A 57671-nucleotide genomic window follows, 5' to 3' on the forward strand; every position below is an offset into this window, starting at 1 on the left:
GTAAGGGCCGCCTTCAATCATGACAACACTGTCAGTATGTGCTTTTGCTGCACGGTAAGAGCCTAAACCTGCTGTACCACCACCGATAACAGCTACATCAACATTGACTTGTTTCATAATTCATCTCTCACGTAGATTTATTTTAGAAGAAGAGTCTTGAAATGATAGCCCACAGCGTAGTGGGCTATTTTTTATTAACTATCGAGTTCGATATTAAGCTAGGAAAGCTTCTAGTTCTTCGCTGCCACCAATGTGTTTACCACCGATGAATACTTGAGGAACTGTAGTACGACCAGAGATTGCACGTAAACTTACAGTTGTTGCATCTTTACCCAGTACCACTTCTTCGTAGTTTAGACCTTTATCGATTAGGTTTTGTTTCGCTTTCATACAGAAAGGACAACCAGGTTTTGTAAATACTGTAATCGACTCTTGTTCTTTGTGTTCAGGAGCAATGTAGTTAAGCATTGTATCAGCATCAGAAACTTTGAACGGGTCACCCGGTACGTTTTCTTCGATGAACATTTTTTCAACTACACCGTTTTTAACTAGCATACTGTAACGCCATGAACGCTTACCAAAACCAATGTCATTTTTCTCTACTAGCATGCCCATGCCGTCAGTGAAGTCACCGTTACCATCTGGAATGAAAGTAATGTTTTCTGCTTCTTGATCTGCTTTCCATGCGTTCATTACAAACGTATCGTTTACAGAGACACAAACAATTTCATCAACGCCGTTGTCTTTAAATACAGAATAAAGCTCGTTGTAACGAGGTAGGTGGCTTGAAGAACAGGTTGGAGTAAATGCACCTGGAAGACTGAATACGATAACTGTTTTGTCTTTAAATAGTTCTTCTGTTGTTACGTTAACCCAAGCATCACCTTTACGTGTTGGAAAAGTAACTTGAGGAACTGATTGACCTTCTTTAGATGTAAACATAATGATGTCCTTTAATTTTGAGTAATTTTAAATTTCTTTTCGGGGTCTTCCCGGTTGATGTAGCTATTATGCAAAAGCTAACTTGATAGTTCTAATCGTTTGGTGTTATCGTTTCAATCGTTAGAATCTATCAAAATATTTATCATAGTGAGATTTAAGCTTTCAGGAGTGTAATACATGAATATCCGAGATTTTGAGTACTTGGTCGCACTTGCTGAGCATAAGCACTTTCGTAAGGCAGCAGAGTCCTGTTTTGTTAGCCAACCGACCTTAAGTGGGCAAATCAAGAAGTTAGAAGAAGAGGTTGGATTAACCTTATTGGAACGTACTAGTCGCAAGGTCTTATTTACTGAAGCAGGCTTGCAGTTAGTTGAGCAAGCAAAACGAATTTTGATTGAAGTTAAGTTATTTTCTGAATTGGCTAATCAACAAGGAAAGGAAATGACAGGGCCATTACATCTTGGTTTTATACCAACAGTAGGTCCTTATATGCTGCCATGGATAGTGCCTACATTGAAGGTTCAATTTCCTGATTTAAATTTATACCTTCATGAAGCGCAGACTCATCAATTGGTTAAAATGTTAGAAGAAGGCAAAATTGATTGTATGATTCTGGCATCAGTTGATGAGACGAGTTCTTTTATTGAAGTTCCTGTTTATGATGAACCCATGGTACTTGCGGTTCCAAAAGATCATAAATGGGCAGAAGAAGAGTCAATAGACATGTCTCGCCTTAATGGTGAATCAGTATTAATGTTAGGCGATGGTCATTGTTTGCGAGATCAAGCGCTTGGTTTTTGCTTTGCAGCAGGAGCAAAAGATGATGACCATTTTAAAGCAACTAGTTTAGAAACATTGAGAAACATGGTTGCTGCGGGAGGAGGTATAACCTTAATGCCTTACTTGTCAGTACCTAAAGAAAAAGAACGAGATGGGGTTTGTTATTTACCTGCACAAGCGCCTGTGCCACATCGTCAAATCGTATTAGCTTATCGTCCCGGCTCTCCATTAAAAGTGCGCTATGAGGCTTTAGCAAAAGAGATAGAAACTAAAATGACAGATGTTATTAGCTAGATTTTTAGTCACAACATGAAATAAAAAGGGACGCAAATTAAGCGTCCCTTTTTATTTACAAGATTACTGATTTAGAAAAGGCTTTCGTCCTCTTCACCATCGCCATCTGCATCACCTGATGAATAGATAGTATCTTGGAAGTCTTTTTTGACGTATTCAGTCGGTTCAGTACCACCAGCAAAATATTCCCACATGCTAGTTTCATCATTTTTATTACTTAACAAACCGGTTTCACGGTCTATTTTTACTTTGATGATATTAGCAGGAAGGCGAGTTTCTGTTTGTGGGACACCATCAAGAGCAACCTTCATAAAGTTAACCCAAGAGTAGATAGCGGTCTTACCTCCCGCTTCACCACCAAAGGCCATTTCTTCTTTAGTCATGTTGTCGTTCTTAGTTGTATAACCTAAGTGATGTGATGGATTATCGAAACCAACCCAAGCGGTTGCAACAACATTAGGGCCATAACCGTTATACCATGCATCAACAGAGTCATTAGTTGTTCCTGTTTTACCACCGATATCGCGACGTTTTAACACTTGAGCACGCCAACCTGTGCCATTCCAGCCAGTTCCTTTACTCCATATGCCACCACCCCAGATGTTGCTATACATCATCTGTTTAACTAAAAAGGCATTTTGTGCTGAAATAACTTTTTTAGCGTAAGGAGAGTCTTCATCATTTTGGTTAGAGCAATCACTGTGACAAATAGTCTTTGGTGTTGCTTTGTAAACTTCATCACCAAATGGGCTATTAATGTGGTCGATATAGTAAGGCTCAACGTAATAACCGTTATTGGCAAATACAGAGAACCCTTGTGCCATCTGCACAGGAGTTAAGCTACCAGCACCAAGCGCAATGGTTTCAGAGTGAGGTAGCTCGTCTTTTTTAAAACCGAAGCGAGTAAGATAATCGATGGTTTCATCTAATCCTACTTCACGTAAAACTCGGACTGCCATTACGTTTTTAGATTGGGCTAAACCAATACGTAAACGAGCTGGGCCAACATAAGTCGGTGGCGAGTTTTTTGGTCTCCATGCCGTACCTTGACTTGCATCCCATGTATTAATTGGTGCGTCATTAATTAAGCTTGCTAGTGTTTTACCGTGGTATAACGCAGCAGAATAAATGAATGGTTTAATACTTGAACCTACCTGACGTACAGATTGGGTTGCACGGTTAAATTTGTTGTGAACAAAGTTGAAACCACCAACTAATGATGTAATTGCACCATCATTTGGGTCCATTGCAACAAATGCCGTATTGGCAGCTGGAACTTGGCTTAATTTCCAAATCGTCGTAGTGATGTCATCTTTTGTTTCTTCGCTTAATGGACGAACGTAAATTTGTTCACCAACTGAAAGAATGTCAGATGCTCGGCGAGGTGCAGGGCCTTGGCGTTTATCTGTTTTAAAGCGACGAGCCCATTTTAAACCATCCCATGGAATCGTAGCTATACCGTTGTTTTTAATATCAACAGTGACTGTTTTTCCTGAAACTTTAGTGACAACGGCGGGTATTAGCTCCCCGTAAGAAGGTTCATTTCTTAGGTGTTTAGTAATCGCATCTTCGTCAAGCGGAGTTGCTTTTGGTTCCCATACTGTTTTAACAGCACCACGGAATCCATGACGTTCGTCATAAGCAAGTAGGTTATCAATCGATGCTTTATTTGCTGCCGCTTGCATTTTAGAGTCAACGGTTGTGTAAATACTCATACCTGAAGTATATGCAGCTTCTTCGCCGTATTTATTTACCATCCATGCACGAGCAATTTCAGCAATATAAGGTGCTTGGAGCTCTATTTCTGCACCGTGATATTGAGATATAACCTTTTCAGCTCTTGCGTCATCAAATTCTTGTTTTGTGATGTAACCTTCATCAAGCATACGTGATAACACAACGTTTCGACGAGTCGTTGCGCGGTCAACTGAATAGATAGGGTTCATAGTTGAAGGTGCTTTTGGTAAACCAGCAATAATAGCGACTTCACCAAGGGTTAATTGACTCACTTCTTTACCAAAGTAAACATGAGCTGCTGCGCCCACACCATAAGAGCGGTAACCTAAATATATCTTATTTAAGTAAAGTTCGAGAATCTCTTGTTTGGTCAGTAACTGCTCTATATGAACGGCAATAAAGATTTCTTTAATCTTACGCATAATTTTCTTCTCATTAGATAAGAAGAAGTTACGTGCAAGTTGTTGAGTAATGGTACTCGCACCTTGCTTTGCAGAACCTGATGCTAAGACAGCAAAAGCAGCACGTGTGATGCCGATAGGATCAAACCCGTGGTGGCTATAAAAACGACTGTCTTCGGTCGCAATGATCGCCTCAAGCAAATGAGGTGGCATCTCTTCCAATTTTAAAGGAATACGACGTTTCTCACCGAATTGAGCGATTAGTTTTCCATCGCGGCTATATACCTGCATTGGCGTTTGTAGTTGAACATCTTTCAATGTAGCGACATCTGGTAATTCTGGCTTCACATATTGGTAAAAACCAAAAATTGTTGTGACCCCAAGAATAATGCAAACCAATGTAACTATAAGCAGTGCCTTTATGAACTTCACCTGATATTTCCCGTTTACTTTAATCTATATTGTCGTTTCCAACCCATAACTTAGTAGTATAAATATAACACAACAAAAAATAACGCAAATAAACGCTTAATTTTGAGATATTTATTTATTACTTGGAGTTAAATCAAGATGATTTATCCCACCGTCACGGGGTTAGATATAGGGCATCATAGCATTAAAGCAGTATCTGTAAGGTTAAAAAAAGGTCAATTAGAGTTAGTTGGCTGTATTGAAATCTTATTATCAGATGCTGTCTTTTTAGATGCCAACACATTACATCTTGAAAAAATAAAGCCGTACTTATCTCGTTTAAAGAAAAAGCTAAAATTTAGTCAAAAACGTGTGGCATTTTCCATTCCCGATAGCAGTATCATTACTAAGGTTATTCAAGTTGATAGTGGATTGGATGCCAAAGAAACTGAGTTTTCTATTTCTCATACTTTTGAACAGCAATCTTCGTTTTTGGTTGATGATCTGAATATTGATTTTGTTGCAGTAAAGCAGCGAGGGGTGGGTAGTTTAAAAACGACAACCTATCAAGTTTTTGCTGCACGTAAAGAGCTTGTTCAATCACGACAAGAGTGTTTTAAATTAGCAGGGTTATCACCTGTATTGGCTGATGTTCACTCACATGCGTTATCTGTTTTATGGCAGAGAAGTACAACAACATTTCCTGATAAAAAAAATTGGATGCTAGTCGATATAGGTCACCAACAAACTATTTTTTGCGTGACATCTCCAAATCAAAACTCATACACAAAGCATATTGTCTTTGGGGCGTTACAGCAGGATCAAGAAAGAAAAAGTGAGCCGTCATTAGTCATTGATTTTGGTTCTGATTCTCAATTTATCGCACAATTATCAGGTCATATCCGTCGTCAAATAACGTTATATTCTTCAATTCATAATCACAAAATAGAAGGCGTTTGGATTACTGGAGGCGGCTCACTTCTGCCTGGGCTATCTGATTCATTAAGTTATGAATTGTCATTACCTGTTTTGGATTTGAATCTTGCTTCTTTATTTAAAATATCGAGCCAAGAAGTGATGCCTGTTAGTGCGCAAGCGAATCAATATGCATCTGCTTTAGGTCTTGCTTTAAGAGGTGCTGAATGGCTTACCAAATAAATTTATTGCCTTGGAGAGAAGAAAAAAGAGCGAAGTACCAACGTCGATTTATATTAATGCTGTGTTTTGGTGTTATAGCCTCCGTGGTTGTTCAATGGGGGATTGCACAGTATTTAGAGAAGCAAAGCGCATTACAAGTAGAGCGGAACCATTCTTTAGAGAGCCATATAGGATGGTTAAACAATGAGTTAAAAGAGTTGAACGAAATAGGAAAACAGCATGATTCTATTTTAACTCGTTTGGACGTTGTTGAAGACCTGCAACAGAATAGAAATACCACTACACAATTATTAAATGTATTACCAGATATGATCATGGAAGGTATTTACTTAAATAAAGTGCGTATGCATAAGAAACAAGTTGAGATTAAAGGTTTTAGTGACAGTAATGCTCGCCTTGCCACCATGCTCGATAAGTTAGAGAACTCACCACTTATTTCATCTGTAGAGATGCACTCTATCGTTTCAGGACAAAAGATATTTGGTCATGATGTTAGTAGCTTTGATGTGTCATTTAGACTTCTGCCTTCGACGAAGGAGAAAAAATCATGACAGATTGGCGAGAGTTAGATCTCGATGAAATAACAGAATGGCCATTGATACCACAACTGTTAATGATTTTATTACTTTGTGTTTTTGTACAAGCAGCAGGATATTGGTTTTGGTTGCAACCAATAATGGAAGACACAGAGCAATTAAAGAGAGATGAAATTAGCTTAAAAACGACGGTGAAGTATAAATACAACCAAGTTGCAGCGATGCCAGAAATGGAAAATCAGTTGAATGAACTCAATTTACGTTATGAGTTTTTAGCCCAGCAATTACCTGCGCAAAAAGAATTAGCAAGTATGCTTTCTGGCATTAATCAGGTTGGTATTCAAAATAAATTAACCTTCACCCGAATCGATTGGGGGGAAAAACAGAATCAGGAATTTCTTTATAAGTTACCGCTAAATATTGAATTAACGGGCCAATACCATGATATCGGTTTGTTTTCAGAAGCGATTGCTGATCTGCCTCGTATTGTTAGCTTGGAAAATATAGATATTCAACGAGTGAGTAGAGAGAGCAGTACCTTACACTTTCGTGTCATGGCTTATACCTACCAGTTTAGGGGGAAACATGAGTAGTCGATTTTTAATATTGGTTATTGGTGCTTTAGTGATGGTTGGGTGTAAGGCAAACAAAGATCCTCTGGATACTTTCTATGTTGAAGCAAAGCAACAAGGAGAAAGTGATGTAGATAAACTCTCTCGAGTTCTTCCTTTTGAAGTTGAAGCGTATTCCCAAGTGGATGGCCGTTCTCCTTTTGTGTTACCTAAGCAACCGGAAATTGCGACTCAGCCAGTAAAGAAAAAAACTTGTTGGCAGCCAAAATATCGGAAGAAGACAGGAGCGTTAGAGCGCTATTCACTTAATCGGTTACGGTTAAAAGGTGTCATGGGGGCTGATTCAGACATTACTGCATTAGTGCAAACGCCAAAAGGAAGCGTTGTAAAGGTGCGTAAAGGGCAATATATGGGAAGTAACAATGGGCAGGTTGTCGATATTAATTCAAGGCAAATCACATTAAAAGAGACCTTGCCTGATGGTATGGGTTGCTGGCAAAAAAGATACGTAAAATTGGCGTTGAAACATTAATTTTGAAAAGGATTGGGAAAATCTCATGTTGCTAGGACGCAAGAAAATCACCAAGCAATTCGGTCTTCGACTATGTGCGCTTATTGTGCTTTCTTCTACTCATTTAACCGTTTCTGCTGAAGAAGTGACTTTAAATGAACTGATGAGTGTGAATTTTCAATTGAGCCAGAAAAAAGAAGGAGTGATCACGGTTGATCTCGCTTCCGCTGCTGCTACGGTTGATTTAAAAAAAGAGGCAGATAAATTAATCATTGAATTGCATGATACAAAAGTCAGCGATGATAAATTAGTTATTTTAGATGTTGAAGATTTTGCAACGTTAGTCTCTAGAATTGAAACGTTTAGAGAGCCGAATAGTACTATTCTCTCGGTGGATATTAAGGGAGATTATCAATACGATTATTTTTTGAAAGATCGTTCACTACAAGTGGTTATTTCATCTCAACCAGAAAGAGATAAAAACGCTAAAATTAGCAATGAGAATGACGATAGCAAGCCTATTTCGATTAATTTCCAAGACATTCCTGTCCGACATGTATTGCAGCTTATTGCTGATTATAATGATTTTAACTTAGTTGTTGCTGATACCGTTCAAGGCAATTTAACATTGCGGTTAGATGGCGTTCCCTGGCAGCAAGTCTTAGACATTATCTTGCAGGTCAAAGGGTTAGATAAGCGAGTGGAAGGTAATGTTGTGTTAATTGCACCTAAATCAGAGCTGGATGCACAAGAGCAACAAGTTTTAGAGCAAGCTCAAATGGCATCAGAGCTGGGTGCTCTCTCTTCTGAGATCCTTTCAATTAAATACGCTAAAGCATCAGATATTGCCGAGTTATTAGTTGGTGAAGGAGAGATTACCATGCTCTCAAGCCGAGGTAGCATTACGGTAGATGAACGAACAAACTCATTGCTGCTGCGTGATCTCCCTGAAAATTTAATCGTCATTAAAGATATTATTGATACGCTTGATGTTCCGATTAAACAAGTACAAATTGAAGCTCGAATTGTTACTGTTAATGAAGGTAATCTTGATGAACTCGGGGTTCGTTGGGGGATTACGAATACCAATGGAAGTACTACTGTGGGAGGCTCCATTGAAAGTAATTTAGCTGCCGTTGGTTTGTATGATGGTGGTTCAGGTACAAGTGGTGGTGGACTTCCTGTGGATGATTTTTTAAATGTAAACTTAGGGTTGGCAAACCCTGCAGCTTCTAGTATTGCTTTTCAGGTTGCAAAGTTGGGGTCCAATTTATTATTAGATTTAGAGCTTTCTGCATTGCAAGCAGAATCTAAAGCAGAAATCATTTCAAGTCCTCGCTTAATTACAACCAATAAGAAGCCTGCGTATATAGAGCAAGGAACCGAAATTCCGTATCTAGAGGCCTCTTCTAGCGGTGCAACGTCTGTTTCATTTAAGAAGGCGGTATTAAGTTTAATGGTGACACCACAAATTACACCTGATAATCGTTTGGTTCTTGATTTGACGGTTACTCAAGATAGACCGGGACAAGTGGTTAAAACAGGTACTGGAGAAGCGGTGGCTATTGATACTCAACGTATTGGTACACAAGTATTAGTTGATAATGGTGAAACTGTCGTTCTTGGTGGTATTTATCAACATTCACTATCAAATAGTGTAGAAAAAGTGCCACTATTAGGTGACTTACCTCTGCTTGGTGTGTTATTTCGTCGTAGCTCAGAAAATATAGGTAAAAAAGAATTATTAATCTTCGTTACCCCAAAAGTTGTTATACAGTAATAAGATAGCGTTACCTAAGCGGTCAAAATACGTTAAAAATAGTACTTGAAAAAAATAATTATGCTGAACTTTTCATCTAGCTATTGCAATCACTAGCTATAAACTGAGATAATTTTTGGTCTGATCACGAAATATCTGTGAGGAATATGGTGCCACAGGAGAATGTCTATTGAAGAGACAACTGTTGGCAATGTCGTTAATGAACTTTGCATAATTTCTAAAAAATGGCTGAAAAACGAAATATTTTCCTTGTTGGCCCAATGGGCGCCGGCAAAAGTACAATTGGTAGACACTTAGCACAGCAACTTCACATGGAGTTTCTTGATTCTGATACGGTAATTGAAGAACGTACAGGCGCTGATATCGCTTGGGTATTCGACGTTGAAGGTGAGGAAGGTTTCCGCATACGTGAAGAAGGTGTAATTAACGATTTAACTCAAGAGCAAGGCATTGTACTTGCGACGGGTGGCGGCTCTGTAATTAGTAAAGAGAGTCGTAATCGTTTATCTGCTCGTGGTGTCGTTGTATATCTTGAAACTACAATTGAGAAGCAATTAGCTCGCACACAACGCGATAAAAAACGTCCGTTGCTTCAAACTGATGAACCTCGAGAAGTGCTAGAAGCACTAGCGAAAGAGCGTAATGCACTTTATGAAGAAGTGTCTGATTACGTTGTTCGTACTGATGATCAAAGTGCAAAAGTAGTTGCAAATCAAATCATCCAAATGCTTGAAGAGCGTTAATTCAAGTTATTTACTAAGACAGATACTGGGAACGAATCATGGAAACGATTCATGTAGATTTAGCAGAACGTAGCTATCCCATCTCTATCGGCGTCGAGTTGTTTTGCAACCCGGCGCATTTTTCATCTGTAATACCTGCCAAAAAACGTGTTGTCGTTATCAGTAATGTAACGGTTGCTCCGCTATATGCTCAGCAAATCATCGACACTTTACATACGTTTGAATGCCAAGTATCACTACTGGAATTAGATGATGGTGAGCAATATAAAAATTTAGACACCTTCAATAATATTCTTACTTTCTTACTTGAAGAAAATCACAGTCGCGATGTAACTATTGTTGCTCTAGGTGGTGGAGTGGTTGGCGATGTCGTTGGCTTTGCTTCTGCGTGTTATCAACGTGGTGTTGATTTTATTCAAATACCGACAACACTTCTTTCTCAAGTCGATTCATCTGTTGGTGGTAAAACCGCAATAAATCATCCGCTTGGTAAGAATATGGTAGGGGCTTTTTATCAACCTAAAGCCGTTATTATAGATATTAATTGCCTAAAAACATTGCCTGAGCGAGAGTTCGCAGCAGGGATGGCAGAGGTGATTAAGTACGGAATTATTATTGACCGTGACTTTTTTGATTGGCTTGATGAAAACATGGATAAGCTATATGCACTCGATCATGATGCATTGGTGTATGCCATTTCACGTTGCTGCCAAATTAAGGCTGACGTTGTAGCAAAAGATGAAAAAGAGTCAGGAATGCGTGCACTCTTGAACCTAGGTCATACTTTTGGTCACGCGATTGAAGCTGAAATGGGTTATGGTAACTGGCTTCACGGTGAGGCAGTTTCTGCAGGAACAGTAATGGCTGCGGTTACGGCTCAGAAAGAAGGGTTAATTTCGCAAGAAGATGTAGAGCGTATTTGTGCTCTACTAGAAAAAGCGAAATTGCCTCTTAAAGCCCCAAAAGAAATGACAGTAGATGCATTTATGAAGCACATGATGCGTGACAAGAAAGTGTTGTCAGGTAAGTTACGCTTAGTTCTACCAACATCGATTGGCAGTTCCGAAGTTGTCACTGGTGTTTCTGAAGATGTACTTGCTGAAGTAATTGAGCAATGTAAGGCATAAAATATGAGTATTGGTCATGATTTAACTGTATTGGAATTAGAAAGCCAAATTGATGTGTTATCACGCATTCAATTTGTGTCTCGTTTTGGTTCTAATTTAGTACATATTGAAGGGGTTAAAGGCTCTGGAAAGTCATGGCTTGCTCAGCGCTATCTCGAAAAGTGGAGCGATGATGCTAATCAAGCTCTGCTTATGTGCCATCCAAATCAATCAATACAGCAACAACGCGGTATTATCCTAAAACAAGTTGTACGAGATCCTCTATTCAATGAATTTGATACTGTAGTAGACAGTATTGGGCGCATGTTAGCTGGAGAAAAGTGTAATTTAGTTTTAGTGATTGATGACGCTCATTTATTGCCTCCTGAATTACTTAGTGAATTATGGCTTTTAGTTCAAAAAGCGCAATTGACACCTAATTGGCAGATTAATGTTTTGCTCTTTTCGGAAGCGGGTAAGTTAACACCTGCGTTATCTCGCGTTTCTTATGGGCAAGAGAATAAGCCTGTTGATATCGATATCGTCCCATTAACTCAAGAAGAAGCGGCGACTTTTTCTGAAATGCTAGTGGTTCGTTTTGCAGCAAGTAGAGAAGAGAAAGCTAGGATTCGTAACTTGGTGGAGAAAACGAAGCGTTTACCTGCTGAGTTGATTGCTTTAGGCGAAAAGAAAACCGAGCGTCGAGTAATTATTCGTTCTGTAACAAATTCACCTGTTGGTGTTTTAGCGTTAGCCTCTCTTTTATTATTGGGTGCAGCGGGAGGGTATTGGTGGTTAAATCAATCATCAACCACGTCAGTTTCTCCTTCTGTGGATACCACGTTAGAGCATGATTCAAAGTTAGCGCTTGATATGGATGAAAGAATAGACAGTGCAATGAGTAACCTTGAACCAGAAGATGATACTCATACTATTCCGCCGGACGTTATTGATACACCTGTAATCGCAGAAACAAGTGTAGAAAAAAGTAAGCGAGTTATTGTACCTTCAGAGTTAGTAGATTCATTGGTTAGTGATTCTGCATCTATTGAGAATGAACAAAAAGAACCAACTAAAATAGAGAATGAAGAGCAAATAGTATCGGTAAAAGTGACGCCTACTGCTAAAGAAGGTAACGCGAAAGATAGCTCTACCCTTGAAAGTGAATTGGCATCTACAATAACGTTTACTTTAGCAACTAAAGAGTTGAAGACTATTTCTGATAAGCATTATATCTTACAGTTAGCAGCATTAACGAATGAAGAAGCGGTTCAAGAGTTCTTAGATGAATATAAAATTGAAAAATCAGTACGTATTTATCAAGCGCTTCGAAATGGGTCTATTTGGTATATTGTTACCTTTGGTGACTATGCATCAATTTCATTGGCACGTGGTGCAGTACAGACGTTACCAAGTTCAGTACAGACATTAGGGCCTTGGGCTAAATCTTTAGTACAAGTACACCGTGAAATTGATTCAGTAAAATAAGAGATAAGATAAACAGACCCTAGTAAAAAAATAGGGTACAATCCCCCGCTTTCTGAACTAAGGTAAAAAGGCGTAAAAGACGTATGAAAAAGCATCGCGCATTTCTCAAGTGGGCTGGCGGTAAATATAGCCTAGTAGAGGAAATTCAACGCCATCTTCCCGATGCTAGAAAACTGATCGAACCGTTTGTCGGTGCGGGCTCAGTATTTTTAAATACAAATTACGATCATTATCTTCTTGCCGATATTAATCCTGATTTAATCAATCTTTACAATCACCTTAAAGATGATCCTGAGCGTTTTGTTGAAGACGCTCGAGTGCTATTTCAACCAGAATATAATCAAAAAGAAGTGTATCTTGATTTGCGTATTGAATTTAACCAATGCACAGATACTTATCGTCGTTCTTTATTGTTTTTATACATGAATCGCCATGGCTTTAATGGTTTATGCCGTTATAACAAAAAAGGCGGTTTTAATGTGCCTTTTGGTTCGTATAAAAAACCGTACTTTCCAGAGAAAGAGATGTACTTTTTTGCCGAAAAAGCAAAGAAAGCAACGTTTGTCTGTGAAGGCTATGTCGATACCTTTAAACGAGCACGCAAAGGTGCCGTTGTTTATTGTGATCCTCCTTACGCTCCGCTTTCAACCACTGCGAATTTTACCTCTTATGCAGGTAATGGCTTCTCTCTTGATGACCAAGCAGCATTGGCGGATATTGCGGAAAAAGCCGCGTTTGAGCGTGATATCCCAGTATTGATCTCTAATCACGACACCACATTGACTCGTCGTCTTTACCACGGTGCAACACTTAATACTATTAAGGTGAAGCGTACGATCAGTCGAAATGGTGCCGGTCGTAATAAGGTTGATGAGCTAATGGCGTTATTCCACGCGCCTGAGTGCCGCGAGTAAATTAATCGTTACCCTTCAAAAATCCCATCGAAAGACTCATTGAGCTTAAGACAGGTTTATAATTATCAGGTAGAATTGCGCCGTCGATTTAATCGATTGCGCCATATCGTTGTGGCGATACTTAAATAATTATTAACCTGAGGCTCAACATGAAAGACTTTTTGATCGCACCATCTATTCTCTCTGCTGATTTTGCTCGTCTTGGTGAAGACGTTGAAAAAGTATTAGCGTCAGGTGCTGATGTTGTTCATTTCGATGTAATGGATAATCATTATGTTCCAAATTTAACGTTTGGTGCACCAATCTGTAAAGCACTGCGTGATTACGGTATTACGGCTCCAATCGATGTCCACCTTATGGTAAAGCCAGTAGATAGCATTGTTCCTGAGTTTGCTAAAGCAGGCGCAACGATGATCACCTTCCATGTAGAAGCGTCAGAGCATATTGATCGCACGCTTCAATTAATTAAAGAGCACGGTTGTCAGGCGGGGGTAGTATTAAACCCAGCAACGCCATTATCTTGCCTTGATTACATTCTAGATAAAGTAGACATGATCCTACTTATGTCAGTTAACCCAGGATTTGGTGGTCAATCATTCATTCCAAGTACCCTAGATAAATTACGTGCAGTACGTAAGTTGATCGATGAGTCAGGCCGTGATATTCGTCTTGAAATCGATGGGGGTGTGAAGGTTGATAACATTCGTGAAATCGCTGAAGCGGGTGCGGATATGTTCGTTGCGGGCTCTGCAATTTTTAATCAACCAAACTACAAAGAAGTGATTGATGAAATGCGTGCAGAGCTAGCAAAAGTAAAAGGTAATTAAGAATCATGTTTGAAAACATCAAACTGATCGCCTTTGATTTGGATGGGACGCTGCTTGATAGCGTTCCAGACTTAGCTCGTGCGGTTGACCTTGCTATGCAAGATGTAGGTTACCCAAGAGTCACGCTAGAACAAGCGTCTCATTGGATTGGTAATGGTGCAGATGTGCTTGTCTCTCGTGCACTAAGCCAAAGTGTCACAGTTCGAGAAGGGTTAGACTCTGAATTGGTTAAGCAAGCTCGCGCTCGTTTAGATCATCACTACCATGATGGTGGTCATGAGTTAAGTCATTTATACCCAAATGTGAAAGAGACGCTAGAAGCGCTTTATCAACAAGGTTACGCATTAGCACTTGTTACTAACAAGCCCGCACAATTTGTTCCTGAATTACTTGAACAACATCAGCTTGCTCATCTTTTTGTCGATGTGATCGGTGGCGACACCTTTGTTGAGAAAAAGCCGAATCCATTTGCACTTAATTGGTTGCTTGATAAGCACCAATTAACGCCTTCTGAGATGCTGATGGTAGGCGACTCAAGAAATGATATTCAAGCAGCTCAAGCAGCCGGTTGCTATAGCTTTGGTTTAACTTATGGCTATAACCATGGGGAGCCTATCGCAGATAGTCAGCCTGATGTGGTGAGTGATGAATTTAATCATTTATTAGCCGTGATGAGTGTGGCAAGATAGTATTCATTGATAAGTACAAATAAAGACTATCAATACAATAGAATAACCATTAAATGATCCCATCGTGGATCATTTAATTTTTACAGTTAAACAAGGAATCATAACCATGAGCAAGCCCATCGTATTAAGTGGTGTTCAACCATCAGGTGAACTAAGTATCGGTAACTACTTGGGTGCTCTACGTCAATGGCAACAGATGCAAGACGATTATGATTGTCAGTATTGTGTAGTAGACCTTCACGCAATTACGGTTCGTCAAGATCCTAAAGCGCTGCATGAAGCGACACTCGATGCACTGGCAATTTGTCTAGCGGTTGGTGTTGATCCTAAGAAGAGCACGCTATTTGTTCAGTCGCACGTACCAGAGCATGCTCAACTTGGTTGGCTTCTTAACTGTTACACTCAAATGGGTGAATTGAATCGTATGACTCAATTCAAAGATAAATCAAAGCGTTATGCAAATGACATTAACGTAGGTTTATTTGATTACCCAGTATTAATGGCGGCAGATATTCTGCTTTATGGCGCACATCAAGTCCCTGTTGGTAGCGATCAAAAGCAACATTTAGAACTAGCGCGTGATATTGCTAATCGTTTTAACAATATCTACAGCCCTGAAGCGCCATTATTTACCGTACCAGAACCGTACATTCCACAAGTGAATGCGCGTGTAATGAGCCTACAAGATGCGACGAAGAAAATGTCTAAATCAGACGATAACCGTAAGAACGTTATTACGCTGCTAGAAGATCCTAAGTCGATTCTTAAGAAGATTAATAAAGCACAAACAGATGCAGAAATGCCACCGCGTATTGCCCATGATTGGGAAAATAAAGCGGGTATTTCAAACCTGATGGGTCTGTACTCTGCGGCATCAGGTAAAACGTTTGAAGAGATCGAAGCGCAATACCAAGGTGTTGAAATGTACGGTCCATTCAAGAAAGACGTTGGTGAAGCGATTGTTACTATGCTTAAGCCTATCCAATCTGAATACAAGCGTATTCGTGAAGACCGTGCCTACATGGATTCAGTAATGAAAGCGGGTGCTGAGAAAGCCTCTGAGCGTGCTGCTGTAACATTGAAAAAAGCGTTTGAAGCGGTTGGTTTTGTTACTCGCCCATAGTCTTTAGCTCTGATAAAATAGATTGCTCGTAGGGTTTCTCTGCGAGCAATTTTTATTTCTTATTCATCTTTTTAAGTAGTTCTTTATGCTGTTAATGATCGACAATTATGATTCATTTACCTATAACCTATATCAGTACTTCTGTGAATTAGGTGCAGAGGTAAAAGTGGTTCGTAATGATGACATTGACATTGCAGGTATTGAGGCACTTAATCCATCTCATTTAGTTATCTCCCCTGGACCTTGTACGCCAAATGAAGCGGGTATTTCACTACAAGCAATCGAATATTTTGCGGGGAAACTGCCAATCTTAGGCGTGTGTTTAGGCCATCAAGCTATTGCTCAAGTATTTGGTGGTGACGTGATACGTGCGAAAAAAGTCATGCATGGTAAAACCTCGCCAATTATCCATACTAACCAAAGCGTATTTAAAGGGCTGAATAATCCTCTTACCGTGACTCGTTATCATTCATTAGTGGTTAAAGCTGAGACATTACCTTCATGCTTTGAAGTCACTGCATGGACAGAAAATGAAGTGGGAGAAATGGATGAGATCATGGGTTTTTGCCATAAAACGCTGCCGATTGAAGCAGTACAATTTCATCCTGAATCGATAATGACAGAGCAAGGTCACGATATCCTCTCTAATTTTATTAATAAATAATTAATATTTTCCCTGTTAACTAGAGCGATCTAGTTCACTCTTCTTACTTTTTCTTTTGTCTTTTTTTCTGCTTATTTATATGAAGATTTATGCATAAGCCTTGTGTCTTCTATTCTTATAAATTCGTTTACTTATCTACTCACCTGCTATAGCGTTATTCTATAACTATTCTAATAAACTGACTTATCAGTCAATATGATATAGATAATGGAACTTTTTTAGTTCAAAAAAAGAATTTTGTGCTATTGAAAAGGTTAATGGTTTGTAAATATTATGCTGAAAAACGGCATACGCAGAAGGAAAGTGTGATGACGACCAATTCACAAGTCGAACGTAAAGATTTTAATGATGTAATGATACCTTGTTATAACCCAATGGAAGTTATCCCCGTCAAAGGGGAAGGTGCTCGAGTGTGGGACCAAGCGAGCAAAGAGTACGTTGATTTTGCTGGTGGTATTGCAGTGAGTTGCTTAGGGCATTGTCATCCTATCATGGTTAATGCCTTACAAGAGCAATCACAAAAGCTGTGGCACCTTAGCAATGTGATGACCAATGAGCCTGCGATTCGTTTGGCCAAAAAACTCACAGAGGTGTCATTTGCTGAAAAAGTTTTCTTTGCTAACTCAGGTGCAGAAGCAAATGAAGCCGCTCTTAAATTAGCGAGACGATGGGCTGTCGATGTTCATGGAGAAGAAAAAAGTGAAATCATCGCATTTAAACAAGGCTTCCATGGTCGAACTTTCTTTACCGTAACCGTCGGTGGCCAAGCGGCTTATTCTGATGGTTTTGGTCCTAAGCCAGGTGATATCTCTCATCTTGAATACAATAATCTTGCAGAGCTTGAAGCGCACATGTCAGAAAAAACCTGTGCAATTATGATGGAGCCATTGCAAGGTGAAGGTGGATTAATTTCTCCTACATCAGAATTTGTAGAAGGTGTTAGATCACTGTGTGATAAATACAACGCACTGCTTATTTTTGATGAAGTACAAACGGGTAATGGTCGTACTGGTGACTTTTACGCGTACCAAGGCTTAGGCGTTACGCCTGATATTTTAAGTACTGCAAAATCACTGGGTGGTGGTTTTCCAATTGGTGCCATGCTAACAACGACAGATCTGGCTCAACACTTAAAAGTGGGTACACATGGATCAACTTATGGTGGTAACCCATTAGCATGTGCTGTTGCTGAAGCCGTTGTGGAAGAAGTGGCAAAGCCAGAAACATTGGCTGGCGTAAAAGAGCGTGAGCAATGGTTCCGCGATGGGCTAGAAGCGTTAAATGCAAAATACGATATGTTCGCAGAGATCCGCGGCAAAGGCTTGCTACTTGGCGCCGCATTAAATGACGCATGGCAAGGCCGTGCTCGCGATGTTCTTGTAGCAGCAGGCGAACAAGGGCTAATGGTTCTTGTTGCTGGAGTCAATGTTGTTCGATTTACTCCGTCGCTAGTTATTACTAAAGAAGACGTAGAGCTTGGTTTTGAGCGTCTAGATAAAGCACTTGCGTCATTAAATAAATAGATTCACATAAGGAGTTGGGCAACACCAGTAGATAGGGTTGCCTTTCTTTTATTTAGAGTAATCATCTAGTGCTCACTCCAATAGATAGTCTTGAAGTTTTATCTATTGGACTTAGCATAGTCTACGCAACATCGCATCGGAGGGAATATTGATGCTTGTTATTCGTCCTATCACTCAGGAAGATTATCCTGCACTTCATCAGTGCGCTGTGGAATCAGGTCATGGGTTCACCTCGCTACCCGTTAACGAAGAGCAATTACGAAATCGAATTGATCACTCCATAGATAGTTTTGAAAAAGAAGTTCAAGAGCCTGGAACAGAAGGTTACCTAATGGTTGGCCAAGATTCAGTAACGGGGGAAGTTACAGGAACTACAGGAATAGAAGCTGCGGTTGGTTTGGATTCTCCCTTCTATAATTATCACATCAGTAAAGTGGTTCATTTCTCACGTAAGCTCAATGTTAATAATGTCGTGAAGGTACTGACTTTTGGTAGCAATTACACTGGTAGTACTGAGATCTGTACGCTTTTCTTACGCCCAGAGTTTCGTGAAGGCCTCAATGGACGTTTAATGTCTAAGGCACGTTTTTTAATGATGGCGGAACATCCGCATCGTTTTTCAGACACTATTTTTGCAGAAATGCGTGGTGTTTCTGATGCAGAAGGGGAGTCACCATTTTGGAAATGGCTGCAAAAACACTTCTTCTCAATTGATTTTACTGAAGCGGATTATCTAACGGGTATTGGATATAAAGGATTCATTGCTGATCTTATGCCTAAGCTACCAATCTACGTTAGCTTATTAAGTAAAGAGGCTCAGGCGGTTATCGGTAAGGTGCATGACAACACTAAACCTGCTCTAAGACTATTAGAAAATGAAGGTTTCCGCTGTCGAGGTTATGTCGATATTTTTGATGCAGGGCCAACGGTTGAATGTGATTTACGCAGCATTGAATCGGTGCGAAATTCATTTAAAGCTAAAGTGATCATCACAGAGCATAACAGCTCACAGCAGTATTTAATTGCAAACACATCGTTTGAGAATTTCAGAGCAACAGCAACCACCGCCGCTTATGATAAAGCGACTGATACCGTTCATTTAACGCAAGAAGCGGCAACGGCATTGCAAGTAGAAGTCGATGATTACGTACGTTTATTAGCTCAATAGGGGATAAAGGATATGACACATTGGATTGCAGGGGATTGGGTTTCAGGACAAGGTGAAACCATACAATCAGTAAGCCCATACAACAGTGAAGTGGTGTGGGAAGGAGACAGCGCAACCAAAGAGCAGGTTGAGTCTGCCGTTAGTGCGGCACGTCATGCCTTTATTGAGTGGAAAAAGCAGCCTTTTGAAGCGCGCCAAGCGGTTATCGAGCGCTTTGCTGAATTGGTAAAAGAGAATGCTGATAAAGTTGCGGAAGTTATTGCAAAAGAGACGGGTAAACCTTTCTGGGAAACAAAAACCGAAGCGGGAGCTATGGTGGGGAAAATCGCGATTTCCATTCGTGCTTACCATGAAAGAACGCCACATAAAGAGCGTGAAGCAGCAGGGAATAAAATTGTACTAAGACATCGCCCACTAGGAGTAATGGCTGTCTTTGGACCGTATAACTTCCCAGGACACCTACCAAATGGTCATATCGTTCCTGCCTTACTTGCGGGTAATACCGTGGTATTAAAACCTTCAGAGCAAACACCATGGACTAGTGAAGTGATCATGAAGTTATGGCAGCAAGCTGGTTTACCTAACGGTGTGATTAATTTAGTGCAAGGTGCTCGTGAAACGGGTGAAGCACTGGCTAGCGCTAAAGGGATTGATGGCTTGTTATTTACTGGTAGTGCGAATACTGGACATATCCTACATCGCCAATTTGCAGGAGATACAGGGAAAATGCTGGCCCTAGAAATGGGCGGCAATAATCCGATGGTTATTTCAAAAGACTTTGGTGATCAAGAAGCGACGGTTTATACCATTATTCAGTCAGCTTTTATCAGTGCTGGTCAGCGTTGTACTTGTGCTCGTCGTCTGTATGTGCCAAAAGGCCAAGCTGGAGATGAGTTAGTTGTGCGTCTTGTTGAAGTCGCAAAAAACATTGTGGTTGATCAACCGTTTGCTGATAATGCGCCATTCATGGGACCGCAAATATCAGTCGCTGCGGCAGAGTTTATTTTAAATGCTCAGAAGAATTTACAAGCTTTAGGTGGTGAATCACTGCTTGAGGCGAAAAGCTTAGGTCACGCCTTTGTTTCTCCGGGCATTATCGATGCCACTAATGTTGCTGAATTGCCGGATGAAGAATACTTTGGCCCATTATTGCAAATAGTACGCTATGAAACGTTAGAAGAAGCGGTAGAGCTTGCTAATGACACTCGTTATGGTTTATCGGCAGGCCTTGTTTCAACGAATGACAATGAGTGGGAATATTTTGTAGAGCATATTCGTGCAGGTATTGTAAATCGTAACCGTCAATTAACTGGAGCAAGTGGTGACGCGCCATTTGGTGGTCCGGGTGCATCAGGCAATATGAAACCAAGTGCTTACTATGCGGCAGATTATTGTGCCTACCCAATGGCCTCAATGGAAGGCGATACCTGTGAAATTCCCGCTCAACTGTCTCCGGGTTTAACTTTATAAGAGGTGATAGGCATGAATAACGTAACGTCTTTATTTTCGTCATTATGGCAAGATTATATTGCTCGTTTATCCCCATCGGCAGGAAGGGTTCATCAGTTATTATCTAATGGCGATGAATTGATTAACGATCACATTGCATTACGTACGTTTAATTTGCCTAAGGTTGGCTTGCAAACGTTAGCCGCCCCATTTTTAGCAATAGGGTATAAAGCGTGTGAGACGTATGATTTTGAGACTAAAAAACTCAAAGCACAGCATTTTGAGCATCCAGATCCTAATGTGCCACTTGTTTTTATTAGTGAGATTTTAGTTGAAGAGCTATCGCTTGAGACTCAGAACATTATTCATGCTTTGGTTGAACAGGTGCCAGCGCATTATTTTGCGACCAGCGATTTTCTTTCAGCGGGCCGTCCTTGGGCGTTAAGTTTTGAGGAATATCAAATCTTAGCAAAAGAGAGTGAGTACGCTTCTTGGTTAGCTGCTCATGGCTATGGCGCAAATCACTTTACGGTTTATGTTAATCAGCTTGAAGCGTTTGCTGAAGTGGTTGATGTGAACCAACACTTACGTGATGCTGGTTTTGCAATGAACGAAGTGGGTGGTGAAGTGAAAGGCTCTCCTGAGGTTTACTTAGAACAGTCATCAACCATGGCCGATAAAGTGAAAGTGAGCTTTACTGAGGGTGAGTTTGACATCCCTGGTGGATTTTATGAGTTTGCTAAGCGTTATTCGCTACCTAATGGCAAGATATATACAGGATTTGTCGCTGCATCTGCTGATAAAATTTTTGAAAGCACAGACAGTTAATTCTAAAATTTAGGCATAAAAAAACGCAGCTCAAGAGCTGCGTTTTTATTTGTTTAAGATAAGCGTTAAATTAACGAGTACCGTAAACTACAATTGTTTTACCGTGTGCTGAGATCAAGTTTTGCTCTTCAAGCATCTTCAAGATGCGGCCAACAGTTTCACGTGAACAACCTACAATTTGACCGATCTCTTGACGAGTGATCTTAATTTGCATGCCATCTGGGTGAGTCATTGCATCTGGTTGTTTAGCTAGATTCAATAGAGTCTGAGCGATACGGCCTGTAACGTCTAGGAATGCTAAATCACCTACTTTTTGGCTAGTGATTTGTAGACGAGTTGCCATTTGAGCAGAAAGACGCATCAGAATATCTGGGTTTACTTGAATAAGCTGACGGAATTTCTTAAATGAAATTTCAGCCACTTCACAAGGGCTTTTAGCACGAACCCATGCTGAACGTTCTTGACCTTCTTCAAACAAGCCAAGTTCACCGATGAAATCACCTTGGTTAAGGTAAGAAAGGATCATTTCCTTTCCTTCTTCATCTTTGATAAGTACAGCAACAGAACCTTTTACGATGTAGTAAAGAGTCTCAGCTTTTTCACCCGCGTGAATCAAAGTACTTTTTGATGGGTACTTATGAATGTGACAATGAGATAAGAACCACTCTAATGTTGGATCTGTCTGAGGTTTACCTAGAACCATACTTTATACTTCCTCTGCGTTTGCCAAGTAGGCGATGTCCATTTTAAAATAACTGAGCCAAATATCAGTTTGGCCTATACAATATGGTTATCGGAACAAGGCTGCATGTTCGTTGAGATAATTGATAAAATCATACCCTGTTTCGCAACCGATTTCTTGACTTTGATCGTATGAATAGTGCGACCAAGGGCACAGTTTCGTGAAATGGATCATGAGTTTTCCTTTTATGTAGTAAAGAGGCTTTTATGAATGCTGAAGTTAAATGGATTGATGGATTTACTTTCTTAGGTCAATCTCAATCAGGTCACTCTGTGGTAATGGATGGAAATGGTGGTGAAAAAGCCCCAAGCCCGATGGAATTAGTGTTAATGGCCGCTGGTGGATGCAGTTCTGTTGATGTTGTTGATGGTCTAAAATCCGCAAATCAAGAAGTACTTGGTTGTGTTGCAAAGCTATCAAGTGAGCGTCGTGAAACTGCGCCGAAGCTGTTTACTCATATTAATATTCACTTTGAAGTGAGTGGCGATAACCTTAATCCTAAGGTGGTTGAGCAAGTCACCGCTGATTCATTACAGAAATATTGTTCGGTGTGTTTAATGCTAGGTGAAGGCATTGAGGTGACGCATTCTTGGGAAATTATTGCTTAAATAATTCTTTGCAAAGAAAAGCCTCATACATTTTGATGTATGAGGCTTTATTTTTAACTCGTAATAATGAACTGATAATTACGAGTATTAGTCGTCCATTATAGAATAAAGCGACTTAGATCTTCATCTGCGACTAGATCACCCAAGCGAGAGGTAACGTAAGCTGCATCAACAGTTAGGCTTTCACCGTCTTTTTCAGATGCATCGTAAGAGATCTCTTCCATTAGACGTTCCATTACAGTATGTAGACGACGTGCGCCAATGTTTTCTGTGCTTTCGTTCACTTGGAATGCTGATTCTGCAATACGAGTAATGCCATCTTCAGTAAACTCAAGATTAACATTTTCTGTCGCTAATAACGCGATGTATTGTTCTGTTAACGAGGCATTTGGTTCTGTCAGGATACGTTTAAAGTCGTTCGCAGTTAATGCTTCAAGTTCAACACGAATAGGCAATCGACCTTGCAATTCAGGGATAAGATCCGATGGCTTAGCCATTTGAAATGCACCTGAAGTGATAAATAACATGTGATCTGTTTTTACCATACCATGCTTCGTACTTACTGTGCTGCCTTCTACTAATGGAAGTAGGTCACGTTGCACGCCTTCACGAGATACATCACCAGATTGAGAGTTGGAATCTTTACAGATTTTATCAATCTCATCAATAAAGACGATACCGTGATTTTCCACATTGAAAATAGCTTGTTCTTTTAGCTCTTCAGGGTTAACTAATTTAGCACCTTCTTCTTCAGCTAGGGCTTTAAGTGCGTCTTTGATTTTCATCTTACGCTTTTTAGTTGTGTCACCACCAGATAGGTTTTGGAACATACCTTGAAGTTGGTTTGTCATCTCTTCCATACCAGGAGGAGCCATGATTTCTACGCCAACTTGAGGTGCAGCAACATCGACTTCGATTTCTTTATCGTCTAGATTACCTTCACGTAATTTTTTACGGAAAGATTGGCGAGTACCAGAGTCATTATCACCTTCTTCATTTTTACCCCATGCATCGCGTGCAGGAGGTAATAGAATGTCTAGAATACGATCTTCAGCTTGTTCTTCGGCTCGGAATTTTACTTTGTCTACCGCTTGTTGATGCGTCATTTTTATTGCAACATCAGTTAAGTCGCGAATGATGCTATCAACTTCTTTACCGACGTAACCCACTTCAGTAAATTTAGTTGCTTCAACTTTGATGAAAGGTGCATTCGCTAGTTTCGCTAAGCGACGTGCAATTTCAGTTTTACCAACCCCTGTTGGTCCGATCATTAAAATATTTTTTGGTGTAACTTCTGCACGCAACTCAGGGTTAAGTTGCATACGACGCCAGCGATTACGTAAGGCAATAGCAACGGAACGCTTTGCTTTATCTTGACCAATAATATGGCTATCTAGTTCGTGTACTATTTCACGAGGAGTCATCTCAGACATGGGTATTCCTTATTATCTGTCGTTAAACGTTCAATTCTTCAACGGTATGATTATGGTTAGTGTAGACGTCAATATCACCAGCAATAGTTAATGCTTTAGTTGCGATTTCACGTGCATCTAATTCTGTGTTCTCTAATAATGCTGTTGCTGCAGAACGAGCGAAATAGCCACCAGAACCAATGGTAAGAAGGTCATTATCGGCATTAATTAAATCACCAGTACCGCTAATGATTAGAGACGTTGTTTTATCAGCAACAATTAACATTGCCTCAAGACGGCGTAAAGCGCGATCACTACGCCATTCTTTAGCGAGTTCAACGGCAGCTTTGGTTAAATTACCTTGGTGCATTTCTAATTTTCGTTCACACAGGTCAAACAGAATGAATGCATCAGCAGTGCTACCAGCAAAGCCAACTAGAACGGAATCATTGTAAAGGCGACGTACTTTCTTTACGTTACCTTTTGCGATCATATCACCTTGAGATGCTTGGCCATCGCCAGCAACCACGACTTTGCCTTCACGGCGTACAGAAACTATTGTAGTCACGAGTAAAACCTCTTATTCGATGATGTAATTTAATGAGACTCTTACATTAATCTTTATGATTATTACTATTGTAATGGGGGGGATGATGTTGCTTTTCAAGATGAGTAGAATAGAAAAAGGAGCACTTGATGTGCTCCTTTTGGTAAATGTGTGATGTTATTACGACTTTTTATACTGAGCTTTACTGATCTTTCCAGATAGCGCATGGCTCTATTTTAGCTCGTTGTAATTTATGGCGATCTTTTTCAGCATCACGCTTAAATTTATACGGACCTAAAACTACTTTAAACCAGCTGCTGCCTTCTGCATGCCTAACCGTTGAAGTTAGCCCTTGGAACGCAATGTTCATTTTACGTTCTTCGGCTTGTGAGCGATTTTTATAAGCGCCACATTGCATGATATAAGGGATTTCAGAAACTTTAAGTTCTTTTTGTTCAACTTCAATTTCTTTATTTGGCAGTTCATCCATATAGCTCCACTGCTCTTCAGGCATTGGAGGTATTTCTTCCGTGTTAGATTTCTTTTTAGCTTTAATTGGAACAACCTCCGTCACCGTTGATTTTGTCTCTGGTGCAGGAGAGTCATTTAGAAAGTAAAGGGCGTAACCAAACACAGCGACTAAGAGAGCGGCAACAGCAACTGCTTTCCATGGTGTTGAACCATTAGATATAGGTTGTTTATCCCCTTTTTTCTTGGCTGGTTTCTTTGTCGCTTTCTTAGGAGAGCGTCCACGTTTTACATAATCTTTATTGGCCACAGTACTTTAACTTTATACAGAATTACAGAGAGAATACGCTATGGTAATCAGTTGTATGAATGCATACCAGCACTTGTGTAAAAAAGTACGCAAAAAGTCACTATTTAGACAGATTCATCGTCTTATAAGAATGACTTTTGTGTGTTGGCTCTTTTTATGTTGGTTTAAAGCCCTATTTTAGCGATTCTTTGGTGGTGCAGTACTTCCTCTAAGTACTAACGAGGATTCAAGTAAGCGAGATCCAGAACGAACATCATGCCCTTTTAGTAAATCTAAAAGCATGAGCATAGATTGGCGACCAATCTCATAACGAGGTTGTGAAATAGTCGTCAGTGGTGGATCGCAATACTGAGAGAATTCAATGTCATCAAAACCCATGATGGAAATATCTTGGGGAACACGGAATCCCATTTGTTTTGCTTTTTGAATTGCTCCTATTGCCATTATGTCATTATGGCAAAAGACCGCGGTAGGTGGGGATGAAAGTGAAAGCAATTGAGCAATTGCGGTTGTTCCGGCTTCAAAATTGAAGTTGCCATAATGCACATATGAATTGTTCATTGTAATGCCAGCACGACGTAAGGCTTGTTGGTAACCTTGATGTCTAAATTGACACAATGCAGAGTCTTCGGGTCCAGATAATTCAGCGATCCTATTATGGCCTAACTTGGTTAGGTAATTTACTGCTTCAAATGCTGCTGTTAGATTATCGATATGAACTGTTGGTAGTTCGAGTTCTGGTGCATATTCACAAGCCATTACAAGAGGAGGTAAGTTTTTTTGTTCTTGGCGGCTGGCATTAAAAGGAAGATCAGAACCGAGTAAAACCATGCCATCAACTTGTTTGGTGTAAACAAGGTTTACAAAAGATTGCTCGCGCTTTTTCTGTTGGCTGCTATCACCCACTAAAATGACATAACCATTTTCAACGGCAGTATCTTCAATACCTCGTAAGATATCACTAAAGTAAGGGTCACAGATATCAGGAACAATCGTTACAATGGTTTTTGATTCATTACGACGTAATGTACGGGTTAATGTCGTTGGAGAATAGCCAGTTTCTACGATGGCGCCTTCTACGCGTTTACGGGTGGATAATGACACCTTCTCTGGAGTCATTAATGCTCGTGATACGGTAGCTGTTGATACACCTGCCGATAAAGCAACGTCCTTCATTGTCGCCATATATATTCCTCTCCCAACTGTCTTTAAATCTAAAGTGAACGATTGATCTAATTATTTGAAGAGATATTTTATGTGTAAAATAAAGATTTAAATACGGCGCGTTTAACAAAAATTACATCTGGATCGTGAATTGACTCACACCAGGGTCGATTGTTTTTCATTTAAGGAATAAAGTTTAATCAATAAACCCTTCTTTTAAGTAAGGTCTTGTGGTTCTATGTCTAAAGTCCAACGTACTTTTTTTGCCAGCGGTAGTAATTCAATTGCTGTTTTAGCTCCGCGTAGCATGGATTGCATAACGGTTCTATTTGGTGCTTGAAAAAGTAATTGCCAACGATACTTTCCTGCTCGTCTTGCTAAAGGTGCAGGTATTGGTCCGAGGACGGGGGTTGCGTCATGAAATAGTGGATGGCTTTCTAAAATATCACGAACTTGTCGTAAGAATTGTTCCACGTTATCGCTGTTGTTTGCTTCCGCTCTAAATAGAGAGAGGTGAGTATATGGCGGTAATTGAGCAAATTTTCGCTCTTGTAAAGCATACTCAGCAAAGTGGCCATAGCCTTGATGTAATAAGCTCTGAAGTAGAGAGTGTTCTGGGTGATGAGTTTGTAGGATTACTTCGCCAGGTTTACTTGCGCGGCCTGCACGTCCTGCCACTTGAATAAATAATTGAGCTAAGCGCTCTGGTGCGCGAAAATCACTACTAAACAGTGAGCTATCCACGTCAATTAAACCAACGAGCGTAACGTTAGGGAAATGGTGACCTTTAGCTAACATTTGAGTACCAATCAGAATTTGGTATTCATTCTTTTTGATCGCTTCTAAATAATTCTCGAGGCTACCTTTTCGACGAGTACTGTCTCGATCAATACGAACGGTTTTGTATTCAGGAAATAGATTCATGAGCTGGGTTTCAAGCTGTTCTGTACCAACACCAACTGAAATGAGTTGAGTTGAGCCGCACCCTTGGCATTGATGAATAATAGGTTGTTGTGAGCCACAATGATGACAACGAATTTCATTACTGTGTTGATGAAAGGTATAGAAGGCATCACAACGCTTACATTCAGCCATCCAACCACATTCATGACACATCAATGCAGGAGAGAAACCTCGACGGTTCAAAAATAGCATTACCTGACTACCTTTAGATAAATGTTTTCTCATTTGAGCTATTAGGGGAGCCGATAATCCACTATTTAGGTATAGTCCTTTTACATCTAGTACGCCATGACGCGCAGGAATTGCTGTGCCAGCGCGCTTGGTTAATGTTAAATGATGGTACTTACCTACTTTCGCGTTATGAAGTGTCTCTAGTGCTGGCGTCGCAGAGCCTAAAATAATCGGTATGTTATCTAAGTTAGCGCGCATTACCGCAAGATCACGAGCATGGTATCTCATGCTGTCTTGTTGTTTATAAGAGGCATCATGTTCTTCATCTACAATGATGATTCCGAGATCATGGAAAGGCGTGAACAGAGCGGAACGAGTACCAATAATAATACCTGCGTGATTATCTCGAGCAGCTAGCCATGCATTTAAGCGCTCAGTATCATTGAGTGCAGAATGGATCATATCAACGGGAACATTAAAGCGGTGCTTAAATCGATTAATCGTTTGTGGGGTTAAGCCAATTTCAGGTACCAAGATAAGGGCTTGGCGACCTGCTTTTAGAATAGGTTCCAATAATTGTAAGTAGACTTCTGTTTTTCCTGACCCTGTTACACCGTCCAGTAAATAACAACCAAACTCGGGATTTGAATTAACCGTAGCAATAGCAATGGCTTGCTCTTCATTGAGTTGAGGTTTTTCTTGGGTTACTTCAACATTTCGATGCCAATTGGTAGGCTTAGGTGCAAGCGATATTTCTTCTATCCATCCTTTATCGGCGACTGCTTTTAAAGTGGCAGCAGTAATGTCTTCTTCTAACATTTGTTCATGGCTACATTGGTGGTGGCGTACTAAATTGAGTGCTTTGGCTTGTTTTGGTGCACGGGTTAGCTTGTTGAGATCTTGGTTTTTTCCTAGCTCAGTTATTTGCCATGCTTTAAGTGCGGCAAAGTTGGCTTCTTTTCCCTTACGTAGCCAAGCAGGCATAGCATTAGCTAAGGTGTCACCTAATGGGTATTGGTAATAAGTACTACTCCAATTAAGTAACTTATAGAGATGTACTGGCCATAATGAAGTGTTATCAAGAACCGCATCAATGCCTTTTAGTTTTTCACGAGAAAATTCAGATTCATTACTTAGTTTTACGACAATACCAATTAAACGCTGACGACCAAAAGGCACTTTTACACGGCCACCAATGGCAGGTGTTTGACCCGGTTTGATTAAGTAATCAAACGTACGATCAAGAGGAACAGGCAGTGCAACGTGTGCAATTGAATACGGCATGGTTAACATCAGTAAGGAATAATATGAGGAATAGTCTACTCTTAGATAAGAATATCGCAACGGAGTAAAATAATCGGTGAAAAAAGTAACAGATTAGTTGATTGATCGCTCCAGATTCATTACTATACGCGACCTTAAGTAAGTGTAATCTATTTATGCTTATTATTTTTGTTAAACTACGTGTGGTGTTCGGCTTAGATTCGGATAGCGACACGGCCTAAACTATAAGGTTTTCCCCATGAAAGTAGGTATCCACCCAGAATACAAAGCTGTTAAAGCTACTTGTTCTTGCGGTAACGAGTTCGAATTCAGCTCTGCACTAGGCAAAGAAACAATCCACCTAGACGTATGTGACAAATGTCACCCGTTCTACACTGGTAAGCAACGTATCGTTGATACTGGCGGCCGTGTTGATCGCTTCAACAAACGTTTCGGTGCAATTGGTTCTAAGAAATAATTACCAATTTCCGATAAAAGAGGAGTCCTATAGGGCTCCTTTTTTTATGCTTGAAATGCAGAGAAATATCACTTTCTTGTTTTAAATAAAGGAATAATATCCTTCATTAAAGGCCACGTTTTTGTTGGTACGATCTGTAAGTGAGGACTATGAAGTTTGAGCTAGATCAACTATTATACTATTCACTGTTTTGAAACAATCCTCCTATAATTATTAGCATTCAGGAAAACCGCCATGTCTGAAGATTTTCGCGAACAAGCTCTCCATTATCACGCTTACCCAACGCCGGGTAAAATTGAAATAGCACTGACTAAGCCTGCAAACACCGCAGAAGATCTAGCACTGGCGTACAGTCCTGGTGTTGCTGAGCCAGTACGTGAAATCGCAAAAAATCCAGATGATGTTTATAAGTACACATCTAAAGGTAACATGGTTGCAGTTATTTCAAACGGCACTGCAATTCTTGGTTTAGGTAATTTAGGTCCTTTGGCTTCAAAACCTGTAATGGAAGGTAAATCATTACTTTTTAAGCGCTTTGCAGGCCTAGACTCTATTGATATTGAAGTAAAGCACCGCACAATAGATGAATTTGTTGATACGGTTGCGAATATTGCTGACACGTTTGGTGGTATTAACCTAGAAGATATCAAAGCTCCTGACTGTTTTGAGATTGAACGTCGTCTAATTGAGCGTTGCGATGTACCTGTATTTCATGATGACCAACATGGTACAGCGATTGTGACGGCAGCGGGTATGTTGAATGCGATCGAGCTGCAAGGCAAAAAGTTAGAAGATGCAATCATTGTTTGTCTTGGTGCTGGTGCTGCGGCCGTTGCGTGTATGGAGCAGCTGATTAAGTGTGGTGCAATGCGTGAGAAGATCTATATGTTGGATCGTAAAGGCGTAATTCACACTCGTCGTGATGATATTAATGAATATAAACAACGTTTTGCTAATAACACCGATAAGCGTACGCTTGAAGATGTTATTGAAGGTGCAGATTTATTTTTAGGGGTATCAGGTCCGAACCTATTACCACCAGAAGCTCTAAAATTAATGGCTGACAAGCCGGTTGTATTTGCATGTTCAAACCCTGATCCAGAAATCAAGCCAGAGCTTGCACATGAAGTGCGTGATGATTTGATCATGGGTACGGGGCGTTCTGATTACCCGAACCAAGTAAACAATGTGCTTTGTTTCCCATTCATTTTCCGTGGCGCATTAGATGTCCGTGCAAGCGTGATTAACGATGAAATGAAGTTGGCTGCTGTTGAAGCTATTCGCCAGTTAACAAAAGAGCCAGTACCAACTGAAGTATTAAAAGCAGCGGGTGTTGATTCATTAGAGTTTGGTAAAGGTTACATCATTCCTAAACCAATGGATCCTCGCTTACTTCCTCGCGTTGCTAAAGCAGTAGCACAAGCAGCGGTTGATTCAGGCGTTGCTCGTATTGAAATGCCAGAGAATTACATGGAAGCGTAAGTCGTTTTTTATTTTCTTTAGAGCATAAAAAAGGCTTCCTACATCATTGATGAGGAAGCCTTTTTTCTTGGGGGATTATTTTTATTTTCTAATGCGTTAACAAAAACAGTGTCAGCACCTTTAATTCCTAATGCTTTTGCTTCTTCCAATAAGGCAAGCGCTTTAGTAATGTCATTTTTATTTACGGCTTCGATAATTGCGTTTTGGTAAAACGTTTGAGTCTCAGGTTGGGCTATAGCAGCCACAGGTTTTGCTTGCTGCTCAGGTGCCTTATAGGCCTGCAGAGACAGTGTTTTTACTGATAGTTTTAGTTTTCCAAAACGCTTATAAGTATAGGTTGGGTCTGTCACTATTGGCATTGCTTCGCCTAATTCTTCAGCTCTTATCCTTGCTGGGTGTTTTACTTTTATTGATTGGCCTAAATAACTCTCTGCGGAATAAATAATAAAATAAGGCGTTTTAGTTGCATCAAGATCGAAATTTAATTGAAACTGAGTACGAGTAAACGCATCGGATGGTTTAATATCAAATTGGTCTAAACTTGTTGTATTTACAACGTTAAACTCATGATCGAGAGCAATGAGTTTAGGAGCAACAACCGAGTCATTAATCATTAAACTTGAAAGACGTAATTGTACTTTTCCTGAACGGTCGGATAATTTAAAGGCATTAAAATAGCTGTTTCCATTAGAAAAATGGCCAATAGGTGAGTCTTTATCTAATTGAAAATCGATCTCTTCTGTTGTTGCTAGTGGTATCCAAGGGTATTGAGAAAAATCACTACAACAGACTTGAGTGTTTGCCAGAGGTTCTATTGGTTGTTGTATTGTTTGGGTTGAAGAACATGCAGTCAAAGAGAGACCGATAAGTAAGCTAAGTAATAATTTTTTGGTGTTCATCAATACTCTCCATGAATAGGTAAATAAACGCAAAAAGGCAGCCGAGTGGGCTGCCTGTCACTTTAACTCAGTTAGAACCAGATTTCAGTGTGAACACCGATAATTGTTTCTGATTTACCATCTTTAATGCCAATTTGTTTAGCACTTGCTTCATCGTCAGCTGTAATGTAACTCACGTATGGTTTGATTTGTGGACGACCAAAGTAATCAGCGTTTACTGTAAATGCTGCCGCTAATTCAACGTTAATAATATCACTCTTCAGATCATCGCCTGTGCGTCCCCAGTAACCTTCAGCACCTTCTTCGTGAGCATAAGAACCAGTCGCTTCTAAGCGTAGGTTATCATTTACTTTGTATGATGGACGCGCTGCAACGATATAACGTTTCAGATCTTTAGCACCAAATAGTTCATCTAAAGCAGCAAAGTAAGTGACTTCAGAGCCCATTTGCCAGTTTTCTGAAATGTTTACTACACCACCTGAGGTAAAGAAGATGGATTCAGCATGATCATCGCCGCCAGACCAGCTACCAAAGTTAACACCACGGTTTTGAGCTGCGCCTTTACCGTAAGCGATAGCAGTTTGTGACCAGCCATCTAAGCCGTAGTAGCTAGAGTTTAATGTGATAGAAGCACCGATGCCGTCATCATCTTGAACGTTAGCTTGAGTGATGTATTTGAAATCAAAATCTAGGCTACCAAAGCCAACATCAACACCGTAATAGTATAAATCATGAGATGTTAGTGTTTGTCGCCCGTCGGTACCTGGGCCGTTATTAATATCACGATCGGTATCCGCTGCTACAATTGCAAAACCTGCCGTGTTACCTGCGATTTTAGTTTGAATACCAGCACCAACACCTGATGATTGTTTCCAGAACTCGCCAGATAGAGCACTTGCAGAACGGTTTAGATAACGTTGACCACCCCAAATAGACGTATCTTCGCCTAAGTATGATAGCCCGCCAATCTCAACAAAAGTTTCTTTGATTTCAAATTGTGCTGTTGTGTTGTCTTTTTGGCTACCAGGAGATGAATAAGCGTAAGAGTTACCATTACCGTATTCAGAACGTACAACAAAGTCAGACCAAACACCATTTGCGTGCTCGGTGTGTTTTTTGATTACGAATTCAACTTGGTTAGTACTTTTTCCATGAGTACCTGCTGTTTTGTAATCTGGTTTACCAAATTCAGTATCTACTGTTTCGCCATCTACCATACGGAAGTTCATAGATGCGTAACCGTGTACTTCCCAACCATCTGTTAATACATCTGTGCCATTAACTTTTTCAACTTTAGGTGCAGCTTCATCACCAGAGATAACATCTAATGCAAGGTCTGTTTCAGCGAATGCAGCACCTGAAAGTAATGCTGTAGAAACAGCGGCAGCAAGTAATGTGTATTTATTTATTTTCATCTTAAAATCCTATTTCCTTTTTAAAGGATATTTTGATTTGAAAATATTTACTTAACTAAGGCAGTGTAGGGAAGCAAAGTAAACATCGTCGTCGTTATTGAACGAGGGACAGATTAAAAATAAATGACGAGGTTGAAATCCTCCTTCTTTTATAAAGGGGAGGGCGTAGACTGAGGGATGAGAGAATTAGATAGGAGGTCTTCTGTTGATAAAAATCACACTTGGTAGGTGGGATTAGATTTATTTATGAGAGAGAAATCACGTAGGAAGATATTTTGAAATGGGAAATAATGCAGAAACAGGGAAAGTAAAGAAAATAGGAAATAAGCAGAAATGTGAGCTAGCTAATAATAGACCTCATTAGCTAGAAATAGTTCAGTTTCTATTCGCTATTTACACTTCGAAACCATCATTGATTTAGGCTCCCCTTGAGGAGTAAATTCTAAGCTCCATACATAATTACCATCTTCTGGAAGGTAGATTGCAGTATCTTGCCCGTAACCACTGGTAATCAACGTATTGTTTTGCCCTAATTTCGGAGATAAACCATTGGCTGTATACTGTGAAGCCCAATCTTTAGTTGCGTATTGCATTTTATAAGGGCCTCGTTTTTCGTTTATCATAACTTGATAGGTGTCATTCCCTTTGTATTGATAGGCTCTAGGTTCTTTATGACCCCAGCGAGAATCAGAGAAATCACCCACGAGATATAACGTCTCTTTTATTGGGGCGTTAGTATCAGATATCGTCGGATTATCACACTGAGCCATAAAACCACTGCCATACAGAGCTATTTCTTTTGTTGTTGCTTTAGGACCTGCTGCATTTGGTTCTTCTATCTTTAAAAATCGGCTTTCAAAGTTAGATAGAGGAATTGTATATACACCTTCGTTAGGGCTAAATATTTGGCCTGTTAATAAATCGACTAAATTACCTTTTGACGCTATCTGTTCAGCTTTAAGGGAAAGCGTTTGGCTTTGCTCTTGAGTGCTAACCATAAATATAATTGCATTATTCTCTGTTTGTTTATGGTCTATATATACCGCTTTATTTGCAATGATATTGGTTCTAACGCCTTCCGATAATGCTGGGTTTTCAATACGTAAAGTCATTAACTCTGAGACGTAGTTTTTTAAGTTAAGTTGGTCAGGTGTTAGTGTTGCAGTAAGGCCATCTATTTTGGCGGATGACCGAGCGATATGGTCATCACATAATCCTTTGATGGCGCAAGTATCTTTATTTTCTTGATTAGCAAAACCATCGACTTGATCGCCAATTTCATCTCCATAATAAAGCGTGATAGGGCCGGTATAAGCTGCTTGAAATGAAAGAGCTGCTTTGTGTCGGATCCAATAGTCTTTATCACTAGGGTCTGCTATTTCTCCTCGTTGTAATAAATCACCAAAACGGACGACATCATGGTTTCCTAGCATTAGATTTGGAGTGGCATGAGAAGGATAAAGTTCATGCATTTGCATTCCCTCATTAAGCCAATCGCCACCTTTATTCCCTACATTACTTTCATTTACCGCAAAGGTTTCTGTAACTCGAAAACGCAAAGGAAAATCGAATGCAGAGCATAATGCTGGATTTCTTTCTTCTCCATAACCTGTTTCTGTAATGTAGTTTTCGTTATTCCATATCTCTGCCACCATATAACCGAGCGGGTTAACTTGTTCGCCTTTATTATTAATATACGTCGTGTTTTGTGATGCGGTATCAACGGCTTTTCTAATGTTTATCCAAGATTCAGTAGGGACTTGGTAAGCTTGATCTAATCGCCAGCCATCAATCTTTAATTCGGATATCCAATAAGTGGCGACTTCAGAGTAAAAGTCTTCACTCTCAGGGTAATCAACTGGGTTATTGTTGCCACTCGGTAGTAAGCCTGATCGTGATGGCTTAATGAGGCCTTCTTTATGGTGACCAAATACACCATCAAATAAGACATACATTCCGCGTTTATGAGCTTCTTCTACTAATTCTTTTGCTTTTTCTAATGTGCCAAAGCGAGGATCAATTTTGAAGAAATCAGTCGCGAAATAGCCAGTTGCATCCAGCTTATCAGCCCAATGGTCTTGGCCTTCAATTGGTGCTGATTCAAAAATAGGCGTCATCCAAATGGCGTTCATACCTAATGATTGAATGTAATCTAATGAATCAATGATCCCTTGTAGATCACCATTATGATGACTCGGGCCGTAACCTGTGTCATGACCAATGCTGTTATCACCATCAACAAAGCTTTCCACCATGATTTGATAGATGCGTAAATGATTACTTTCTTCCATCATTTGAGGATTGCATTGATAGGTAGAGGTTATTTGTGTTGTTTCTGAGGTTGAGCTACAGGCGCTCAATAGAGAGGTAATAGCGAGCGCTATCGCTGTTTTTGCCATGTTATTTTTCACAGTAAGTCCTTTATAATTATAGTAGGGCACTGTGATTATTTAATAAGCAAATAAAAATGTAATCCTCCTAATTTATTTAAAAAAAGGAGGAGGCAGCAGGAGGAGGTGAAGAGTTACTTACTCGTCATCAAATGCTTCGAATTCAATGCCCATTGCGGTCATTAAAGCTTTAGCTTCTGCGGGAATATCATCAGGGCGATCTTTACGTAAGTCTTCATCTGTAGGTAAAGGTTGGCCTGTGTAAGCGTGAAGAAACGCTTCACATAATAATTCACTGTTTGTTGCGTGACGTAGGTTACTTACTTGGCGACGAGTACGCTCATCGGTAAGAATTTGTAGTACCTTCGTTGGAATTGACACGGTAATTTTTTTTACCTGTTCACTTTTTTTACCATGCTCGGCATAAGGACTTAAATAGTCACCATTCCAATCAGCCATTGCTCACCTTCGTTCTGAATTATTGTTGTTTAAAATAGGATAGGCTAATTCTAGCGATATTTACGGCTATAAGCAAAGATATATAGACGTCTAGAAGTATTGACGTCTCATTTTGTGATGGTAAAGTAGAAGAATATAACTTATGGATTAGATTATATCAGTCATCTTGAATGGAAGAGTAGAAAATTACTGCTTTATATCTCATTCAGGTAATTGGTATCAGACCACTGCCTAGCAGTTTGGAAGGGAAATTATGAGCGAGAGAAAACCTGCAACTATTGCTGTCCGTACCGGCATCGAAACTGACTCACAACATAACGCGGTTGTGCCTCCTATCTACTTATCTACCAATTATAGCTTTTCTGAGTTTGGTGATGTTCCTAAGTATGATTATGCTCGCTCAGGAAACCCAACTCGTACGCAACTCGAAACCACTTTATCTGATTTAGAGTGTGGTGCTGGGGCTGTCGTTACAAACTGCGGAACTGCTGCTCTTAACCTTATGGTATCGGCTTTACTTGGTCCGGATGATCTTATTGTGGCACCTCATGATTGTTATGGTGGTACTTATCGTTTGTTTAATACACGTGCGAACAAAGGTGATTTCCAAACTTTATTTGTTGACCAATCAAATACTGAAGCACTTGATTCAGCTCTTGCAAAAAAACCAAAACTTATCCTATTAGAGACGCCATCTAACCCATTGGTTCGAGTGGTGGATATTGCTGAAATTTGTCAAAAAGCAGCAAAAGTAGGGACTTTGGTTGCGGTAGATAACACCTTCCTTTCTCCTGTACTACAACAACCTCTAACATTGGGTGCTGATTTTGTCCTTCATTCGACAACTAAATACATTAACGGTCACTCTGATGTGGTTGGTGGCGTATTGATAGCTAAAACTCAAGAGCACGCAGATGACTTTGCATGGTGGGGAAACTGTATTGGAGCTACGGGAACGGCTTTTGATAGCTACCTAACTTTACGTGGTATTCGTACGCTTGGTGCTCGTATGCGTGTACATGAAGAAAATGCGATGGAGGTACTTAAATGTCTCCAAGAGCAAGAGTTAGTCGGCACAATTTATCATCCAAGCTTACCTGAGCATCCAGGGCATGAGATTGCAAAGCGTCAGCAAGCAGGGTTTGGTGCCATGTTAAGTTTTGAGTTAAATGGTTCACTAGAGCAGCTTAAGGTCTTTGTAAAAGAGCTAAAATATTTCTCGTTAGCCGAATCTCTTGGTGGTGTAGAAAGTTTGATTGCACACCCTGGCACCATGACTCACCGAGCGATGTCAGATGAAGCACAAGCAGAAGCGGGATTAGCTCCAACACTGTTACGTATTTCTGTTGGGTTAGAAGACAGCCGCGATTTGATTGCGGATCTTAAGCAAGCCTTCCTTATCTCTGCTGAGGTGAAGTAATGACAGGATTAGTACCACGTCAGTTACATAAGTTTGGGGGGAGTAGCCTTGCTGACCCTGAATGTTATCGCCGTGTCGCAACCATTTTAAAAGAGTATTCAAACGATCATGACTTAGTGGTTGTTTCTGCTGCAGGTAACACGACTAACAGGATTTTAGAGTGGATTGATGGTTTATCAAAAGATGGCCGCTTAGCTCATGATGTCTTGGAGTCTTTACGTCAATATCAACAAGGTTTAATTTCAGACTTATTAACTCCTGAAAGTGCAGCGCCTTTACTTGATACTCTTCATGAGGAACTTATTGCTATTGGAAAATTACACGCGCCTTTAACGGACATCCAACAAGCCGACATTCTTGGTCATGGTGAAGTATGGTCATCTCGATTACTTTCTGCTTATTTAAATCAAATTGATTTGCAAGCGGCACCTTTGGACTCTCGTTCTTTTTTAAGAGCTGAACGAGGATGTCAGCCAGAAATTGATCGCGCACTATCGTGGCCATTATTTAAAGAGCAAATGGTTCAACATCCTCATGGTCGACTTGTTATTACCGGTTTTATGGCTCGTAATCAAAACGGTGAGACGGTATTGCTGGGCCGTAATGGTTCTGATTATTCAGCAACAATTATTGGTGCATTGGCTGAAGTTTCTCGTGTAACTATCTGGAGTGATGTTGCTGGCGTATTCAGTGCCGATCCTCGTAAAGTAGAAGATGCTTGTTTATTGCCGTTGCTTCGTTTAGATGAAGCCAGTGAATTAGCTCGATTAGCCGCCCCTGTATTACATAGTCGAACACTACAACCTGTTGCTCAAAGTGCACTTGATTTAAGCTTGCGTTGCAGTTACCAACCTGAATCAGGCTCAACCCGTATCGAACGAGTATTGGCTTCTGGTCGTGGGGCTAAAATTGTTACTTCATTAGAAGATGTGTATTTAATTCAATTAGGTTTTGGGCGTGGGCAGGATTTTGAACGAGTGAAGCAAGAAGTACTTTCTTTACTGACTCGCTCTCAGTTGCAGCCTTTAGCATTAGAGGTTCAAGATGACCAATATACACTTTTATTGGCGTATACCTCTGAAGTCGTGAATGAAGCATTAGATGTTCTACAAAACTCTGCGGTACATGCTGAAATTAAATTGAAAGAAGGCTATTCAATGGTTGCGGCCGTTGGCGCAGGTGTTACTGGGAATGCCATTCATAGCCATGGTTTCTATCATCAATTAAAAAATTGCCCATTAGAGTTTGTATGTGAATCTGAGTCAGGGCTAAGTTTGGTTGCAATTTTACGTAAAGTAGATACAGCCTCGATCATTAACGCCATTCATACACATTTATTTCAAGCTCAAAAAAGAGTTGGGCTTGTGTTATGTGGGCATGGAAATATTGGCTCTCAATGGTTATCTCTTTTTACTGAGCAAAAACGTAACCTTGAGAAGCGCCATGGTATGCAATTTTCATTGATTGGTGTAGTTGATCGTCATCGTCACTGGTTAGATTTTGATGGGTTAGACAGTGCATCAATTGTAGATAAATTTGATGATGAAGCTACCGCCTATGAGCATTTTGAATGGATAGAAAAAATTGGCGCAATTCAAGGATATGATGATGTTGTTGTATTAGATGTAACGGCAAGCCCTGAACTATCACAACAGTACACTAAAATTGCGGAGCAAGGCATACACCTTATTTCTGCGAATAAAGTTGCAGGTTCAGCACCAAGTCATGAATATCAAGCAGTGCTTGATGCGTTTACAAAAACAGGTCGTCATTGGCTATATAACGCGACTGTTGGTGCCGGTCTTCCTATTAACCACACAGTAAGAGATTTACGAGAAAGTGGTGATGAGATAGTCGCATTATCGGGTATATTTTCAGGTACCTTGTCATGGTTATTCCAACAGTATAATGGTGAGGTTCCATTTACCGAGTTAGTGGATCTTGCTTGGCAACAAGGATTAACAGAACCAGATCCAAGGCACGATCTTGATGGCTCCGATGTCATGAGAAAACTTGTCATTTTAGCTCGAGAGGCAGGATTGAAAATAGAACCAACTCAAGTAAAAGTAGAGTCTCTCGTTCCTGTAGAACTCAGAGAAGTGAGCTTGGATGAGTTCTTGGAAAAAGGTGAGTCAATTAATAATGAGTTACTTGAGCGTTTAGAAAAAGCGCAAAGAGAACAAAAGGTATTACGTTATGTGGCACGCTTAAATAAAGATGGCTGCGCGACGGTAAGCATTGAAGCTCTGGTCGAGCATCATGCATTAGCTAACTTGTTACCATGTGATAATATTTTTGCAATTGAAAGTAAATGGTACCGCGATAATCCATTAGTTATTCGAGGGCCGGGTGCGGGAAGAGAGGTTACTGCGGGTGCTATTCAATCTGATTTAAATCGAATATCAGCGCTTTTTTAATCGAATGTTTTACCAGATATTTTGATGAAGCCATGCATACTTGCATGGCTTTTTTATTGATTTTGTAGGAAAAAACGTAATTGGAGTGCGTTTAGATTATTTTATGTTTTTCCTTAATTGATTGATTTGTAATTATAATTTAATCGTTAAACTAAATTAAGCATAAATTAAAATTAAAATACTTTCCATGCTATGGATTTTGTAAATCTATTCAGTGATGATAATTGAAGAATGGCTAATATATACAAGGTCAATATCTAGTAATAATAATAAAACTTGTAGCCATTTACTGTTATTTAATTTGAATAAAACTGCCCGATTGAGAGAGTCATCATATGAGTATATCAGAATCTACCCCAGAGCCAACGTCTATAATCAGTTCAGAACAAGTTTTACGTAGTGTCGATTTGAATCTATTGACGGTATTTGATGCTGTAATGCAAGAGCAAAACATTACAAGAGCAGCTCAAAACTTGGGAATGTCACAACCAGCAGTAAGTAATGCTGTTTCTCGTTTAAAGTTGATGTTTAATGATGAATTATTTATTCGTCATGGAAGAGGTATTCAGCCTACTCAACGAGCTCGTCAATTGTTTGCACCAATGCGTCAAGCATTGCAACTAGTTAAAAATGAACTGCCTAGTTCTACATTTGCTCCTGAAAGCTCAGGACGACAGTTTAAGCTATCAATTTGTAGCCCATCAGATATGCGTTTTGCCCCACGTATTTTGAGAGATATTCAACAAAAAGCCCCCCATATTAGTTTAAATCTATCTGGTGAATATGATCTCGATATAGCACAAAAATTGCGATATCAAGAAATAGATTTTGTTATTGATTACGTTCGTTTTGATGAACCGGGCTACATGAGTACTGAACTATTTACAGATGAATTAGTGGTTGTTGCTTCAGTTAATCACCCTCGTATTCAAGGAACGATAACTAAAGAACAATTAGCAAACGAAAAACATGCTGTCCCTGCCCGTGTTGAAAATACTAAAGGGTTTGCTGACCACCTTTATATGGATTCACTGTATGAACAAGCTTATAAAGGCGCAAGCATCAGCAATGTTCTGTATGTTGTATCTCAATCAGATTTAATAACAGTAGCACCTAAATGGTTAGTTAACTCAATGCAGAATCGTGAGCAATTGATAGTATTACCACTGCCGATCGAATCAAAGAGCATTCGTGGTTACTTAAGCTGGCATGACTCATACCAAAAAGACAAAGGTCATATTTGGATGAGAGATCAATTGATGCTTATCTGTGGTGAGGAAGTCGTTGCTTCAAGCAAAGGTATGATGTTTTAAGCCATATTTCCACACTAAAAAATGGTTCATCGCGGCTTTCCGGGGAAAGCCGCTTTTATCTTCATAAAGAAATAGTCTGTATCTCTGTAGCCATACCCCATTCTTTTGATCAGCTTAATTTTGTTATTTATTCCTTCCAGTGTACATGTATTTAATCGATATAAAGCCGAACTAACAATTCCGTGAAGGTATGGTTTTAACTTTCGTGCAAAACTGATTAATGGTTGGATCCCACTCTCATTTACCTGTTGCCACCATACATCCCATAGTTCTATTGCCTGCGTTTCTGAATCACAATACCAGAGCTCTTTTAATTGCTCTCCTAGCAAATGAGTCACCATTAAATCGTGGTTTACCGAAAGTATTTCATCTAGATAACTCTGTTGATTTGCGTCTAGGTTGTCTCTATTTTTCAAAAGGATCCAGCGTGAACGCTTAATCCAACGACGAGCTTTTTTGTCTTCTTTGAGTTGATTCGCTTGATCTACCCTAACTCTATCCATTACCTCTCGTCCATATTTGGCTACCACATGAAAAAGATCGTATACAATACGCGCATTAGGGCAATGAGCTTTCACTTCGAGATCGAAAGCTGTATTCATATCCATAGCTACTGCTTCGATATTTTCGGCATGCTCACCAAGCTCTTCAAAGAAAGGCCTGATATCAGTTCGGCTTCTACCTAAACCAATCCAAAGCACTTGATGTGTCTGCGCATCGGCAATCACTGTTGCATATCGATGTCCTTTAAATATGGCAAACTCATCCATCACTAGTTGACGTAATTTATCCCATGGTATGTCAGGGATAACTCGTTTAAGTCGTTGTTTATCAATGTTCTTTATCGTGTGCCAATGTACTCCAGTCAGTTCTGAAATATGTTTAATCGGCAGCAAAGGCAGCAGTTGTTCAATATATTCTATCAATCGATTAGTCAGGCGTGAGTATGGTTTAAGCCAAGATATTGCTTCCGTTTTTGTACCACATAGCGAACATGTAATGCGCCTAGTCTGAATCAAAAGTTCAACTGGAGTTCCTAATATCATAGCGTCTTTAATAGTTCGCCACTGAGTATCGTGAGTAAATTCAGAGAGTCGCCCGCAAGAGCAGAATGCTGGGGAATCAGGCTTTAAGGTTATAGATATTAATGAATCAGTTTTATGAGATTTTACGATCTGAAAACCTTTCCAGAATGATGATAAAAAAGTATTATTTGGCATGAAAACGGCAGTTTATGAAAAGTTGTGTTTGGCGATGTAACTTTACCACTAACTGCCGTTTTTGTTTTCAATTCCCGCTAATCTGCGATGAACCTAAAAAATGAGATTAAGGCAACCTATAAAAGGTTGCCTTTTTTATTGGTATTCATACGATATAAACAGAATGTAGAGTTTAAATAATTATTTTGTTAATAGAGCTATCCTGAAATGGGTTTCACACAACAATACTTACATTTTATACAGAGAAACAGTTGCCTTTTTTACTGCCACTTGTACACTTTGTACAGATTATAGCTTACACCTGTAAGCCTAAAGGTGATTCGAGATGACTATTCAAAACCTACATATTGTAAAAGAGATCCGCAAACATATTGCTAATAAGCCTAATGATACTGCATTACGTGAACGTAAATGCGGTGCTTGGAGTGACACTCAGTGTTCTGCATGGAGTGATATCACTTGGGGCGAGTTTGGCCAACAAATGGATACTCTATCTTTGGCACTATTAGCTCATGGATTGAAAATACAAGAGAAAGTAGGGATCTTCTCCAATAATATGCCTCGCTGGACGGTTGCTGATTTTGCAACGATGCAACTACGTTCAGTTCCTGTTCCTATTTATCCAACAAATACACCTACACAAGCAGCTTATATCATTAATGATGCTGATATTCGTATTCTATTTGTTGGTGAGCAAGCGCAATATAATGCGGCTGTTGTTATTTTTGAGCAGTGTCCACTACTGACTCATATTGTTGCTTTGAGTGACGATATTGATTTGAATGATCATGAAGCGGGTGTTTCGTGGAATGATTTTATATCTAAAGCTGATGCGGTTAATCAAGATGAAGTTACTCATCGTCTTGAAAGTGCTGAAATGGATGATTTACTTACGTTAATTTATACCTCTGGTACGACTGGCGAGCCAAAAGGGGTAATGCTAGATTACGCTAATATCGGTTCTCAGCTAGCAGGGCATAACACGAATTTAGCACTAACAGAGAAAGATGTATCGTTATCTTTCCTGCCTCTCTCTCATGTGTTTGAGAGAGCTTGGACTTTTTATGTATTATACAAAGGTGCAGTAAACTGCTATTTGCCAAATACAAATCTAATCAAAGAAGCGCTAACAGAAGTGAAACCGACGGTAATGTGTGCGGTTCCTCGTTTCTATGAGAAAATATTTTCAACAGTACATGAAAAAGTATCTCGTGCCCCTGCCCACCGTAAGGTGATGTTTACCTGGGCGGTAAACATGGGCGCTAAAATATCGGCGTGCAAGCAAGAAGGTCGTGAACCATCATGGGCTCTCAAGCAAGCTTATAAGGTAGCTGATAAACTAGTACTTTCTAAGTTGCGTATGATTTTAGGTGGGCATATTAATTTCATGCCTTGTGGTGGCGCTAAATTAGATGCAACGATCGGTCGCTTTTTTCATGCTCTTGGCGTTAACGTCAAACTGGGTTATGGCATGACAGAGACCACTGCCACTATTTCATGTTGGGAAGATGGTAAGTTTCATCCAGACTCCATCGGTACATTAATGCCAGGTGCTGAAGTTAAAATTGGTGAAAAAAATGAGATCCTAGTTCGTGGCCCTATGGTTATGAAGGGGTATTATAATAAACCAGAAGAAACAGCACTGAACTTTACTGAGGATGGCTTTTTAAAAACAGGCGATGCTGGTGAATTTGATGCGGCTGGTAACTTATATATTACCGATCGTATTAAAGAGTTGATGAAAACCTCTGGTGGTAAATACATCGCTCCGCAAGTGATTGAAGGGGCGATTGGTAAAGACCACTTTATTGAGCAGATTGCGGTTATTGCAGATACCCGAAAATTCGTGTCGGCTTTGATTGTTCCTTGCTATGACGCATTGGAAGAATACGCAAAAGAGCTAAATATTGCTTATCATGACCGCATGGATTTAGTTAAGAATAGCGAAATTGTTGAGATGCTAGAAAAGCGTGTTGCGAACTTACAAAAAGAGTTAGCTCGCTTTGAGCAAGTGAAAAAGTTCACTTTATTATCTAAAGCGTTCTCTATGGACAAAGGTGAACTAACACCAACTCAAAAATTACGTCGTAAAGTTATTAGTGAACGTTACCAAGACGAAATTGATGACATGTATGATGAAAAGAAAGGGAGAAAAGAGAAGTAATTTTTCTTTTTCATTCTCATATTAGAATATATAAACCAGTCTTTTTAGACTGGTTTTTTTATGTCTATAAAAAGTGAGATCGTTATCTATATTCTAATATTAATAGGCTTGTTTATTATCTCTCTTTATTTGTTCTTTTCTGGTTTTTAGTTTCACTTTTTTGGCTGTTTTTAGTATTAATAACTGCAAATGCTATCTTAATTGAATGTATCGTCGATTGGCGTAAATCACCTCTAGACCAGAGTGATATGAAAAGGTTAAAGTTGTTTCGTAATGTTGGTTTTTGTTATCACTAATTACCATCTACATAGGATCTTAATCTAATTAATGTCGGTTTAGGCTAAAAATAAGCCCTAACTATGTAAACCACTAATTATCGGTAATTCATGTCGTTGTTAGAGGGTTTAAATGTCTGGAGATAAATATGGAAATGTTATCTGGCGCAGAGATGATTGTACAATCTCTGATTGATGAAGGTGTTGAACACATATTTGGCTACCCTGGTGGCTCTGTGTTGGATATTTATGATGCTCTACACATGAAGGCTGATGATATTCAGCATGTGTTGGTAAGACATGAGCAAGCCGCTACGCACATGGCTGATGGATTTGCTCGAGCAACTGGTAAACCGGGTGTGGTTCTTGTTTGTTCAGGCCCAGGAGCAACCAATACGATTACAGGAATCGCAACCGCCTATATGGATTCTATTCCGATGATTGTGCTTTCTGGAAACGTACCAAACAGCATGATTGGGACTGATGCTTTTCAAGAGTGTGACATGGTAGGTGTTTCTCGTCCGATAGTTAAACATAGCTTTTTAGTTAGAAAAGCCGAAGACATTCCTGAAATTATAAAAAAAGCGTTTTATATTGCTTCAACAGGCCGTCCTGGACCTGTTGTTATTGATATCCCAAAAGATGTCATGAGCCCTGCGTTTAAATTCCCTTATCAATATCCGACGTCGATGTCATTGCGATCTTATAATCCAACGACAACAGGGCATAAAGGTCAGGTTAAAAAAGGCCTTAAAACCCTTTTAGCTGCAAAAAAACCAGTGCTGTATATTGGTGGTGGTGCTGTTATCTCATCAGCAGAACAACACGTTATTAAATTAGCAGAATCACTTAATTTACCTGTAGTCAGTACGCTTATGGGCTTGGGTGCTTTTCCTGGTACACATAAAAATGCATTAGGTATGCTAGGTATGCACGGCACCTATGAAGCGAATATGGCGATGCATAACGCTGATTTAATCTTTGGTGTCGGGGTGCGCTTTGATGATAGAACAACCAATAATTTAGAAAAATATTGTCCTGATGCCACTATCATGCATATTGATATCGATCCTTCATCTATTTCTAAAAATGTTCGAGTTGATGTACCTATTGTTGGCTCGGCAGAGGTCGTTTTAGAGTCGATGCTTAAATTACTTGTTGAGCAAGGTGGAAGTAATGATGAGGCAGCTTTAGAACAATGGTGGAAAGAAATTTCAGTATGGCAAGATAAAAAATGCTTATCTTACGAAACCTCACCTGACCGTATTAAGCCTCAACAAGTGATTGAAACCTTACATCGACTAACGAATGGGGATGCTTATGTCGCGTCTGATGTTGGTCAGCACCAAATGTTTGCTGCGTTATATTACCCATTTAATAAACCACGTCGTTGGATTAACTCTGGTGGCCTTGGCACCATGGGATTTGGCTTACCAGCCGCATTAGGTGTGAAGTTTACTCATCCTAATGAAGTGGTTGTGTGTGTCACTGGTGATGGCAGTATTCAGATGAACATTCAAGAGTTATCAACAGCATTGCAATACGATATTCCAGTTAAAATTATCAACTTAAATAACCGTTTCTTAGGTATGGTTAAGCAATGGCAAGATATTATCTATCAAGGTCGTCACTCTAATTCTTACATGACATCAGTACCTGATTTTGCTGCGATTGCAGAAGCTTATGGTCATGTTGGTATTCGAATCAACCATCCTGATGAGCTTGAATCTGGATTAGAGAAGGCGCTGTCATTAACAGAACGCCTGGTGTTTGTTGATATAAATGTAGATGAAACAGAGCACGTTTATCCTATGCAGATCAAAGGTGAAGCAATGGATAAAATGTGGCTAAGCAAAACGGAGAGAACCTAATGAGACATATAATTTCACTATTATTAGAGAATGAATCAGGTTCTTTATCACGAGTTGTAGGGCTATTTTCACAGCGTGGTTACAATATTGAGTCATTAACCGTATCTCCGACAGAAGACCCTACTTTGTCACGCTTAAATATTACAACAGCAAGTGATGCTATGGAGTTAGAGCAAATTCAAAAGCAACTGCATAAACTTATTGATGTGATTAAAGTTCAAGAAGTGACTGAGACTGAGCATGTTGAACGAGAACTATTACTTGTTAAAGTGAAAGCTAGTGGGTTTGCAAGAGCAGAAGTTAAACGTACGGCTGATATTTTCCGAGGTCAGATAGTTGATGTGACAAGCTCACTATATACGATTCAGTTAGCTGGTACTTCTGAAAAACTCGACGCGTTTATTACTGCAGTATCAGAAGTAACAGAAGTGGTTGAAGTAGCGCGAAGTGGTGTTGTCGGTATTGCTCGTGGAGATAAATCATTAAGGGTGTAACCCTGTAGTCGTTTCCCTTATTTAGTTACCATTGTTTAATAGAGCCTTCTTTTATCATGCAAGAAGGCTTTATTGCTAATGCTATAAAGCTGCATGGAATGGAAAGTTGTAAAGTGATTGTATGGAATAATATATGCATAACAAGAAAGTAAAAATAACAGTGTATTCCGCATGTGTCTATTTGTGTTTCTCTATAATAACAGCACTGTTTTTTTATAATGATTTCCTGAAGAAAAAAACAGTTGTTATTGAGCAAATCAAAAAAGAATCGACTCGACAATTGGCTTATAGCCATCATGAATTCAATGAACTTTCTAATCGTATAGCTAACACATTAGATCTCGTTTCTAAAAGTCGTCTTTTATATGATTATTTTTTATACCCTTCCTCACGTGTTCAGCAAGCGGTTGAATCCTCTTGGCTTCGTCTTATGCAAGTTGAAAAGTTCTTTTCAACGTTGGAGTTAGTCAATGAGAATGGAGACAGTTTATTTTCATTTACTTATGATGCGGATACTGGAAAAACCATAAAACAGATAACCGGTGAGCAAGCAGTTAACGATTTACACTTAAAGACACTTACCCAGCTACCTGAAGGGCGTATTTTTTCTGAAGGGGTTATTCTTAATCATAAATTAGCAAGCTCAGGAATATATAAGCCAATGATGCAGATATCTATCCCTATTGATATCTCCGGTGTAAGAAAGGGGTATGTATTAGCAGAGTTAAGTGATTCTAGTATCGTTAATGTAGCAAGGTTTTCACCAACACTTAGTATCTCACCTTCTATTGTTAATCAAGATGGTTATTATCTTTTAAGTGATAAACCTGAAGAGATATTTGGCCATTTAGTTAATGGTAGAGAAGACAAAACACTAAAAGAAGAAAAACCAGAACTATGGAGTATCATGTCAGAGGTGCAAGTTGGCAGCACTTATTTAAAAGGTAGCATTTATTCTTTTTATCGTTTTTCTATTGATAAAAGATACCCTAATAAAGGCGCTTATTTTTTACTTTGTTATCCTGAGAAGGCGCTTGAAAAGTCTTTTTATTACCTAAAAGTAGAGGTGGTAGAAGAGGCTGCCATTGTTTTTCTATTGCTCGGTTTAATTGTTATCCCTCTCGGTATTTTATTAACGTCATGGGATAGGTCAAATTTAGAGAGTCAGCTTGCGAAATCGGCATTGGAAGGAATGTCAGCAGTTGTTATTACCGATAAACATCAGCGTATTATTAAAGTAAATAAGGCATTCACTTCAATTTCTGGTTTTACATCAGATGATTCTATAGGGAAAAGTACTTTTGATGTATTGGTGTCACACTGTGAACAATCTCAGAAAAGACTGAATAATTGGAAACAAGTGGAAGAACTTGGAGCGTGGCAAGGTGAAATTGATGTATTAGGCAAGAACCAAGAAGAACTAAGTTTATTGGTTAGAATACAATCAGTTATGAAAAAAATAAACGAAGTTCAGTATTATATTATTTCTTATATTGATATTACACAGCGAAAACTATTAGAAAAAGAGCTGCGTTATTTAAGTGAGAAAGATTCACTTTCTGATTGCTGGAATCGACGTAAATTTGAATTTGAATTAGAAAATCAGATGCTATTAACCAATCGTTATCACCCTGTGCACCAATGCTGCTTAGCCATTTTAGATATTGATTGGTTTAAACGTATTAATGATACTCTTGGACATGAAATTGGTGATGAAGTCATTAGGTTGGTTGCCAGAGTATTGAAAGATGGCAGCCGAGAAACTGACTTTGTGGCTCGAATAGGTGGTGAAGAATTTGCGATTATCATGCCGCATACGGAATTAAAAGATGCAGACATGGTCATTAACCGACTTCGTATTGCCGTTTCTCGTTTAGATGAGTACCAAGTAACCATTAGCGGAGGTTTAACGGACATTAATCTCTCTAGAGAAAGCGCTTACAAGTGCGCAGATCTTGCTTTGTACGAGTCAAAAGCGAATGGAAGAAATAAGGTTTCAGTGTGTACAAGCGTGGCTGATTTAGCCTAAGTTTACGATTTACTCATTAGACTAAAGTCTAAGTTTGTCTATACTTACTTTCATCAATAAATAAGTCTGTAGTAGGATACTAATATCAACTCATCATTGGTATGAAAGCATAAAAAGGAGAGCTCAACAGGCTAAGTATGATGTGAGGTTTCTATGTTTACTGACTTTTTAGTAAGGCTTACTGTAGGAAGTTTGGCTGTTTTAGGTTTTAAGTTGAGTGCGATTTACTTCCTATTAATGGTGATATTAATTAGCACTCATAATAAAGAATTTTTCGGATGGTAATAAAAACCAGACATTGTCTGGTTTTTTCTTTTCTATTTTTGTATTTAAGCCGAAAAAGAGGCTGATAACATATCCATTGTTTTTAAATAGTAATTATCTAGAAGTTCTGCGGATCTATCTGAATTACGAGATAAAGCGAGCTTCATTAGAGCTTCATGATCTTCTAGGTAGTTGATTTGTGCTTTATAAATGCTTTGGTTATCAGATTGTAGGTGATGATAGCGCTTAATTTGATTTGTTAATTCTTGATGAAATTTATACATAATAGGCGCATTTGCACCTTCAATGAGCGCACTGTGGAATGCGGAATGGCGATCTTCCCATTCTTTCAACACATTAACTGACGGCTCCTCTAGGCTTACTTTGCTTAATTTATGAAAGCTAGTAAGAATGTTTAATTCCCAAGCTTCATCACCATTTGAAATAGATTTTTCAAGTAAAACTTTGCCAACAACTCGTAAACCTTCAAATAGATCTTTTAACTCAGCTTCTGATATAGAGGCTACCCAACAGCCTTTTTGAGGTTCTAATGTTACGTATTTATTCCAAGATAACTGCACAAGAGCTTCACGAATAGGGGATGCTCCAACGTGGTAACGTTCTTTTAATTCGGCAACAACTAATTTTTGACCAGGTATAAGATCACCATTAAGGATATCTTGATAGATCATTTTTGATACTTTATCTGTAAGGGTTGGACTAGACACAATAGGTTCTCTTATAAATTCGTATTATTTATGAAAGGCATGGAAAATCACATATCGTCATAAGTACCGTTATTTATCTGTAGTATATCGTGTTGTATCTATGGCGCAATAAATTTCATAAAAAAAGAGGGCCAAGGCCCTCTTTTATTGAACGTATTGTTAAAACGATCTAAATAGTCGAATTATAGTACGTGTACAGATGCTGTGTTTGTTGTGCCTGATGGAACTAGAGCACCAGAAACCATAACAACGATGTCGCCTTTCGCGCCGATACCAGACTCAAGAGCTAGTTCTTTACCGCGTAGGTAGAATGCATCAGTGCTGTCGATAGAATCAACAACCATTGGTGTAATACCTTTAGAAAGACAAAGCTGTGCAGCAGTCTTAGTATTAGTTGTTACAGCGATGATTTTAGCTGTTGGGAAGTATTTACGGATTGAGCGAGCTGATTTACCAGCTTCAGTAGCAACAACGATTACAGGGGCATTCAGTTTTTCTGCTGTGTCTACAGCGCCTTTACATACCGCTTCAGTGATACGTAGACGAGGGCTGTCTAGGCGAGAACCTAGTTCTGCTTTTAGTGCTGAATCTGTACGAGCACAGATTTGAGCCATGATAGTTACTGCTTCAACTGGGTATTTACCTTTAGCAGACTCACCAGAAAGCATTACTGCATCTGTACCATCCATGATTGCATTCGCAACGTCGCCCGCTTCAGCACGAGTTGGACGTGGATTTTTGATCATAGAATCAAGCATTTGAGTTGCTGTGATTACAACTTTACGTGCACGGTTACATTTCTCGATCATCATCTTCTGAGCGAAGATTACTTCTTCAACTGGGATTTCAACACCAAGATCGCCACGAGCAACCATGATACCGTCAGAAGCTTCTAGAATTGAATCGAAGTTATCAACGCCTTCTTGGTTTTCAATTTTAGAGATGATTTGAATGCTTTCGCCGCCATTAGCAACAAGTAATTCACGGATTTCTTTAACGTCTTCTTCTTTACGGATGAAAGAGGCAGCAACGAAATCAACACCTTGCTCACAACCAAACTTAAGGTCAGCTTTATCTTTTTCAGAAAGAGCTGGAAGTTTAACTGAAACGCCAGGAAGGTTAACACCTTTGTTTTCGCCTAGGTCACCGCTGTTAAGAACTTTACACTTAACTTCAGTTTCAGTTGTAGCTACAACTTCCATTTCAATTAGGCCATCATCAACAAGGATGATATTACCCACTTCAAGATCTTTTGCAAAACCTGGGTAAGTAACAGCAACAACGTCTTTGTTACCAACAACAGAAATATCAGTTGTGAATGTGAAGTCTTGGCCAGCAACTAGAGTAACGTCATCGCCGTTTTCTAGTTTGATAGTGCGGATTTCAGGACCCTTAGTATCAAGAAGAATAGCAAGTTGCTTGCCAGTATTTTCCATCACTTGACGTACGTTATCAATACGTTGACCGTGCTCTGCGAAATCGCCGTGTGAGAAGTTAAGGCGCATTACGTTCATGCCAGCATTTGCAAGTTCAGTTAGTTTTTCTACTGACTCAGTTTTTGGGCCAATCGTACATACGATTTTGGTCTTTTTCATGTGAGAAATCTCTCCAGATGAGTATATTTAAAATGATAAACGCAGTAATGCTCAGTCTAATGATATGAGATGTTGATAAATTACAACAAATTTCATTCTCATAACCTTTATGACTAAGCATATAAATTTAATAATTGCCTGTAGTTTAGACCGAAAAGAGTAATGGATTATTGATTCAGGTAAACAATTTGCACTTTAATTACAATATTAAAAACAAATTTACATTACTCAACATCGTTTCGATCAGATCTTTTCTGTAATTTTCTATCGCTTTTGGTGCAAATTCTAACAGTAAAATAGATGAAGATCACTTTCTTGTTTTAAGGATCTTTGCTAAATATTTATTTTATAGTTCGAAATAAAAAAGGCACATAGAGTGCCTTTATATTATTGATTTTCAATTGGTTGATATGCTTTAAGTTTTTGCATTCCTTTGGCTAATTTAACAAACCAAGCGCCAATAGCTAAGAATGAAATGATTGCTCCAATAACTGGAATTGCAGAATAAACTTTATCAAGAATAGAGCTATGTACCCAATATTCTAATCCAGCAACCATACCACTCATTGTTGCCGCGCTAACGGCAAGAACAACAAAAAATGTAAGGAAAAGGAAGAAGCTCTTGATAATAGAGTAGTAATGACTATCAACAACATCATCGTTCGTTCCTTTATTCATTTGGTATCCAGCATAAATAATCGCAATAATGCCTGAAACCATTAGTGTTACTGGCGTTAATAGGCTCGCAATATAAGCAAACCAGATGCCTTTATCTGTTTTATTTGACATGGTAGTTATCCAATCATGAAGTTGTAGCACAAGTATATACCTATTTTTTATATGGGAATATACTTGCGATGGATGAGTATCTACCGTTGTAGATTACGCTTTTAGCATGCGTTTTAAAATTTTACCTGTAGCGGTCATTGGCAAAGCTTCAACAATATCTAGATATTTAGGGCACTTATAATCAGCTAAATACTGTTTACTCCACTTTATAAGATCTTTTTCTGAGACCAAATGACCTTCTTTAAGAATGATAAAGGCTTTTACTTCTTCACCAAAACGAGGATGTTCAACACCAATTACGGCAACAAGGTGAACTGAAGGGTGCTTCATATACACTTCTTCTACTTCGCGTGGGTAGACATTATAACCACCGCTAATAATGAGCTCCTTTAAACGGTCCACAACATAAATATAGCCTTCGTCATCAAAGCGTACGATGTCACCGGTGTGTAACCAACCATCAATAATGGTTTTTGCTGTTTCTTGTGGTTTTTTATAATAGCCTTTCATTACGTTATGACCACGAATGACAAGTTCGCCTTCTTGCCCTGTAGATACTTCATGACCATTCTTATCAACGACCTTCATCGTAACGCCTGGTAAGGGTTGGCCTATGCTTCCTGATTTTCTTTCAAATTCTAAATGGTTAAACGCCGCTACAGGCGATGATTCTGATAGACCATAACCTTCGATGACTGGAACTTGTAGCTTTTCTTCGAACTGCTTAAGAACTTCAACTGGCATTGAGGCTCCGCCTGAGATCGCAACTTTAAGAGTTTGTGCTATTTCCTTGAGATAATCCCCTTTGTGTTTCTCTGCGTAAGCAAGTAAACCAATAAACATTGTAGGAACGCCGGCAAGATGCGTTACTTTATGCTCATGCATTTGTTGAAGGACTGTTTTAGGAACAAAGCGAGAAATAAGAACGAGTGCGCTACCTGCTAAAACGGAGGTATTCATGATCAAGGATTGACCAAAAGTGTGAAATAGGGGAAGTATCGCAATACTAACATCCGTTCCCTTTTGGTTTGTTAATGACTGACAGGCTTGCGCATTACATAGCATATTACTTTGGCTTAACTCTGCGCCTTTTGCCGCACCAGTTGTACCAGAAGTGTATAGAATGACACAACTGTCTTGGGCTGTTCGATACACTGCATCAAAGGTTTCTCTGCCCGTTTTTAACCACTGATTAAAAGAGTGTGCTGCAACTGGTTTTTGAGATTCAATGGTTTCAATTAAAATAAAGTGTTCACAGAAATCTGCTTTTTCATATCCTTCATAGCCAAACTTCCCGATAGGCATTGCATCAGAGCCTTGGTATGAGATCAGGGCAACAGCGTCGGAGTCTTTTAAGTGATAGGCGACTTCGTCACTTTTTAACATAACATTGAGTGGAACGACGACCGCACCTATTTTTTGTATAGCATAGTAAGCAATAACAAATTCAGGAGTGTTTGGGCATGATAGAGCAACTTTCTCATTTGGCTGTATGTTTAGCTGAGTTAGATGATCAGCAATCGCATTTACTTTTTTATTCAGCTCGGCATAGGTAATTTTTACATCGTGGAAAATTAACGCGATATTATTAGGACGAAATGTAGCGTTACGTTCGAGATTGGTAGCAAGATTGTACATATATAACCTTTGTTAGTTTTTGTTGTGTGTTATATCGAGAAGTAATGTTTATCTGGATGGATTAAGTGTATATCAAGGAAAAGAAAAAAATAGAGAGGGTAAAGGTGATTTCTTGTTTTTATTATCAATAAGAGCAGTAATTGAACCTCCAACCACTGCTTTATGTATAAAATATACTAGAATTTATACGATGCGCCAATATACAGAGAGTCTAGAGCGTATAAGTTTGTTTCTGTTGTAAAACCATTTTGAATGTCAACATAATCAACAGCATACATATCCATCTCATAAGCTGCTCGAAGCTGGACTCCTTTTAGAGATACGGGAGTATATTCAACACCAAAACCAAACTTAAAGGCCGCGCCATTATCATCACTAAGATATTCTTTATTCTGTTTTAAATCTAAATTAGACATCCCAACAAGACCAAACGGACGGATACCATTATCAAAAGTGTAGCCTAAATTAGCAGCAAGAGATATTGAGGTTGGTTCCATAGAGTAGCCATCGACTTTTGCTTTTACTTTTCCATAGTTGGTGTAAGTCCCCTCAATCCCTACTATCTTATTGAACTGATAACCAAGGTAGACTTTTGTTGTATTTCCATCTGCTTTTGCTTCTATTTTATTATTACTATAGCCCCAAGAGTCTTCTTCAGAATAACCAAATGAACCAAAGCCAGCACCAACATAAAAACCACTAATTTTAGGATTCTGTGTAGGAACGTGTTCATTGGCTATGACACAAGAAGATGTAGAAAGAAGTAATAGCGAGATGCCTAATTTTTTCATCGATTATTCCTTAATCAAATAGGTTATTGCTCTGAGTATAGGTAGCTTTATCAAATATCCAAAAAAGGAATGGTTAATAGTGAGATATTGATAGTGCAATTGGTTCTTTGATAGAGGAAAAGGCTATTTTCCAATTAAAAAATGATGGGGGATAATTATCTATTCGATGAACTCAAGGATTAGAGAAGATGAATAAAAAAGGAATACTCGTTTTTTTTATTATTCTTATTGTTGTTGCGGTATTTACTTCTGGATTAATGAGGGCAACGATTGAATTATCATTATTCTTACTTTTGATGGGCTATGTATTAATAATTAAAAGAAAACAGAAAGAGTAGAAAAGCAAAAAGGCTGATAAATAATTAACTTATCAGCCTTTTCTAAATTTGGTGGCCCCTCCCAGATTTGAACTGGGGACCGAACGATTATGAGTCGTGCGCTCTAACCACTGAGCTAAGGGGCCTTTGTAGGTGGTTGATTATAGGGGAAGATGAAAAGGGTGTCTAGAGAGAAGGTGTTTGGTTTTTAATCAGTTAGTTAAAAAAGTGGCTTTAGATCGAAAAAAGGTGAGCCTAAGCCCACCTTTTTGATTCTATTGATGAATAATAGTGAGAGCTATTACTCGTCTAAGAAGCTACGTAATACTTCTGAGCGGCTAGGGTGACGTAATTTACGTAATGCCTTAGCTTCGATTTGACGAATACGTTCACGTGTTACGTCAAATTGTTTACCTACTTCTTCTAGAGTATGGTCAGTATTCATATCAATACCAAAACGCATACGCAGTACTTTTGCTTCACGAGGTGTTAAACCAGCAAGAACATCGTTGGTTGCAAATTTCAAGCTTGTTGAAGTTGCAGAATCAACTGGAAGTTCAAGGGTATTATCCTCGATGAAATCACCTAGGTGCGAATCTTCATCATCACCGATAGGTGTTTCCATTGAAATAGGCTCTTTAGCGATTTTCAGAACCTTACGGATCTTGTCTTCAGGCATTTGCATGCGTTCAGCAAGTTCTTCAGGTAATGGCTCACGGCCCATTTCTTGTAGCATTTGACGTGAAATACGATTCAGTTTGTTGATCGTTTCAATCATGTGCACAGGAATACGGATAGTACGTGCTTGGTCGGCAATTGAGCGAGTGATAGCTTGACGGATCCACCATGTCGCATAAGTTGAGAACTTATAACCACGACGGTATTCAAACTTATCAACGGCTTTCATTAGACCAATATTACCTTCTTGGATTAGATCCAAGAATTGTAGGCCACGGTTGGTGTATTTTTTCGCAATTGAAATAACAAGACGTAAGTTAGCTTCAACCATTTCTTTTTTCGCACGACGAGCTTTTGCTTCACCGATAGACATACGACGGCTGATGTCTTTAATATTTACAACAGGCAAACCTGTTTCTTTTTCAATGCTGTCAATTTTTTTGATTGAACGACGAATATCATCTTCGTAGCGCTTTAGGCGCTCAACGTATGGTTTGTCAGATGCGATGATTTCGTTGAACCATTCGTCAGAAGATTCATTACCAGAGAAGAGAGAAATGAATGATTTCTTAGGCATTTTTCCGTATTCAACACACATACGCATAATTAAACGCTCTTGTGTACGAACACGATCCATGCTGCCACGCATTTCACGAACAAGGTAATCAAACTGCTTAGGAATAAGTTTGAACTCACGGAAAACATCAGTTAATTCGCCAATAGCTTCACGTGCCTTTGCGTTATCACGGCCATGCTCTTCAAAAGCAAGTTGCATGTTGTGGTAAGAAGTACGAAGTTCAGTGAATTTCTCCAAAGCAAGCTCTGGATCAATACCTACATCTTCTTCTTCCTCGTCCTCATCATCTTCAGCTTCAGCTTCTTCATCTTCAAGATCTGATTCACTCAGTTCTGAACCGATATGTGTTGCTGTTGGTGCTGCAGAACCATCATCATTAGGATCAACAAAACCAGAAATGATGTCAGTAAGTCGAATTTCTTCGGCTTGAACTTTATCAAACTGTTCTAATAGGTATGAAATTGCGCCTGGGAATTCAGCAACAGAACACTGAACTTCATTGATGCCTTCTTCAATACGTTTAGCGATGTCGATCTCGCCTTCACGAGTAAGAAGTTCAACGGTACCCATTTCACGCATGTACATACGAACCGGATCCGTTGTACGGCCAATTTCACTTTCTACACTTGATAGTGCGGCTGCAGCGGCTTCTGCTGCATCTTCATCAGTTACGGCA

The 57671-nt window shown here is 39.4% G+C and carries 49 protein-coding genes and 1 tRNA gene (2 of these 50 only partly in view); 29 read left to right on the top strand and 21 right to left on the bottom strand.

Annotated elements, in window-relative coordinates; genetic code table 11:
* Together AC2IP4_RS01350 and AC2IP4_RS01355 are read right to left on the bottom strand one after the other, a co-directional pair.
* Nucleotides 1–117, bottom strand: partial view of a dihydrolipoyl dehydrogenase gene (locus AC2IP4_RS01350; protein ID WP_486310486.1) — the 5' end (the start) only. 1350 nt of this gene lie to the left of the window's left edge; only the first 117 of its 1467 coding nucleotides appear in the window; it begins with the start codon at nt 115–117; its stop codon lies off the left edge, out of view.
* A gap of 96 nt (nt 118–213) precedes the next feature.
* Complete coding sequence (locus tag AC2IP4_RS01355; protein ID WP_375321290.1) at nt 214–942, bottom strand: glutathione peroxidase; 729 nt, start codon at nt 940–942, stop codon at nt 214–216.
* 177 nt (nt 943–1119) lie between these two features.
* On the opposite strand from AC2IP4_RS01355, the gene oxyR reads away from it, so the two are divergent.
* Nucleotides 1120–2016, top strand: a complete 897-nt coding sequence (oxyR, locus tag AC2IP4_RS01360; protein ID WP_486310487.1) for a DNA-binding transcriptional regulator OxyR — start codon at nt 1120–1122, stop codon at nt 2014–2016.
* Nucleotides 2017–2087: 71 nt separating this feature from the next.
* On the opposite strand, the gene AC2IP4_RS01365 is transcribed toward oxyR, so the two are convergent.
* On the bottom strand, nt 2088–4586 hold the full coding sequence (locus tag AC2IP4_RS01365) for a penicillin-binding protein 1A (protein ID WP_486310488.1): 2499 nt from the start codon (nt 4584–4586) through the stop codon (nt 2088–2090).
* A 138-nt stretch (nt 4587–4724) separates the two neighbouring features.
* Between AC2IP4_RS01365 and pilM the strand changes: the two genes are divergently transcribed.
* The 17 genes from pilM to AC2IP4_RS01450 all read left to right on the top strand — a co-directional run bounded on the left by pilM (nt 4725) and on the right by AC2IP4_RS01450 (nt 21644).
* Complete coding sequence (gene pilM, locus AC2IP4_RS01370; protein WP_486306773.1) at nt 4725–5723, top strand: type IV pilus biogenesis protein PilM; 999 nt, start codon at nt 4725–4727, stop codon at nt 5721–5723.
* Nucleotides 5708–6274 (top strand): PilN domain-containing protein, encoded by a 567-nt coding sequence (locus AC2IP4_RS01375; RefSeq protein ID WP_375321286.1) that lies wholly within the window; start codon nt 5708–5710, stop codon nt 6272–6274. The genes pilM and AC2IP4_RS01375 overlap by 16 nt, the downstream gene beginning before the upstream one ends.
* Nucleotides 6271–6852 carry a type IV pilus inner membrane component PilO gene (locus AC2IP4_RS01380; RefSeq protein ID WP_375321285.1) on the top strand — a complete coding sequence of 194 codons (582 nt, stop codon included), beginning with the start codon at nt 6271–6273 and terminating at the stop codon, nt 6850–6852. The genes AC2IP4_RS01375 and AC2IP4_RS01380 overlap by 4 nt, the downstream gene beginning before the upstream one ends.
* Nucleotides 6845–7363 carry a pilus assembly protein PilP gene (locus tag AC2IP4_RS01385; RefSeq protein WP_375321284.1) on the top strand — a complete coding sequence of 173 codons (519 nt, stop codon included), beginning with the start codon at nt 6845–6847 and terminating at the stop codon, nt 7361–7363. The genes AC2IP4_RS01380 and AC2IP4_RS01385 overlap by 8 nt, the downstream gene beginning before the upstream one ends.
* A gap of 25 nt (nt 7364–7388) precedes the next feature.
* Entirely contained in the window at nt 7389–9122 is a 1734-nt protein-coding gene (locus AC2IP4_RS01390) for a type IV pilus secretin PilQ (protein ID WP_375321283.1), read from the top strand.
* Between the two features lie 224 nt (nt 9123–9346).
* Nucleotides 9347–9865, top strand: coding sequence for a shikimate kinase AroK (gene aroK, locus AC2IP4_RS01395; RefSeq protein WP_012551169.1), 519 nt, complete (start codon nt 9347–9349; stop codon nt 9863–9865).
* A 38-nt stretch (nt 9866–9903) separates the two neighbouring features.
* Nucleotides 9904–10992, top strand: a complete 1089-nt coding sequence (gene aroB / locus AC2IP4_RS01400; RefSeq protein ID WP_375321282.1) for a 3-dehydroquinate synthase — start codon at nt 9904–9906, stop codon at nt 10990–10992.
* 3 nt (nt 10993–10995) lie between these two features.
* Nucleotides 10996–12459 carry an SPOR domain-containing protein gene (locus AC2IP4_RS01405; RefSeq protein ID WP_486306771.1) on the top strand — a complete coding sequence of 488 codons (1464 nt, stop codon included), beginning with the start codon at nt 10996–10998 and terminating at the stop codon, nt 12457–12459.
* Nucleotides 12460–12542: 83 nt separating this feature from the next.
* Nucleotides 12543–13373: an adenine-specific DNA-methyltransferase gene (gene dam, locus AC2IP4_RS01410; protein WP_130088139.1), complete on the top strand. Its 831-nt coding sequence runs from the start codon at nt 12543–12545 to the stop codon at nt 13371–13373.
* A gap of 149 nt (nt 13374–13522) precedes the next feature.
* Nucleotides 13523–14200 (top strand): ribulose-phosphate 3-epimerase, encoded by a 678-nt coding sequence (gene rpe, locus AC2IP4_RS01415; RefSeq protein WP_130043895.1) that lies wholly within the window; start codon nt 13523–13525, stop codon nt 14198–14200.
* A 5-nt stretch (nt 14201–14205) separates the two neighbouring features.
* Nucleotides 14206–14889: a phosphoglycolate phosphatase gene (locus AC2IP4_RS01420; RefSeq protein ID WP_130047182.1), complete on the top strand. Its 684-nt coding sequence runs from the start codon at nt 14206–14208 to the stop codon at nt 14887–14889.
* 106 nt (nt 14890–14995) lie between these two features.
* Nucleotides 14996–16012, top strand: a complete 1017-nt coding sequence (gene trpS, locus AC2IP4_RS01425; protein WP_375321280.1) for a tryptophan--tRNA ligase — start codon at nt 14996–14998, stop codon at nt 16010–16012.
* Between the two features lie 85 nt (nt 16013–16097).
* Nucleotides 16098–16676: an aminodeoxychorismate/anthranilate synthase component II gene (locus tag AC2IP4_RS01430; RefSeq protein WP_130047181.1), complete on the top strand. Its 579-nt coding sequence runs from the start codon at nt 16098–16100 to the stop codon at nt 16674–16676.
* Nucleotides 16677–16984: 308 nt separating this feature from the next.
* A complete protein-coding gene (locus AC2IP4_RS01435) occupies nt 16985–18199 on the top strand; it encodes an aspartate aminotransferase family protein (RefSeq protein WP_486306770.1) in 1215 nt (404 codons plus the stop codon).
* Between the two features lie 151 nt (nt 18200–18350).
* Nucleotides 18351–19367, top strand: a complete 1017-nt coding sequence (gene astA / locus AC2IP4_RS01440; RefSeq protein WP_130047179.1) for an arginine N-succinyltransferase — start codon at nt 18351–18353, stop codon at nt 19365–19367.
* Nucleotides 19368–19379: 12 nt separating this feature from the next.
* The gene (astD, locus tag AC2IP4_RS01445) at nt 19380–20837 is read left to right on the top strand and encodes a succinylglutamate-semialdehyde dehydrogenase (protein WP_486310489.1); all 1458 of its coding nucleotides are present in this window, start codon (nt 19380–19382) and stop codon (nt 20835–20837) included.
* A 12-nt stretch (nt 20838–20849) separates the two neighbouring features.
* Nucleotides 20850–21644, top strand: coding sequence for a DUF1338 domain-containing protein (locus AC2IP4_RS01450; protein ID WP_375321278.1), 795 nt, complete (start codon nt 20850–20852; stop codon nt 21642–21644).
* Nucleotides 21645–21714: 70 nt separating this feature from the next.
* Here AC2IP4_RS01450 and crp read toward each other — a convergent pair whose 3' ends face one another.
* Nucleotides 21715–22347, bottom strand: a complete 633-nt coding sequence (gene crp / locus AC2IP4_RS01455; protein WP_005421074.1) for a cAMP-activated global transcriptional regulator CRP — start codon at nt 22345–22347, stop codon at nt 21715–21717.
* A gap of 245 nt (nt 22348–22592) precedes the next feature.
* Between crp and AC2IP4_RS01460 the strand changes: the two genes are divergently transcribed.
* Nucleotides 22593–22994, top strand: coding sequence for an OsmC family protein (locus AC2IP4_RS01460; protein ID WP_486310490.1), 402 nt, complete (start codon nt 22593–22595; stop codon nt 22992–22994).
* 98 nt (nt 22995–23092) lie between these two features.
* Here AC2IP4_RS01460 and hslU read toward each other — a convergent pair whose 3' ends face one another.
* The 5 genes from hslU to priA all read right to left on the bottom strand — a co-directional run bounded on the left by hslU (nt 23093) and on the right by priA (nt 29313).
* On the bottom strand, nt 23093–24427 hold the full coding sequence (hslU, locus tag AC2IP4_RS01465) for an ATP-dependent protease ATPase subunit HslU (protein WP_105053891.1): 1335 nt from the start codon (nt 24425–24427) through the stop codon (nt 23093–23095).
* 22 nt (nt 24428–24449) lie between these two features.
* A complete protein-coding gene (hslV, locus tag AC2IP4_RS01470; protein ID WP_060992620.1) occupies nt 24450–24974 on the bottom strand; it encodes an ATP-dependent protease subunit HslV in 525 nt (174 codons plus the stop codon).
* A gap of 181 nt (nt 24975–25155) precedes the next feature.
* A complete protein-coding gene (locus AC2IP4_RS01475; RefSeq protein ID WP_375321276.1) occupies nt 25156–25731 on the bottom strand; it encodes an SPOR domain-containing protein in 576 nt (191 codons plus the stop codon).
* Nucleotides 25732–25908: 177 nt separating this feature from the next.
* A complete protein-coding gene (gene cytR, locus AC2IP4_RS01480) occupies nt 25909–26916 on the bottom strand; it encodes a DNA-binding transcriptional regulator CytR (protein ID WP_486310491.1) in 1008 nt (335 codons plus the stop codon).
* 195 nt (nt 26917–27111) lie between these two features.
* On the bottom strand, nt 27112–29313 hold the full coding sequence (priA, locus tag AC2IP4_RS01485; protein ID WP_486310492.1) for a primosomal protein N': 2202 nt from the start codon (nt 29311–29313) through the stop codon (nt 27112–27114).
* 238 nt (nt 29314–29551) lie between these two features.
* On the opposite strand from priA, the gene rpmE reads away from it, so the two are divergent.
* Nucleotides 29552–29770, top strand: coding sequence for a 50S ribosomal protein L31 (rpmE, locus tag AC2IP4_RS01490; protein ID WP_060992617.1), 219 nt, complete (start codon nt 29552–29554; stop codon nt 29768–29770).
* A 234-nt stretch (nt 29771–30004) separates the two neighbouring features.
* Entirely contained in the window at nt 30005–31252 is a 1248-nt protein-coding gene (locus AC2IP4_RS01495) for a malic enzyme-like NAD(P)-binding protein (protein WP_375321273.1), read from the top strand.
* A 38-nt stretch (nt 31253–31290) separates the two neighbouring features.
* Here AC2IP4_RS01495 and AC2IP4_RS01500 read toward each other — a convergent pair whose 3' ends face one another.
* From AC2IP4_RS01500 to metJ, 4 genes are all read right to left on the bottom strand, one after another.
* The gene (locus AC2IP4_RS01500) at nt 31291–32151 is read right to left on the bottom strand and encodes a MalM family protein (RefSeq protein WP_486310493.1); all 861 of its coding nucleotides are present in this window, start codon (nt 32149–32151) and stop codon (nt 31291–31293) included.
* A gap of 71 nt (nt 32152–32222) precedes the next feature.
* Nucleotides 32223–33566 carry a carbohydrate porin gene (locus tag AC2IP4_RS01505; protein WP_486310494.1) on the bottom strand — a complete coding sequence of 448 codons (1344 nt, stop codon included), beginning with the start codon at nt 33564–33566 and terminating at the stop codon, nt 32223–32225.
* A 389-nt stretch (nt 33567–33955) separates the two neighbouring features.
* On the bottom strand, nt 33956–35965 hold the full coding sequence (locus tag AC2IP4_RS01510) for an alpha-amylase family glycosyl hydrolase (RefSeq protein WP_486310733.1): 2010 nt from the start codon (nt 35963–35965) through the stop codon (nt 33956–33958).
* A gap of 129 nt (nt 35966–36094) precedes the next feature.
* Nucleotides 36095–36415 carry a met regulon transcriptional regulator MetJ gene (metJ, locus tag AC2IP4_RS01515; RefSeq protein ID WP_045101132.1) on the bottom strand — a complete coding sequence of 107 codons (321 nt, stop codon included), beginning with the start codon at nt 36413–36415 and terminating at the stop codon, nt 36095–36097.
* A 253-nt stretch (nt 36416–36668) separates the two neighbouring features.
* On the opposite strand from metJ, the gene AC2IP4_RS01520 reads away from it, so the two are divergent.
* From AC2IP4_RS01520 to leuO, 3 genes are all read left to right on the top strand, one after another.
* A complete protein-coding gene (locus AC2IP4_RS01520) occupies nt 36669–37835 on the top strand; it encodes an O-succinylhomoserine (thiol)-lyase (RefSeq protein WP_486310495.1) in 1167 nt (388 codons plus the stop codon).
* On the top strand, nt 37835–40252 hold the full coding sequence (locus tag AC2IP4_RS01525) for a bifunctional aspartate kinase/homoserine dehydrogenase II (protein WP_486310496.1): 2418 nt from the start codon (nt 37835–37837) through the stop codon (nt 40250–40252). Before AC2IP4_RS01520 ends, AC2IP4_RS01525 begins: the two co-directional genes overlap by 1 nt.
* 335 nt (nt 40253–40587) lie before the next feature.
* Entirely contained in the window at nt 40588–41565 is a 978-nt protein-coding gene (leuO, locus tag AC2IP4_RS01530; RefSeq protein ID WP_375321267.1) for a transcriptional regulator LeuO, read from the top strand.
* Between the two features lie 26 nt (nt 41566–41591).
* Here leuO and AC2IP4_RS01535 read toward each other — a convergent pair whose 3' ends face one another.
* A complete protein-coding gene (locus tag AC2IP4_RS01535) occupies nt 41592–42785 on the bottom strand; it encodes an ISL3 family transposase (RefSeq protein WP_375320385.1) in 1194 nt (397 codons plus the stop codon).
* 325 nt (nt 42786–43110) lie between these two features.
* On the opposite strand from AC2IP4_RS01535, the gene AC2IP4_RS01540 reads away from it, so the two are divergent.
* The 4 genes from AC2IP4_RS01540 (at nt 43111) to AC2IP4_RS01555 (ending at nt 49618) form a co-directional block, all read left to right on the top strand.
* The gene (locus tag AC2IP4_RS01540; protein WP_375321266.1) at nt 43111–44949 is read left to right on the top strand and encodes an AMP-dependent synthetase/ligase; all 1839 of its coding nucleotides are present in this window, start codon (nt 43111–43113) and stop codon (nt 44947–44949) included.
* Nucleotides 44950–45373: 424 nt separating this feature from the next.
* Nucleotides 45374–47095 carry an acetolactate synthase 3 large subunit gene (locus AC2IP4_RS01545; protein WP_375321264.1) on the top strand — a complete coding sequence of 574 codons (1722 nt, stop codon included), beginning with the start codon at nt 45374–45376 and terminating at the stop codon, nt 47093–47095.
* Entirely contained in the window at nt 47095–47589 is a 495-nt protein-coding gene (gene ilvN / locus AC2IP4_RS01550; protein WP_105053900.1) for an acetolactate synthase small subunit, read from the top strand. Before AC2IP4_RS01545 ends, ilvN begins: the two co-directional genes overlap by 1 nt.
* Nucleotides 47590–47722: 133 nt before the next feature.
* Nucleotides 47723–49618, top strand: a complete 1896-nt coding sequence (locus tag AC2IP4_RS01555) for a GGDEF domain-containing protein (RefSeq protein ID WP_486310497.1) — start codon at nt 47723–47725, stop codon at nt 49616–49618.
* 329 nt (nt 49619–49947) lie between these two features.
* On the opposite strand, the gene AC2IP4_RS01560 is transcribed toward AC2IP4_RS01555, so the two are convergent.
* The 5 genes from AC2IP4_RS01560 to AC2IP4_RS01580 all read right to left on the bottom strand — a co-directional run bounded on the left by AC2IP4_RS01560 (nt 49948) and on the right by AC2IP4_RS01580 (nt 55423).
* Nucleotides 49948–50610, bottom strand: a complete 663-nt coding sequence (locus AC2IP4_RS01560) for a GntR family transcriptional regulator (protein ID WP_486310498.1) — start codon at nt 50608–50610, stop codon at nt 49948–49950.
* A 182-nt stretch (nt 50611–50792) separates the two neighbouring features.
* Entirely contained in the window at nt 50793–52205 is a 1413-nt protein-coding gene (gene pykF, locus AC2IP4_RS01565) for a pyruvate kinase PykF (protein ID WP_375321260.1), read from the bottom strand.
* Between the two features lie 387 nt (nt 52206–52592).
* On the bottom strand, nt 52593–52994 hold the full coding sequence (locus AC2IP4_RS01570; RefSeq protein WP_105053905.1) for a hypothetical protein: 402 nt from the start codon (nt 52992–52994) through the stop codon (nt 52593–52595).
* Nucleotides 52995–53087: 93 nt separating this feature from the next.
* Complete coding sequence (locus AC2IP4_RS01575) at nt 53088–54632, bottom strand: long-chain-fatty-acid--CoA ligase (protein ID WP_486310499.1); 1545 nt, start codon at nt 54630–54632, stop codon at nt 53088–53090.
* A gap of 176 nt (nt 54633–54808) precedes the next feature.
* Complete coding sequence (locus AC2IP4_RS01580) at nt 54809–55423, bottom strand: porin family protein (protein ID WP_105053907.1); 615 nt, start codon at nt 55421–55423, stop codon at nt 54809–54811.
* 188 nt (nt 55424–55611) lie between these two features.
* On the opposite strand from AC2IP4_RS01580, the gene AC2IP4_RS01585 reads away from it, so the two are divergent.
* On the top strand, nt 55612–55761 hold the full coding sequence (locus AC2IP4_RS01585) for a hypothetical protein (protein WP_181044529.1): 150 nt from the start codon (nt 55612–55614) through the stop codon (nt 55759–55761).
* A gap of 49 nt (nt 55762–55810) precedes the next feature.
* Here AC2IP4_RS01585 and AC2IP4_RS01590 read toward each other — a convergent pair.
* Nucleotides 55811–55886, bottom strand: a tRNA-Ile gene (locus AC2IP4_RS01590).
* A 155-nt stretch (nt 55887–56041) separates the two neighbouring features.
* Nucleotides 56042–57671, bottom strand: partial view of an RNA polymerase sigma factor RpoD gene (gene rpoD, locus AC2IP4_RS01595; RefSeq protein WP_375321258.1) — the 3' portion only. Its footprint extends 212 nt past the window's final position; only the last 1630 of its 1842 coding nucleotides appear in the window; its start codon lies beyond the right edge, outside the window; the stop codon is at nt 56042–56044.

The sequence above is a fragment of the Aliivibrio thorii genome (genome assembly GCF_057368585.1).

What these genes read in the sequence shown, in the direction of transcription:
- ilvN (WP_105053900.1), top strand. Translation starts at nt 47,095, where the DNA reads ATGAGACATATAATTTCACTATTATTAGAGAATGAATCAGGTTCTTTA.
- AC2IP4_RS01510 (WP_486310733.1), bottom strand. Translation starts at nt 35,965, where the DNA reads ATGGCAAAAACAGCGATAGCGCTCGCTATTACCTCTCTATTGAGCGCC.
- AC2IP4_RS01500 (WP_486310493.1), bottom strand. Translation starts at nt 32,151, where the DNA reads ATGAACACCAAAAAATTATTACTTAGCTTACTTATCGGTCTCTCTTTG.
- aroK (WP_012551169.1), top strand. Translation starts at nt 9,347, where the DNA reads ATGGCTGAAAAACGAAATATTTTCCTTGTTGGCCCAATGGGCGCCGGC.
- AC2IP4_RS01375 (WP_375321286.1), top strand. Translation starts at nt 5,708, where the DNA reads ATGGCTTACCAAATAAATTTATTGCCTTGGAGAGAAGAAAAAAGAGCG.
- AC2IP4_RS01585 (WP_181044529.1), top strand. Translation starts at nt 55,612, where the DNA reads ATGAATAAAAAAGGAATACTCGTTTTTTTTATTATTCTTATTGTTGTT.
- AC2IP4_RS01450 (WP_375321278.1), top strand. Translation starts at nt 20,850, where the DNA reads ATGAATAACGTAACGTCTTTATTTTCGTCATTATGGCAAGATTATATT.
- AC2IP4_RS01570 (WP_105053905.1), bottom strand. Translation starts at nt 52,994, where the DNA reads ATGTCAAATAAAACAGATAAAGGCATCTGGTTTGCTTATATTGCGAGC.
- aroB (WP_375321282.1), top strand. Translation starts at nt 9,904, where the DNA reads ATGGAAACGATTCATGTAGATTTAGCAGAACGTAGCTATCCCATCTCT.
- AC2IP4_RS01435 (WP_486306770.1), top strand. Translation starts at nt 16,985, where the DNA reads ATGACGACCAATTCACAAGTCGAACGTAAAGATTTTAATGATGTAATG.
- AC2IP4_RS01540 (WP_375321266.1), top strand. Translation starts at nt 43,111, where the DNA reads ATGACTATTCAAAACCTACATATTGTAAAAGAGATCCGCAAACATATT.
- metJ (WP_045101132.1), bottom strand. Translation starts at nt 36,415, where the DNA reads ATGGCTGATTGGAATGGTGACTATTTAAGTCCTTATGCCGAGCATGGT.
- AC2IP4_RS01525 (WP_486310496.1), top strand. Translation starts at nt 37,835, where the DNA reads ATGACAGGATTAGTACCACGTCAGTTACATAAGTTTGGGGGGAGTAGC.
- AC2IP4_RS01535 (WP_375320385.1), bottom strand. Translation starts at nt 42,785, where the DNA reads ATGCCAAATAATACTTTTTTATCATCATTCTGGAAAGGTTTTCAGATC.
- pykF (WP_375321260.1), bottom strand. Translation starts at nt 52,205, where the DNA reads ATGAAAAAGACCAAAATCGTATGTACGATTGGCCCAAAAACTGAGTCA.
- AC2IP4_RS01520 (WP_486310495.1), top strand. Translation starts at nt 36,669, where the DNA reads ATGAGCGAGAGAAAACCTGCAACTATTGCTGTCCGTACCGGCATCGAA.
- astA (WP_130047179.1), top strand. Translation starts at nt 18,351, where the DNA reads ATGCTTGTTATTCGTCCTATCACTCAGGAAGATTATCCTGCACTTCAT.
- AC2IP4_RS01555 (WP_486310497.1), top strand. Translation starts at nt 47,723, where the DNA reads ATGCATAACAAGAAAGTAAAAATAACAGTGTATTCCGCATGTGTCTAT.
- rpe (WP_130043895.1), top strand. Translation starts at nt 13,523, where the DNA reads ATGAAAGACTTTTTGATCGCACCATCTATTCTCTCTGCTGATTTTGCT.
- AC2IP4_RS01575 (WP_486310499.1), bottom strand. Translation starts at nt 54,632, where the DNA reads ATGTACAATCTTGCTACCAATCTCGAACGTAACGCTACATTTCGTCCT.
- AC2IP4_RS01580 (WP_105053907.1), bottom strand. Translation starts at nt 55,423, where the DNA reads ATGAAAAAATTAGGCATCTCGCTATTACTTCTTTCTACATCTTCTTGT.
- crp (WP_005421074.1), bottom strand. Translation starts at nt 22,347, where the DNA reads ATGGTTCTAGGTAAACCTCAGACAGATCCAACATTAGAGTGGTTCTTA.
- astD (WP_486310489.1), top strand. Translation starts at nt 19,380, where the DNA reads ATGACACATTGGATTGCAGGGGATTGGGTTTCAGGACAAGGTGAAACC.
- pilM (WP_486306773.1), top strand. Translation starts at nt 4,725, where the DNA reads ATGATTTATCCCACCGTCACGGGGTTAGATATAGGGCATCATAGCATT.
- leuO (WP_375321267.1), top strand. Translation starts at nt 40,588, where the DNA reads ATGAGTATATCAGAATCTACCCCAGAGCCAACGTCTATAATCAGTTCA.
- AC2IP4_RS01460 (WP_486310490.1), top strand. Translation starts at nt 22,593, where the DNA reads ATGAATGCTGAAGTTAAATGGATTGATGGATTTACTTTCTTAGGTCAA.
- AC2IP4_RS01380 (WP_375321285.1), top strand. Translation starts at nt 6,271, where the DNA reads ATGACAGATTGGCGAGAGTTAGATCTCGATGAAATAACAGAATGGCCA.
- hslU (WP_105053891.1), bottom strand. Translation starts at nt 24,427, where the DNA reads ATGTCTGAGATGACTCCTCGTGAAATAGTACACGAACTAGATAGCCAT.
- priA (WP_486310492.1), bottom strand. Translation starts at nt 29,313, where the DNA reads ATGCCGTATTCAATTGCACACGTTGCACTGCCTGTTCCTCTTGATCGT.
- dam (WP_130088139.1), top strand. Translation starts at nt 12,543, where the DNA reads ATGAAAAAGCATCGCGCATTTCTCAAGTGGGCTGGCGGTAAATATAGC.
- AC2IP4_RS01505 (WP_486310494.1), bottom strand. Translation starts at nt 33,566, where the DNA reads ATGAAAATAAATAAATACACATTACTTGCTGCCGCTGTTTCTACAGCA.
- AC2IP4_RS01405 (WP_486306771.1), top strand. Translation starts at nt 10,996, where the DNA reads ATGAGTATTGGTCATGATTTAACTGTATTGGAATTAGAAAGCCAAATT.
- AC2IP4_RS01545 (WP_375321264.1), top strand. Translation starts at nt 45,374, where the DNA reads ATGGAAATGTTATCTGGCGCAGAGATGATTGTACAATCTCTGATTGAT.
- oxyR (WP_486310487.1), top strand. Translation starts at nt 1,120, where the DNA reads ATGAATATCCGAGATTTTGAGTACTTGGTCGCACTTGCTGAGCATAAG.
- AC2IP4_RS01495 (WP_375321273.1), top strand. Translation starts at nt 30,005, where the DNA reads ATGTCTGAAGATTTTCGCGAACAAGCTCTCCATTATCACGCTTACCCA.
- rpmE (WP_060992617.1), top strand. Translation starts at nt 29,552, where the DNA reads ATGAAAGTAGGTATCCACCCAGAATACAAAGCTGTTAAAGCTACTTGT.
- AC2IP4_RS01385 (WP_375321284.1), top strand. Translation starts at nt 6,845, where the DNA reads ATGAGTAGTCGATTTTTAATATTGGTTATTGGTGCTTTAGTGATGGTT.
- AC2IP4_RS01430 (WP_130047181.1), top strand. Translation starts at nt 16,098, where the DNA reads ATGCTGTTAATGATCGACAATTATGATTCATTTACCTATAACCTATAT.
- cytR (WP_486310491.1), bottom strand. Translation starts at nt 26,916, where the DNA reads ATGGCGACAATGAAGGACGTTGCTTTATCGGCAGGTGTATCAACAGCT.
- AC2IP4_RS01420 (WP_130047182.1), top strand. Translation starts at nt 14,206, where the DNA reads ATGTTTGAAAACATCAAACTGATCGCCTTTGATTTGGATGGGACGCTG.
- AC2IP4_RS01390 (WP_375321283.1), top strand. Translation starts at nt 7,389, where the DNA reads ATGTTGCTAGGACGCAAGAAAATCACCAAGCAATTCGGTCTTCGACTA.
- trpS (WP_375321280.1), top strand. Translation starts at nt 14,996, where the DNA reads ATGAGCAAGCCCATCGTATTAAGTGGTGTTCAACCATCAGGTGAACTA.
- AC2IP4_RS01355 (WP_375321290.1), bottom strand. Translation starts at nt 942, where the DNA reads ATGTTTACATCTAAAGAAGGTCAATCAGTTCCTCAAGTTACTTTTCCA.